Raw genomic sequence first — 55,278 nt, forward strand, 5'->3', positions numbered from 1 at the left:
GGCGGCGGCCCGCCATTCCCCCGCGATCAGCAGCTCATAAGGCGTGCCCTCCGCGTTTCGCGGATCGCCGCCGCAACGCCACAACCAGAACGCCAGCTCGCTGCGGAACCACCGGTGGCCGACCCGATCCGCGAGGGCCAGCCCGCGCCGGGCCTCCTCGGCCGCCAGCTCCACGTCGCCGTCCAGCCAGTGGATCTCGGCCAGGGCGATGGCTGCCGGGCCGGCGAACTGGATCTCGCCGATCCGGTAACCCAGGTCTGCCGCCAGGCGGGCGTCTGCGTACGCGTCCTCCTCGCCGAGGCGGGCGCGCAGCGTCGCGCGTACCGCCAAAGCCGGCACCTGGCCGGCGCCGGTCATCGGACCCGCCAGCGCCTGGCCCACGTCGGCGCGGGCCGCCGGCCAGTCGCCGCGGATCAGCTCGACCCGGGCCCGGTGGCCGAGCAGGTGCCGCAGATAGCCGTCCAGGTCTCGGCTCACCAGGAACGGCACGGTCCGCTCCATGACGCTCTCGGCGAGGTCGAAGTCGTACTGGTCGGCGGCCACCGTGGCGAGGTTGACCAGGGCGCGGGCGGCGTGGTCGTCGAGGCCCGCGGCGGCCGCCCGGTCGTGCAGCCGGCGCAGTTCCTCGGCGCCGGTCGGATCGCCCTGGTGCTGGCGGCTGGTGGCGATGTTGACCAGCGCGTGCAGCTCGGCGTTCAGGTCGCCGATCCGGCGGGCCAGCTCGACCGCGCGGGTGCCCCAGCCGATCGCCGCCGGGTAGTCGATGGCGAGCATGAAAAGCTGGGAGAGATTGCTGTACGCGGCGGCCAGCTCGGGGCCGGGCGGCGCGGTCTCCAGCACCTCGACGGCCCGGTGCCCGTGCCGCCACGCCTCGTCGGTGCGGCCGTGCCACCAGCTCAGCCGGGACGCCCAGCGCAGGTCCTCGCCGATCCGCACCGGGTCGCCCAGTTCGGTGCGGAGCGTCAGCGCGGCCTCCCGGGCGGCCAGCACTTCGGCGCTGTCCAGGCCGCCGTGATAACCGGCCAGCGAGTACGCCGCCAGCAGTTCGGCCCGCTCCCCCGCCGGGCGGTCGGCGGCCAGCGGGACGGCCACCGCGTAGTGCGCCGCGGCCTGACGGTAGGCGCCCAGCGCGGCCGCGCGTTCGGCGGCCACCGGCGCCCAGTGCAGCACGGCCGCGGCGTCGCCCGCGTGGTGGGCGTGGTGCACGAGCCGGGCCGGGTCGACCCCCTCGTGGCCGGCGAGCGCGGCCAGGACTTCGGCGTGCAGGGCCACCCGGCGTACCGGCGAAAGGGACTCCTCCACCGCCAGGCGCAGGAGTTCGTGCCGGAAGGCGACGCCGTCGCCGGCGGCGGCGAGCATGCCCGCCGCGAGACACTCGTCGACCGCGGCGAGGCGGTCGCCGAGCAGGTCGACCGGCGCCTGCGCGGGCACCACCGAGACCAGCCGGGCCAGCTCACGGGCCGGTTCGCTCAGCGTGGCCAGCCGGGACAGCACCAGATCCCGGACGGTCGGCGGCACCCCCTCGGCCGGCGCCGCCAGCACCTCACTGACCAGCAACGGGTTGCCGCCGGTCACCGCGTACACGTCCGGCGAGGACCGGCCCGCGCGCTGGGCCAGCTCGGCGACCGCCTGCCGGGACAGCGGTGGCAGGCTGACCCGGCGAGCCAGACCGCGCGGCAGCCCGGCCAGCACGGCGCGCAGCCGGTGATCGGGGCCGATCTCCTCGTCGCGGTAGGTGAGCAGCAGCAGGGCCCGGCACAGCGCGAGCCGGCGGCCGACGAAGGCGACCATGTCGAGCGTGGCCTCGTCGGCCCAGTGCAGATCCTCGAGGACGACCACCGGGCGGGCGGCCTGCGGCGGCCGGTCCAGCGCCTCGAGGAACAGGTCGAACACCTCACCGCGCGGGCCACCGGTCTGCCGGTCGCGCAGCACCTCGCGCAGCCGGCCGCCGAGACCGCGGGCGATGTCGTGCAGCGGGCCGAGCGCGCGGGGGGTGAGCAGCGGGTCGCAGGCACCCCACAGCACCTGGGCGCGGGGGCCGGCGGCGCGGGCGAACGCGGTGGCGAGGCTGGACTTGCCGGCGCCGGCCTCGCCGCTGACCAGCGCGACCCGGCCGCCGGCGGCGCACTCGGCGAGCAGGCGGTCCAGGGTGGCGAGCTCGTCCGAGCGTTCCAGCAGGTCCATCGCCCGTCAGGCTAGGCGGTGCGGCGCCGGTGGCCTAGCGGGATGTCGGCTGACCGTCGCCGTACTTGAAGAATCCCTCGACCGTGACCGGCAGCCGGCCCGGCGCGGTTGCCTCGCCGCGCAGCACCCGGGCCAGCGCGGTCACGGTGACCGGCTGATAGCCGTATGCCGCCAGGTAGGTGGTGGCTTGCGGGAAAGAGGCGATGTCGTACGGGGCGCCGACCGCCGCGACCACGATCGGCTTACCGGTGTCCAGCAGCGCCGCGACCAGGTTCTGCTGGGCGGTGTCGGACCAGGCGTTGAAGGTGGTGACGACGGTGACGTCGGCGGCGCGGGCGGCGGTGACGGCCTGGGCGATCAGCTCCGGGGTGGGTGAGCCGGTGTAGAGGCGGGTGGCGCCGAGGGCGGCGGCCAGGTTGGTGGTGGTGCTGACGCCCCAGCCGGTGACCAGGACGTGCTGGCCGGGAATCAAGGGCAGGTCCCGGTCGCGGAGCAGGGTGATCGAGCGGGCCGCGGCGTCGGCCATCACCTGCTGGTGTGCGGGCGTACCGACGGTGGGCTGCTCCGGCGCGTACCTCTCGATGTTGGTCTTGGCCTTGAGGATGCGGCGGACGGACTGGTCGAGGCGGCGCTCGCTGACGGTCCCGGCGGCGACGGCGTCGAGCAGGGTCTGGATGGCGTGCGGCACGTTGCGGGGCATCAGCAGTTGATCGACGCCGGCGTTGACCGCGTCCAGGACGACCTGGTCCTCGGGGTAATCGTCGAGGGCCGCGGCGTCGAGCGCGTCGGTGATCACCACGCCGTTGAAGCCGAGTTGTTCGCGGAGCAGGCCGGTGACGATCGGGCGGGACAGGCTGGCGGGCCTGTTCGACGGGTCGAGCGCGGGGGCGACGATGTGGGCGGCCATGATCGCTTCGGCGCCGGCCCGGATCGCCGTCTGGAACGGCGGAACGTGGGTCGCCAGGATCTGCTGCCGGGTCTCGTGGGTGATCGCCACGCCGTTGTCGGTGTTGACGGTCGTGTCGCCGAGGCCGGGGAAGTGTTTGGCTTGCGCCGCGATCCTCGCCGACTTGTACCCTTTTATAGCCTGACCGGCGAAATTGGAGACATGGCGGGTGCGGTCGCTGAAGGCTCGGACGCCGTCGGCCGCGTTCCTCGGGTTCGTGTTCACGTCGACGACCGGGGCGTGGACGGTGTTGATGCCCAGGGCCATCAGTTCGGTGCCGCTCACCCGTGCCGCGGCCTCGGCGGTCGCGGGGTCGAACGTCGCGCCGAGCGCCATGTTGCCCGGCGAGACGGCCAGCGGCGCGCCGATCCGGTTGACGACCCCGCCCTCCTGGTCGGTGCTGATCTGCAGCGGAATGCGGGATGCGGCCTGCAGACCGTTGGAGAGGGCGGCGATCTGGGCCGGGTTGGCGAGGTTGCGGCTCCAGGTGAAGTAGATGACGCCGCCGAGGTGGTATTTCGCGACGGCCTGCGCGCCGGTGCTCACGTCGGCGCCGTACATGGCCTGGTTGGCCGCGGCGTCCGCCGCGCCGGGCTGGATGGCGCTCTCGCCGTAGACGTACGAGACCACCATCTGCCCGACCTTCTCGGCCAGCGACATGGCCGCGACCTGGCGTCCGATCGGGTCCCCCGCTTCCGCCCGCGCACCCCAGCCGGTCATGGCCAATACGGTAACCGCGAAGAATCCCAGCGCCCGTCGCGTCATGACCTCATCGGAACGCGGGTGTCCACAGTTGTCAAACTTTCGGCGAGGTCCAGCGCCCGCCGCCACGGGAACCTGTTGGGGTCACCGTTCTGCCCCGGCGGCAGCGGTTCCCAGTTGTCCGAAGGACCAAAGAGCACGCGTACGCCCTCATCCCGGAGCGACGCGATCGCCCGCTGAAACGGATGCCGCGCAGCCAGCGCGGTGTTCACGGCCGGCACGATCACGGTCGGCACCCCACGCCCGATGGCCTCGGCCACCGAACTGAGCGGATAGGTGTCCGCAATCCCGAGCGCCAACTTGTTGATCGTGTTGTAGGTGGCCGGCGCCACGATGAGCGCATCCGCGGGCGGCGACACCCGGCTCCCGTCCGGCGCAAACTTGTACACGGTCCGCACGGGTTTCCCACTGGCCCGGGCAATCTCCGCCGAGTCGAGAAAATCCAGCGCACTCTGGGTAGCCGTAACATCCACCGACCACCCGCGCCCAACCGCTTCGTCAATGAGCCGCCCAACCCCCGCAGCGACCGCCCCGCCACAAACCACAATCCGCAAATCACCCATACTGCCGATTCTGGAGCACGATCCAATCCCGCACCCACCGACGCAACTTTTTCCCACGCCGAACCATCACCCGCAGCGCCAAGATCTCTTTCCCGGCCGCCCCGCCGCCCCCAGTGACCTTGACGCCATCACCGAGGGCAGCGGAGCCAGGAGGGGCGTCCCGTCGATCGTCGGCGCGTTCGCTCAGCAGGAACGGGGCGTCGAGGCGAGAGTTCGGGGGCGGGTCAGCCGCGTCGTTGGGACTTTCGGCCGAGGAGTAGCCGGCGGAGCCGCTGGGCGGGAGCGATCGACCTCGGGCGGGGCACCGGCGGAACAGCCGGAGCAGCGGCCTGCGAAGCGCCCGGCGCGGCAGCCGGCGGGCCAGCCGACGCAGCGCCCGGCGGGACGGCCGTCGTGGCGGTCGGTGATGGGACGGGCTGTGTGTGGTCTGGCTCGGGTGGCCCGGCGTCCGGTGGGGTGGGCGGTGCAAGGATGCGCTGGGCGGAGGGCGGCGGTGTGTCAGGGGACGCCGGGGCGGCCGTACCGCCAAGGTTTTTGTCTCTTGGGGAATGGTAAGAGCGATAGGTCAGCCACAGCGCCACCACCGCAGCGACGGCCGCGGCGACGCTGGAGAGTTCGTCGGCCAGGGACGGGCCCAGGGCTGTCACGAAGACGATCACGGTGAGGATCAGCAGGGCGGCCAGGGCGCCGGTTCGGAAGTGGCGGTGTACCGCGATGCTCAGGCGGCGGCGCAGCAGGGCGTTCACCGCTGTCTCCACCAGGATTATTGCGGCCGTCACCAGGATGGACAACTGCCAGGCCTCGATGTCCCAGCCCGTCATCGCAGCGCCTCCTGGATGTCCTGGATGAAGCGCTGGGTCAACTGCTCGTTGGCGTGCAGGTAGCGCCTCGTGTGGTCGGCGAAACGGCGGGAGAAATCGGCGTAGTCGGGGTGCATCGGGCGGGGGCGGGAGCCTTCCACGGCGTACCGGATCATGTTGAGGTGTGGCAGTGCGGCCTGGAGATCGGCGTCGATGTAGGCGTCGACGCCGGTGGGGGCGAAGCCGTAGGTGGCCAGCAGTTTTTGCGCGGGTGTGTCGGTGAGGAAGTGGATGACTCGTTCGGCCTCGGCCCGGTGTTCGCTGTCGGCGGCTATGGCCAGGCTCTGGCCGCCCAGGATGCCTACCGGCAGGCGGCCCAGGCGGATCTCGGCGGTGTGCGTCTCGGCGCGTTCGGCGCGGTCCACCGCGGGGAAGTCGACCGGCCAGTTGCGCATGTAGCGCAGGTTGTCGCGCTGGAACGCCCGGGTGGTGTCGTCCTCGCCGGCCGCGGTGACCAGCCGGCGGCGCTGCACCGCCTCGGCCAGCGGGGCCAGTGCGTTGCGCCACTGGCCCAGCCCGTACGAGAGCACCCCGTTCTCATCCAGGATCGCGTCGTCCTGGGCCAGCGCGTGTTCCAGCACGTTGCACACGAACGCCTCGTCGGTCTGGGTGCCGACCGTGTCGAGTTGCCCGGCCAGGCTGAGCGTGCCTGGACGCCGCAGTACCGACACCAGAGACGGCTCGGGTTCGGCCAGCCGCTTGTCGGTGACCCGGCGGTAGAGCATGCCGACGTCCGTGTTGAACGGGACCGCCCACAGCTTGTCGGTGCCCTCCTGCTGGCAGAGTCGCCGCACCGGGGCCAGCAGCGTGATGTCGTTGCCGGGGTCGAACGGCACGATCCGGCCGGCCGCCCGGAACTTCGGGATGTGGATGGCGTCCAGGTTGAAGATGTCCGCCCGGGTCTGGCTGAACAGCTGGAACTGGTCCTGGGTGGAGCTGTTGACCTCGCGCACCACGATCTGGGTGCGCGGGTTCAGCTTGTTCCACATGGTGATCAGCAGGTCCCGGCCGCCGGTGTCGTCGTCGCCGGTGGCCAGGGTGAGGGTGATCGACTCCTGCCGGGTGAACAAATATCCCGCGGAGGTCGACAGCATCCCCGCGGTGAGCACGCCGGCCAGGAACGACCGTCGAGAATAGAGCTCCGCCACGGTCACCTACAGTACTGTGACCGCCGCCCTTGAGTGACCCCCGAGGCCGTCGATCAGGGCGGTGAGCAGTCCCTCGAGCCGGGCCGTGTCGTCCTCGTCGACCGGCAGGCCGGCCAGGCTGTCCTGCACCTCGCGGCCGACCCGCTGATAGAGCCGCAGGCCGCGGGGCGTGAGGTAGGCCCGGATGCGGCGCCGGTCCACGTCGTCGACGCGGCGGTACAGCAAATTGTCCTCGACCAGGTGGTCGACCAGCCGGGTGAGGCTGGCCGGCGGCAGGAACGCCTGGTCGGCCAGCTCGGTCATGAAGTGCCCGCGGCCGTCGGCGAGCAGGGTCAGCACCCGCCAGGTGTCGAGGCTGTGGCCCTCGGTCTCGAGGATGGCTGCGAGCCTGCGGGCCAGGAGGCGCTCAGCTCGGGTCAGCAACTGCATCAGGTCCGCGGATCGACGCATAGCGCTCCCTAGATCCCCGTGGGTGCTGCCATGCTACCGGCCATGACCCGCCCGGAGTTGCTCGATCTGAGCGCGGACGCGGTCCGGGTGGCGCTGGTGGTGCCGTTGAGCGGGCCGGCCGGCATCTTCGGGCCGAGTGCCGAGCTGTGCGCGCAGCTTGCCGGCGAGGAGGTCAACGCGGCCGGCGGCGTTCTCGGCAAGGAGCTGGTGCTGCTGCCGGTGGACGGTGGCGCGGCGCCGCAGCGGGTGGCGTCCGAGGTGGCGGCGCTGGTCTCGCTGGGCGCGGTGCAGGGGGTGACCGGCTGGCACATCTCGTCGGTACGCCAAGCCATCGCGCCGCGGATCGCCGACCGGGTGCCGTACGTCTACACCGCGCTCTACGAGGGCGGCGAGCGCACCGAGGGCGTGTTCCTCACCAGCGAGACCCCGGACCGCCAGCTGTTCCCGGCGATGCGGCTGCTGGCCGCCGAGCGCGGGCTGCGCCGCTGGTTCGTGGTCGGCAACGACTACGTCTGGCCGCGGCGCACCGCGCGGGCGGTCCGGCGCTACGCGACCGCGAACAACGTGCGGATCGCCGGCGAGACGTTCCTGCCACTCGGCACCCACGACTTCGGCCCGGTGCTGCGCCGGATCGCCGAATCCGACGCGGACGCCGTCCTCATGCTGCTGGTCGGCAACGACGCGGTGCGGTTCAACCGGTCCTTCGCCCGGGCCGGCCTGGACGCCCGCTGCGTGCGGCTCAGCACCCTGATGGACGAGAACATGCTGCTGGCCGGCGGCGCCGCGGCCGCACGTGACCTGTACAGCACGGCCGGTTTCTTCGCCGCCATGGTCACCCCGGAGAATCTGGACTTCCACGGCCGCTACGCCGCCCGGTTCGGCCCCGAGGCACCGCCGCTGGGCAGCCTCGGCGAGTCCTGTTACGAGGGTGTGCTGCTGCTGGCCGCGCTGATCGAGCGGGCCCGGACCCTGGACGTACGGGAGATCGGGGCGAGCGCCGAGTCGGTGTCCTATGAGGGCCCGCGCGGCCTGCTCCGCCTGCACGAGCGCCACGTGCGCCAGCGGATCTACCTGGCGCAGGCCCGCGGGGTGGAGTTCGACGTCGTGGCCCAGCTGCCTTGACAGACCGGCTCTCCTCCATCGAGGATACTTCCACGAGGAAGTAATCGCCGCCTTCCCGCAATTCGTGCCGACCCCTTTGAGGTCGGCTTTTTCGTTTTCCCGGACGGTCCATCGATTGTCGACGGAAACGATTAATTAAGCCTTCCGAAACAGACCGGAAATCGGGTGCTCGGAGACTGTGCGTACCCCATCGACCGGCATTGTTGCCTGGTCGGCGGTGCGACCCGGGCGAGAACCGCCGAGGGGCGCCGTTTCGCTGCCATTTTCTATTCGTAGCGGTCAATACCGAATTCCCCCGAAGATGCTCCGGTAACGGAGCAAGGAGGTTTCATGTCCAAGATTCTCCGACGCCGGGTCGCGGCCGTCGTCGTGGCGGCGATCACCGCTGCCGCCCTGACCGCCTGCGGGGCCAAGACCGGCGAGACTGGAAGTGCCTCCGCTGCCGGCGCGGTGGTCGACACCGCCGGACCCACCGTCAAGGTCGGCCTGCTCAACTCGCTCTCCGGCACGATGGCGATCAGCGAGGTCACCGTCCGGGACGCCCTCAAGCTGGCGATCGACGAGATCAACGCGGCCGGTGGCGTACTCGGTAAGCAGATCACGCCGGTCAGCGAGGACGGCGCGTCGGACTGGCCCACCTTCGCCGAGAAATCGCAGAAGCTGATCAGCCAGGACAAGGTCGCCGCGATCTTCGGCTGCTGGACGTCGGCCAGCCGCAAGGCGGTCAAGCCGGTCTTCGAAAAGAACAAGGCGCTGCTGTTCTATCCGGTGCAGTACGAGGGACTCGAGCAGTCGCCGTACATCTACTACACCGGCGCGACCACCAACCAGCAGATCGTCCCCGGCCTCGACTACCTCAAGGCGCAGGGCAAGACGTCGGTCTACCTGGTCGGCAGCGACTACGTGTTCCCGCGCACCGCCAACAAGATCATTAAGGCGTACGCGGCGGCGAACGGCATGAAGGTGCTGGGCGAGGACTACGCGCCGCTCGGCTCGACGGAGTTCTCCACGATCGTCAACAAGGTGAAGGCGTCCGGCGCCAGCGCGGTCTTCAACACCCTGAACGGCGACAGCAACGTGGCCTTCTTCAAGGAGTACAAGTCGGCCGGCCTGACCGCGGACGGCATGCCGGTGGTCTCGGTGTCGATCGCCGAGGAAGAGGTCAAGAGCATCGGCACGCAGTACCTGGCCGGCCAGCTCACGGCCTGGAACTACTACCAGACCACGCCGGGCGCCGCGAACGAGAAGTTCGTCAAGGCGTACAAGGACAAGTACGGCGCCGACAAGCCGACCAGCGACCCGATGGAGGCCGCCTACACCTCGGTCTACCTGTGGAAGGCGATGGTCGAGAAGGCGCAGTCGTTCGAGGTCGAGAAGGTCAAGGCGGCCTCCGCGGCCGGCGGTATCACGTTCGACGCCCCCGAGGGTCTGGTCACCGTGGACGGCGCCACGCAGCACGTCTTCAAGACCGCCCGGATCGGCAAGATCGGTGACGACGGCCTGATCAAGGAGGTCTGGAACTCCGGCGAGCCGATCAAGCCGGACCCGTACCTGAAGAGCTACTCCTGGGCCACCGGACTGTCCTGATCAACACGGGTGGCGGGCCGGACAACGGGCCGCCACCCCGTATCGCCGGAAGGGCACGCTTGTGACGGTCCTCTTCAGTCAACTCTTCACCGGCGTGAGCATCGGCGCGGTGCTGCTGCTCATCGCCCTGGGGCTGTCGCTGACCTTCGGTCAGATGAACGTGATCAACATGGCGCACGGCGAGTTCATCATGGCCGGGGCCTACACCGTGTACGTGCTCCAGCAGGTGTTCACCAACGCCGGTGCGTCCCTGCTCATCGCCCTGCCGGTCGCCTTCGTGATCGCCGGGGCCATGGGTGTGCTGCTGGAGGTACTGCTGATCCGCCGGCTGTACGGGCGCCCGCTGGACACTCTGCTGGTCACCTGGGGTGTGGCCCTGCTCCTGCAGCAGGCCGCCCGGGACATCTTCGGCGCACCCAACGTGCAGACCAAGGCCCCCGACTTCCTGACCGGCAGCATCGAACTGCCCGGCGGCCTGGTGATCGCCAGCAGCCGGGTCTTCATCCTGGTGCTGGCGCTGGGCGCGGTCGCGGTGCTGACCGTCGTGCTGCGCACCACCCCGCTGGGCCGCCGGATCCGCGCCGTGGTGCAGAACCGCGACCTGGCCGCCGTCTCCGGCCTGGCCACCCCGAAGGTCGACCGGCTCACCTTCTTCATCGGTTCCGGCCTGGCCGGCATCGCCGGGGTGGCGCTCACCCTGATCGGCCCGATCGGACCCACGATGGGCACCAACATCATCGTGAACGCGTTCCTGGTCGTGGTCGTCGGCGGCATCGCCCAGCTCAAGGGCACCGTGATCGTGGCGTTCGCGCTGGGCATCCTGCAGTCCATGGTGGAGTACACCACCACGGTCAGCGTCGCGAGCGTCATCGTCTTCATCGCCATCGTCGTGTTCCTCCAGTGGCGGCCGCAGGGCCTGTTCACGCTGCGGACCAGGAGCCTCGCATGAGCAAACGTTTCGGGCCGGGGACCGGACTGCGGGCCCTGGCCGGCTTCGGGGCCACCGCGGTCGTCCTCTTCGCGATCGCGCCTCTCCTCCTCGGCGACTTCCGGCTCAACCTGCTCGCCAAATACCTCTGCATGGCCATCGTGGCGGTCGGCATCGGCCTGGCCTGGGGCCGCGGCGGCATGCTCGCCCTCGGCCAGGGCGTGTTCTTCGGTCTCGGCGGCTACGCGATGGCCATGCATCTCAAGCTGGCCGACGCGGGTCCCGGCAATCTGCCGGATTTCATGCAGCTGTACGGGCAACTCGACGCGCTCCCGTGGTGGTGGCGCCCGTTCGCCAACCCGGTCTTCGCGCTGGTCGCCACGGTCGTGTTGCCGATGCTCGTGGCACTGCTGCTGGGCCTGCTGATCTTCCGGCGCCGGGTGCGCGGCGCGTACTTCGCGATCCTGTCCCAGGCGCTCGCCGCGGCCATGGCCATCCTGCTGATCGGCCAGCAGGGCACCACCGGCGGCACCAACGGCCTCACCGACATCCAGGGCTTCTTCGGCTACGACCTGAACGACCCGGTGAACCGCAAGATGATCTACTTCATCGTGGCCGGCTCGCTGCTGGCCATGCTCGGCATCGCCTGGCAGCTGATGCGCAGCCGGTACGGCGAACTGCTGGTGGCGGTCCGCGACGGCGAGGAGCGGGTGCGGTTCCTCGGCTACGACCCGGCCAACGTCAAGCTATTCGCGTACGTGGTGGCGGCGGGCATGGCCGGTCTGGCCGGCGCCCTGTTCGTGCCGGCCGTCGGCATCATCTCGCCGGCGCTGGTCGGCATCGTGCCGTCGATCGAGTTCGTGGTCGGCGTGGCGGTCGGCGGCCGGGCGACCCTGGTCGGGCCGGCCCTCGGCGCGGTCTTCGTGGCCTGGGCGCGTACCGCCCTCTCCGAGCGGGCCCCCTCGGCCTGGATCTACTTCGAGGGCCTGCTGTTCATCCTCCCGATCGTGTTCCTGCCCGGCGGCATCGCCTCGCTGGTCCGGATGCGGCGGCGCCGCCGGATCCGGAACGCCGAGCTGCCGCCGCCGGCGCCGGTGGCCCGCGAACCCGAACCGGTACCCGCCGGACCCGCACCAGGAGGCTCCTCATGAGCGGTCTCACCATCAAGGACCTGCGGGTCGTCTTCGACGGCTTCGTGGCGGTCGGCGGGGTCGACCTGGCGGTGCCGGCCGGCGACGTGCGGTTCATCATCGGCCCGAACGGCGCCGGCAAGACCACCCTGGTCGACGCGGTCACCGGCCTGGTCAAGGCGACCGGCAGCGTCACCTTCGACGGTCACGAGCTGCTCGGCCGCAAGGTGCACCGGATCGCCCGGCTCGGCATCGGCCGGACGTTCCAGACCGCCGCGGTCTTCGAGGAGCTCACCGTCCTGCAGAACCTGGACATCGCGGCCGGCTGGAGCCGCAGTCCGCTGTCCCTGCTGCGCAAGCGGACGGCGGTGCCGCCCGAGGTGGCCGAGGCGCTCGAGACGGTCGGGCTGGCCGCGGTCAGCGACAAGCTGGCCGGCACCCTGGCGCACGGCCAGAAGCAGTGGCTGGAGATCGGCATGCTGCTGGTGCAGAACGCCCGGCTGCTGCTGCTCGACGAGCCGGTGGCCGGGATGAGCCAGTCCGAGCGGGACGCCACCGGCGAACTGCTCGGCCGGCTGGCCACCGACCGCACCGTGGTGGTGATCGAACACGACATGGACTTCCTGCGCCGATTCGCCCGCACGGTCACCGTCCTGCACGCCGGCCGGAAGCTGTCGGAGGGCACGGTCGCCGAGGTACAGGCGGACCCGCGGGTGCAGGAGGTCTATCTCGGACACGCGGCCAAGGAGGCCTGATGCTGCAGTTCGACGACGTGCACGTCGGTTACGGGCGGAGCATCGTCCTGCACGGCGCCACCCTGGAGGTGCCGACCGACGGGGTGGCCGCGGTGCTGGGCCACAACGGCGCCGGCAAGAGCACCCTGCTGCGCGCCGCGGCCGGCCTGCTCAAGCCGCGGCGCGGCATGATACGGATGGACGGCGAGGACATCACCCGGCTGGCGCCGCACCAGCGGGTCGCGCGCGGGATGGCGTACGTGCCTCAGGGTCAGCAGAGCTTCCCGCACCTGACCACCGCGGAAAATCTGCAGCTGGTGGCCGACGGCCGCCGGGACGGCAGGGCCGCGGTGGCCGAGGCGCTCGACCTGTTCCCGGCGCTGCGCGAGCTGATGGGCCGCCGGGCCGGCCTGCTCTCCGGCGGCCAGCGCCAGCAGCTGGCGATCGCCCGGGCGCTGATCACCCGGCCCCGGCTGCTGCTGCTCGACGAGCCCACCGAGGGCATCCAGCCCTCGGTGGTGGCCGAGATCGAGCAGACCATCATGGCGGTGGCGGCCCGCGGCGGCATGTCGGTGCTGCTGGTCGAGCAGCACGTCGGGTTCGCACTGACCGCCGCGGAACGCTATTACGTGCTGGAGGCCGGCCGGGTGACGTCCTCGGGTGCCGGCGGGCGCGAGGCCGAGGGCGCGGTCCGCGAGGCCCTGACCGTCTGAATCTGCCGGTCTGACTCAGCAGGCCGCCTGTGCGTATGCCGGGCGGCCTGCCGACCGGCAGCCGTACCAGTACTGCAACTGGCTGTCCACGTTGACCAGCATGACGTCGGTCGCGGACGCGTAGTTCACGGTGGTGACCCGGCCCAGGCTGCCGGAGACGGTCCAGCGCAGGGTGACCGTGGCGCCGTCGACCCGGTAGCTGAACGGGTACTGGCTCTGCACCGGCCAGGCGGTGAGGCTCGGGATGAAACCGCGCCGGAAGCCGGTGCCGGTGCGGCTGTCGAACGACCAGATGTTGGACGGCGTGTACCGGTCCGCGCCGGGCTGGAACCAGACCCGGACCGGGCCGGCCGCCTGTGCCGGGGCGGCACCGAACAGCGCACCGGCCAGAAGGATGAGAATCGCGGCCGTACGGGCAATTATCTTGGCTTTCAACGGAGCCCCTTTCTCGCGCTCCGACGATATTTGCGGCACGGCCGCCGGCGCCATTCATGCACCCCTTCGGATTACCCGCATTGCCCCGGCGCGGCCCGCGTGATGAAGTCTTGCCATGCACAGGTTCGGAGCGAGGTTGGGGGCGGCCGTACTGGCCGCCACCTTGGCTTTCGGCGGGGCCGCGGTCACCGCCACACCGGCCGCGGCGGCGTCCTGCCGGGAGTCCTCGTGGATTCCGCAGCAGTCTCATTTTGTGCTCCGCAGCACCGACGGCCGGCACACCATCCACCTCCAGAAAGGCATTCAGAACCGGCAGCAGTACATCAAAGTATGGCTGAATTCGCGCTATCTCGGCGCCGAGTACCTGCCGGCCACGCTATTGCCCGGCGGTCAACTCTCCGCCATCTTCCGCACCAGGACCGTCTACGAGACCTGGATGGGCTCGGTGCGCCTGGTCACCAAGACCGTCGCGGTGGTGCGGCTGTGCGGCTCGAACTGGGTTCCGGTGGTGTTCAACTAGAAGCACCGGCACCGGAGCCCGCCGCGGTGGCCGCGCCCGAGTCGGTGGGTCTCGGCGCGGCCACCGCCCGGTTCGGGCGTCCTGCAGCAGATAGCCGCGGACGTCGGTGCGGGCCTGGTGGATGCGCGACTTCGCGGTGCCCTCCGGGATGCCCAGGTGGGTGGCGATCTCGCGGTAGTCCAGCTGGCAGACGTCCCGCAGCACCAGCGGCGCCACCAGGTCGGGCCGGTGCGCCTCGAGCCGGTCGAGCGCGTCCAGGAAGTCCAGCCGGGAGCCGGCGATCACGCTGGTGGTGCGCGGGTCGGGCCGGTCGAGCGGCGGCACCCCGTGCGACTCCTCCCAGGCCCGCCGCTTCAGTGCCCGGTAGGTCTGCCGGCAGCCGTTCGCGATCACCACGTGCAGCCAGGTGGAGAACAGCGACCGCGCCTCGAACCGGCCGATGTGGCGGGCTCGGACTCGGGCGGCCGCCTCCCGGTAGCCCATGCCGAGCTTGAGCGCGCCGTAGCCGGCCGGCCCGAGCCGCGGCACCGCGACGGTCCGGCTGGTCGCCGGGGTCGGCTCGGTGCTGCGGGACGACGCGACCGACGGCGGCGGCGTCGACGGGGCGCTGCTGAGCACCGGGGCCACGACGGACGGGGACGCGGTGACCGGCGCGGCCGGCCCGCCGACGTGCCGGACGTCGTTGGCGGGAAGGAGAAGAACGGAACCGAGGAACAGACCGACGCGCATCGATGGTGCCTTTCGGGTTGCAGCATTTCGTTGTCCTCAAATGCGATGCAACCAGAGACGGTCCAGTTCGGAGCGTTCGGTACCGGCCCGGTAACGCTCAGCGGAGCGCCGCGATCGCCCCCAGTTCCTCGGCGCCGAGCGGCCCGCGCGCTTCGGCCGCCACGCACTCGGCCAGTTCGGTGCGGTTCTTGACGCCCAGCACCACCGTGGCCACACCGGGCACCGACAGCGCATAGCGGTGGGCCAGGGCCGCGGGGGTCTCGCCGAGTTCGGCCGCCAGTTTCCGGAACGGCTCGGCCCGGGCGAAGTCGACCGCCGCCGGGTGCGACGGTTCCACCGTACGGTCCAACGCATCGGTGAGTGACCCGGCAGCGACCGCGCGAATGCCGACCACCGCGACCCCGCGCTCGCCGGCGGTCCGGATGATCTCGTCGGTGGCCGGCCGCACCCGGTCGCCGAACATCCAGATGTCCCCGTTGAGGTCCAGCGCGTTGACCGTCACCTGCCCGGCGTCCGGCCGCGGTGCCTCCCGGAACGCATCCAGCACGCACTGCGGATGCCCCACCGAGGTCATCCCCCAGGCCCGGATGGTGCCGGCGTCGCGCAGCCGCTCGAACTCCGGCACGATCTCGTCCCGGTAGTCGCGCCAGCAGACGGTCCCCGGCACGCTCCCCGGCTCGCCGTCCGGCCGCATCTGGCTGTGCAGCAGGAACAGGTCGACGTGGTCCCGCCCGATCCGCTCGAGGCTGGCCCGCAAGCTCTCCCGGATCCGGCGGACGAAATCGCGCCCCTCGTCGTCGGGCAGCCCCACCTTGGTGGTCACCATGACGTCGGCCGGCGCGCGCCCGCGCAGCGCCTCACCCGCGGCCCGCTCCGACTCGGCGTCCACGCCGTAGCTCGGCGCCAGGTCCAGCATCGTGATGCCGGCGTCGAGGGCCGCGCGCACGGTGGCGACCGCCTCGGCCCGATCGGTGCGGCCCCAGACGCCGGCGATGCCGCCGCCGCCCAGCGTCAGCGCGCTGATCCGCCCGAGCCGGCCGAATTCCCTGCTCTCCATGGGTGTCCTCCTGTCGTCGCCATCGACGGTAGGACCTGGAGCGCGCTCCACCTCAAGCCCTTGATCCCGGAGTCACCAGTCCGCTCGCTGGAGGCGATGGCGTCCGGCCTGCCGGTGCTGGGCGCGGACGCGTCGGCGCTGCCGCACCTGGTGCGCGACGACCACAACGGCTACCTGTTCCCGCCCGGCGACCCGGCGGCGCTGGCCGACCGGCTGGTGGCGGTGCTGTCCGACCCCAGCCGGGCCGAGCTGATGGGCAAGCGCAGCCGGGTCCTCGCCGAGCAGCACGACATCGGGGCCACGGTCGCGGCGTTCGAGGCGGTGTACGGCGAGGTGGCAGTGCCGGCAGCGCGCCTGGTGCCGGCGTGAGCGGTGCCGCCGGCGCGGGCGTGACCGGCTCGGTCGCGGTGGCGATCGCGGCGGGCGCCGCCCTGCACACGTTCGGGTCGGTGGACGCCGTGCACCAGATGCTCAGCGACACCGTCTCGACGCCGGCCGGGGCGGCGCTGCTCGGCCTGGCGTGCGCGGCCCTGGTGGCGGCGGCCGGGTTCCTGACCGCCGCGGCCCGGCACGCGCCCCGGCCCGGACCGGTGCGGGTGCTGCTCGGGCTGTGGGCGGCCGGGCTGGTGGCGCTCGCCGTGTTCCCGACGAACCTGCCCGGCACCGAGGTCACCACCAGCACCGTGGTGCACCGCTGGGGTGCGCCGCTGGCGGTGGCCGTACCCCCGATCGTGGCTCTGCTGGTGGCACCGAGCCGGCGGCTGCGGACGGCCGCGCTGGTGGCCGGCGGTATGGCCGCGGTGTACGGGCTGGCGCACCTGCCCGCGCTGGTCACCGGCGCCGCGGTGCTCCCCTACGCGGGCCTGGGCGAGCGCCTGCTGCTGGCCGCCGACCTGCTCGTGGTGGTGCTGACCGGGGCCCACCTGGGGCCGCGGTCAGCCCGTGCCGAACCAGCGGGCCGCCAGCGAACGGAAGGTCGGCTCGGCCGGCGGCGGCAGGCGTTTCAGCCACGCCGGGATGTTGCTGTAGAGGTGGAGTAGCGACCACGCCATCATCCGGGCGCGGAACGCCTCGTCGAGGTCCTCGTCCCGATAGCCGTACGCCCGCAGCATCCGCCCCAGGAAACGGGCGTCCCCTTCGGACACGAACGCCGCGGCGCCGACGAACTCGTACTCGGCGGCGCCCGGCATGGCCGGCTCGAAGTCGATCAGGCCGGAGTAGCGCCAGCCGCCGGCCGGATCGGGTTCGACATACAGGTGGTCGCGCATCAACTCGGTGTGCAGCAGCACCGGCGGGCCGGCGCCGAGGTCGACGTCGAGCGCCGCGGGCAGGCCGGCCAGCCACTCCTCGGGCAGGCCGAGAGCCCGTTGCCGGCCGGCACACCCGGCGCGCTGGGCGGCCACGAACGCGTCCCAGCCGTCCGGCCACCAGTCGTCCAGGTCGGGCGGCGGCACCCGGTGCAGGGCGGCCACCGCACGGCCCAGGTCGTCGGCCAGCCGGTCCCGGGACAGCACGTTGATCCGGCGCCAGGCCACGGCCAGCGGCACCCCGGCGACCCGGTCCATCAGCACGTAGCCCCAGCCGTCCCGCTCCCCGGTGGCATGCACCCGCGGGGTGGGTATCGGCAGCCGGCCGGCAACGGCCTCCAGCACCCCGGCCTCGAACTGCCGCTCCTCCGCATACACCTGCGGAAACAGCTTGAGAACGCAGGTGCCCGCGGCGTACACGGGAAGCGAACCGGAAGCGAAACGCGCGGCACCAGCCGAATCCGCTCCCAGCTCGCGCAGCAGACGATCGACACCGGGCCGTAGCGCGCGCTCGTCCCGGGCGATCGCGTCATAGGCCTCTTCCGTCACGGCCGGCGGCAACCCTGTCATGGCCCCGGACTACCGGCCTTTGAAGAACGAAACAGCCTCGGCCAGCGCCAGGTCGGTCAGCTCCGGGTCGTGCCGGGGCCCGACGTCACGCATGAACGCGTGCTCGCCGCCGCGGTAGACGTGCAGCTCGAGATCGTCCTGCCCGGCCGCGTAGAGAGCACCCAGAATCTGCGCGCGGGCCTCGGCCGGCACATGCGGATCCTGCGACCCGAACACGATCATCAGCCGCCCGCCGATCTCGTCCGCCCGCGCCAGCGACCCCGCGTCGGCGTCCGCCCCCAGCGCCCCGTTGTGCAGTCCGGTCGGATAGAAGCAGACGGTGGCGGCGACCCGCCAGTCGAACGCGGCCCGGAAAGCCAGGTGCCCGCCGATGCAGAACCCGGTGGCGAACAGTGCGGTCACGTCGGCCCGGCCCGCGAGGTAGTCGAGAACGGCCACCCGGTCCGAGTCGAACTGCGCGGTGGTGGTGGACGTCGCGCCGCCGAGCCCCGCCGCCTTGCCGGCGTCGTCGAACTCCAGCGCCACCCCCGCAAGGTCGCCGCGCGGATAGATCTCCGGCACGGCCACCACGAATCCCGCTGCCGCCAGCCGGCGCGCGGTCCGCAGCGTCGACTCGGTGAGCTGGAAAATGTCGGTGTAGAGCAGCACCCCCGGCCACCGCTCGTCCCCCGCCGGCCGGATGACCACGGTCCGGATCTCGCAGTCGGGCGCCGGCACCCGAACCTCGTCCTCGCGCAATTTCATGCCGAGTGACACTACTGGCGCGGTTTGCCCTTTCTCCGTGGGCCACGCCGCCCGCCTATGCTGAGGAGTGCCCCCTTCACACCGCAAAATCTTCGAGAGTTACGTGTACGCGGGCGCCATCACCCGCAATCCCGACGCGTTCGCGGCGCTGTTCACCGAGGACGGCGTCTTCGAGGCGCCCCTGGTGCCCGGCGCCCGCCTGACCGGCCGCACCGAAATCCGGGACGGCATAGCCGCCTTCCAGTCCGGCATGCCCGGCGCGGTCAATGTCGCGGAGTCCGCCTACGTCCTGCACGAGACCCAGGACCCCGACGTCTTCATAGCCGAAATCGACACGGTCCTAGACGCCCCCGACGGCCGGCGCACCACGATGTCCTTGGTCCAGATCTTCCGCCTGCGCAACGGCCAGATCCGCCACCTACGCGACTACTTCCACGAGCCGATCCCCCCTGACCGCACTCCGTAGTCCCGGCTGCAGATCCCGTTCCTGCCCCTCCCGGCTCCCGCCCTTCCGGCTCCCGCCCTCCCCGGCGCCCGCCCATGCTTTTAGCCGCAAACGTCCCCCACTGGCGCTCGCCCGCACCGCAATGTTCCGGCCGAGAGCCGGCCCCGTCAGGCCGGCCCTGCGCCGGAAGACTCGCCCGACCAGGTCGAACCCACCGCCAGACGACCGCCCCGACCAGGTCAGGTCCTCGGCCGGGAAAGCGGCCCCCGCCCAGGCCGGCGCCAACCGGCCGAGCGTCGCGGGCCGCCTCGGTCCCGATGGGGAGCAGGGTGGCTATCGCTGTCGCCAGGAGCAGGCGGGCGTCGCTCCACAGCGGCGGCCCCAACGCGGTCACCGGCAGCAGCATCACGGCCAATACCGCCCAGCGGCAGGCTCGGTGGATCGGCAGGAACGCCGCCAGGACCAGCCAGACCTGGTGGTGGGTCCAGGACACCGGGGAGAAGACGACGCTGGCGGCGCCCACCACGACCGTGGCGGCCAACCAGTTGCCGGCCCGGGACAGTTTGGCGGCCCGGTGCAGGGACAGCAGCACTATCAGGCCGCCCAGCAGGAGGACCAGCGCGGAGCGGGTCGCGTCGTCGGCGCCCCAGCGGAGCAGCGCCGCGTTCAGGCTCTGGTTGCCCAGCGAGGTGATGTAGCCGAGGCGGTCCACGTTGCGCACCTCGGTGGTCCAGAAACGCCAGGATTCGGCCGGCAGCATCACCCACGCGGCGGCGGCGCAGGAGAGGAACGTCGCGATGGCGGTCACGGCGGCCCGGCGCCGGCCGCCGCACCAGAGCATCGGGATGAAGATGAGCGGCGTCAGCTTCACGGCCGCCGCCACGCCGATCAGGACGCCCTGCGTTGCACCCGGCCGGCGCATGACGTCCGCCAGCACCAGGACGGCCAGGAAGAGACTGACCTGTCCGTATCGCAGGTTCGACGCGACCGGCGCGGACAGCATGAGGGCCAACGCGACCAGCGCGGCGGGGTGAACGCCCGCGGCGATTCTGGCGATGAGGACCACGGCGACCACCGTGGCCAGCGTCCAGGCGGCCTGCACCGCGAGCACCGGCAAGGGGGTGAGCGGGACGAACAGCAGGCCCGCGAACGGCGGATACGTGAAGGGCGCGGCGCCGCGGATGAAGTCGTAGAGGCCCGTGCCGTCGGTGAGCGCGGTGACGGCGCCCAGATAGACAGACAGGTCGGTGAGCCGGGCCTCGGCGGGACGGGCCAGGGCCGCATAACCGGTGACCACGGCGACCAGGAGGGCCGGCAGCCAGGTGGGCTCCGAGCGTTCGCGCACCATGGTAGCTCCTCTACATAGGGGTCCATGAAAAGACCGCTAGGCCCGGCGCACAGCACCGGCCTGGGCGGCCAGCAGCCCGGCGACGAGGGCGAGCACGATGCGGCCGGGAGTGTGTTCGACGAAGCCGAACCCGAATACCGTCGAGTTGTCGATCAGCCGGTGCAACGTCACGCCGATGGCGCCGTCCGGCACCCGGCGAAACAGTTCGGCTGCCACGAGCGCGGCCACCGCGGCCACCACCCCGAACGGCACCCCCAGATCGGCCCGCCCGCGCCGGGGCGCGACGGAGCGCGGCCGGGCGGGCCGGCGGCGGAGGGCCAGCACCAGCACGAACACCGCGGCCAGCAGCATCGGGCCGGCCATCGCGGCGGCGTTGCCGAGCAGCAGTTCGGAAGCGTGTACGCCGCCGGGGAACGCCGGGCCGAACGTGACCGTGCCGCCGGGCAGCAGCGCCAGCGGGAACCAGGCCGCCGCCGTCGCCAGGCTCACGCCCAGCGTGCCGGCCGCGTGCAGTGCGCCGGCCACCGTGGCGACCTCCAGCGTCACCAGGCCGCCGGCCAGCGCCACCAGCGACGCGTGTTTCCGGCGGCCGACCAGATGTGCCGTCAGCGCCATGCCGGCCGTCCAGACGAGCACCGCCGGGAGGATGTCGGCCCAGCCCATGAACGGCATGATGGCGATCCGGTTGCCGGCCAGCAGGAACGCGAACAGCGCCGCGCCGACCGTGACCGTGCGCGGCAGCACCGGAGCCCGCGAGCGGCCCGCCACCGCCACCATGAAGAGGGCCGCACCCAACAGGGCCACCAGGCCCATACCCATGCCGGCCACGTGCTTGACCACATGCACGGCGTTGAACAGGCCGGCCGCCAACAGGGTCACCCCGACGGCCGCGGCCAGCGAGCGGGCCCACGCCTCGAGCCGGGGGACCGCGGCGGCCCCGTCCGGTTCGACCGCGGGCGAGACCGCGAGGCTGACGGCAAAGCGGAGCATCCGGAGCGGGTGGGCCGCCAGCGCCGCCAACTCGGCCTGCCACTCGGCCGCCATGTCGTCAGCCAGGTCGTCGGGCCAGCGCCGCGCCGCCCGCACCACCAGCCAGTGGGCCAGGCGAGCGACAACAGCCGCGGAACCGGGGCCCGTCACGCCGGCCTCGGCCGGATCGCGCGGGCCATCTGGTCGTGCATGCGGGCCACCTCGGCGCCCGCCTCGGCCGCACCCTCCGCGGTGAGACGGTAGTAGCGCCGGGTGGGCCGGCCCTCGGCCGCCGGATCGACCTGTTCCCAGCGGGACTGCACCCACCCGGCCCGCTCGAGGCGGACCAGGATCGGGTACAGCGTCCCGCTGGGCAGGCCGGTCTGCTGCATCAGCTGGAGTCCGTAATGCTCGGCGGCCGGGTCGGCGAGCAGCGCAGCGAGCACCTTGAGCACCGACGTCGTGAGGCGCGGGGAGGTGAGGCGCGGGCTGGGCATGTACGAACTCTACATAGGGTCAGGCCGGGCCGGCAACCTCGGCGGCTATCCGGACCAGTTCGAGCAGGCCGTCGGCGTACTCCTGCGATTCGGCGTGCGCCTCGTCGAACGGCGGCTGGAAGCCGACACCCTCCCAGCGTTGGGTGGCCTCGTTCCAGCGGTCGTTGCCCACCTCGAAGTTCCAGGCCGTGATGCCCAGTTCGTAGTAGAGGTGGTCGGCCGAGTTGCCGGCCGCCGAGTAGAGCACGTCGGCCACCGGGCCGGTGTAGGCCGGCCAGGTCACGGTCTCCCGCGACGTCGCGATGGCGCCGACGATGCGCCGGGCGCTGTCCAGGAAGTACTTCGACTCGTCGATCGACGGCCGGGGCAGGGTGACCCGGCCGGCCGCCTTGTAGGCACCCGGCGACCACATGAAGTAGCCGCCGTAGCTGTGCACGTTCATCGAGAACTTGATGTTCGGATGGGCCGCGGCCAGCGCGACCACGTTGCGGCTCTCCGCCTCGGACAGCTCGGCGGTGCCGGCGTGCGTACCGGAGAGGCAGTTGGTGCTCGCCCCCACGTAACCGTCGAACAGCGAGCCCACCGCGTAGTTGCGGTTGACGTCGACGCCCCACGAGTCCCGGTAGCGGGGGTCGCGGCTCGCCCCGGTGCAGTGGTTCACCAGGTTCTTGCGCTGGAGGGCGAAGTCGTTGAACGAGTAGTTCGCCCCGTCCGGGTTGACCATCGGGATGATGAAGATGTCGGTGGCGTCGACCAGCGCCCTGGTGGCCGGATCGGTCGCGTAGTTGGCCAGTAGCCGCTCCGCGAACTCCAGCGTGACCAGCGGCGTCGCCCACTCCCGCGCGTGCTCCTGGCTGTAGGCCAGCACGCCGGTCCGGGAACCGTCGCGCACCGAGCCGATCCGCAGTGCCTGCACGGTCCACGGCCGCTTCGAGACCTCGGTGCCCTTCAGCCCGTCGTCGAGCCGCACCGGTCCGGTCACCGGCATCGGCAGCCCGGTCGAGCCGTCCTCGACCACCGCCCGGAACCGCTGCGGATAGCGGGCCGAGATGAAGGCGGCCACGTCGTCGGTGGTGCTGATCACCTTGCCGCCGGCATCGGTGGCCAAACTCAAGGTCAAAACCCGGTCCCGGTACGCGGCGGACAGCGGCCGATTTGCTGCGGCCGGATCGACCGTGCGCACCTGGACACCGTTCATGCCCTGGTCACCGAAGGCCACCGACTCGACCACCACGGCGGCCGCGGCCGGGTCACCGAGGTAGGCCACCGCGGTCCGCCGGTAACCCTGGGTCTTGTTCGGCAGGTTGAGCACCTCGACCAGCTTCGGGTACTGCCGGGCGAGCCGGCGGATCCGGGCGGAGATGTCGGTCGGGGTGAGGTACGCGTCGATGAAGTCCTTCTGATATCCGCTCGGCGTGGCCGGCGGTGTCGCGCCCGGCCAGGCTCCCGGTGCGATGGCCCGGGACTGCCCGCCGAGGCTGGAGGTCGCGGTCACCTGCACCGGCCGCGCCGGCACCGGCTGCGGCAGCGCGTAGTGGTACTGGTACTCCCCCGAGTCGACGAACCGGATCAGCGGGTACGTCCCGGTCGCACCGTCCGCGGTCCGCCAGGTCACCGTGATCTCGACGTTCGGGTCGTCGGACGCCGTGGTGGCCACCTGCGTCTGCAGGAACGTCTTACCGGTGGAGGTCCACCAGTAGGCCTGCCGGAACAGGAGCGTGTCCGCGGCCAGCGCGGTGCGGCTGGAGCGGACGGCGGCGGCCCGCTGCGGACCGTCCGACTCGCGCTGGATGAGTTGGACCGCCTGGGCCCCGTCGCGGACCAGCGCGGCCAGCTGGCGGTCGTCGACCACCAGGTCGGCCAGCACGTTGCCATCGGCGAGGCGGGGCCGGGCGGCGAGGTCCGCGCCGGCCGCGACGAGGCGGTCCAACGTGGCCTCGTCCGGGAGTTGGAATCGGATGAGGGCGTGCTCGCCGGCGGCGAGCACGACTGCTGCGGGGGCGGCGGCCGCGGCCGCCGGCGGTGGGGCGAGCGTGGCTGCCAGCATGAACGCGGCGGTGGCCGCGATCCATCGGACCCGGGATGACATCAGGCCTCCTGCATCATCGAAGGATGTCGCTACCCACCCCATCGTGATGATCTAAGCCTGTCAACGTTCCACGGTGGACCACCGATACACGCGATGGTCGCGCTATGGCCTCGCGTGGCAGCGGGCCGCGCCGCGGTCCGGGTGCGGACGTCGCCGGGACGTGACGGCGGCCGCCCGTACCTCCAAAGAGATTTTCGGACGGCCGCCGGTCACGTGGTGCGTCAGATGGTGCTCGGCTTGCTGTTCGAGCTGTTCGCGCCGGTGAGCGAGTCGGTGGGCGCGGTGTCGGTGCGGTTCGCGGGGGTGGTGGTCGTGTGCAGCTTCTCGCCGAGCTTCGACGACTGCAGCTTGTCCTTGCCCTCGGTGTAGAGCTTGGTCGCCTGCGCCTGGGCAACCCCGGCGGCCTCCTGGACCGACGGGCTCTCCCACAACTTCTGGGCGCTGGACCGGATCTCCTCGTACTTCTCCCGGCCGGCACGGCTACCCAGGACGAAGCCCGCCGCAAGGCCGGTGAGGAACATCAGCTTTCCGCGCATGGTGGCGGCTCCTTCCGTTCGTGACGCGCGTGCGTCTCTGCGGCGTCATACCCATCCTGCCCGCCCGGTACTCCTGCCACGTACGTTTACCCCGGTGGTGGCGCGCCGGGTAGCCCCTTCGCGCAGCAGCCGGACGGTCATGTACTCTGTTCCCCGGCACCGAGGAAGGGTCGCGGCGCCGAGCAGTCCCCGATAGCTCAATTGGCAGAGCAGCCGGCTGTTAACCGGCAGGTTATAGGTTCGAGTCCTATTCGGGGAGCTTCTCCGAACCCCGGGTCCAAGACCCGGGGCATTTTCGTGTTTCCGAGCATCCTACGCCTCCTTTGTGGATCATCCCGGCGCCGGGCTGCTACCCCTCAACTGAATCGGTTCAGTACGCTGGGGCGAATGGCTGGCGGATCAGACGGCGACTTCGGCAGCTGGGTGCGGCAGCGCCGGCAGGCACTGCTACTCACCCAGGAGGACCTGGCCGAACGGGCCAAGGTCAGCGTTCGCACGGTGCAGATGATCGAGTCGGGCCGGGCCGCCACGATCCGGGCAGCCACCCGGCGGCAGCTGCTCGACGTGCTCGGCCCCTCGCTCGACCCGGCGGCCGGCCCAGCGGCCGGCCCAGCGGCCGGCCCAGCGGCCGGCCCAGCGGGCGGGGCTCTCCGGGTGGTGCCGGCCCAGCTTCCTGGTGACCTCGCCGCCTTCGCCGGTCGCGCCGGGCATCTCGCCACCCTGGACGGCCTGGTCACCGCAGCGCCGGCCGCGGTGATCATCTCGGCGGTCTCCGGCACCGCGGGCGTCGGCAAGACCACCCTGGCGGTGCACTGGGCACACCGGGCGGCCGGCGACTTCCCGGACGGGCAGCTGTACGTGAACCTGCGCGGCTTCGACCCGGCCGGCGCACCGGCGGAGCCGGCCGAGGTGGTCCGCGGGTTTCTGGACGCGCTCGGCGTACCGGCCGACCGGGTACCGGCCGACCCGGACGCGCAGGTGGCGCTGTACCGCAGCCTGATCGCCGGCCGCCGGATCCTGGTGATCCTGGACAACGCCCGGGACGCCGCCCAGGTCCGGCCGCTGCTACCCGGCTCGCGCGGAGCGTTCGCCCTGATCACCAGCCGCAACCAGCTCACCCCGCTGGTGGCCACCGACGGCGCGGCCGTGATGCGGCTCGAGCTGCTGTCCGCCCCGGAAGCCACCGAGCTGCTGGCGGCCCGGCTGGGTGCCGAGCGGCTGGCCTCCGAACCGGAGGCGACCCGGCAGATCCTGGACGCCTGCGCCGGGTTGCCGCTGGCGCTGGCCATCGCGGCGGCGCGGGCGTCGCAGACCGGGTTCCCGCTGGCCAGCCTGGCCGCCGAGCTGACCGACCGGCTGACCGCGCTGGACGCCGGCGACCCGGCCACCCAGGTGGCGACCGTCTTCTCCTGGTCGTACGCGACGCTCAGCCCGCCGGCCGCGGCGCTGTTCCGCCTGCTCGGCCGCGACCCGGCGCCGCAGACCGCCGCGGCGGCGGCCGCGCTCGCCGGGTTCGACGTTGCCGAGCCGCTGGCCGAGTTGGTCAAAGCCAACCTGCTCAGCTCCTCGGCCGGCGGGCGGTTCGCCATGCACGACCTGCTGCGCGCCTATGCGGCCGATCTCGCCTCCCGGCTGGATCCGCCGGAGGTCCTGCGGGCGGCGACGGTGCGGTTGCTCTCCTATTACACGCTCACGGCGCACGAGGCGAGCCGGCTGCTCTATCCGCATCGGGACCCGATTCCGCTGCCGGTCCCACCTTCGGATTTTGTGCCCTTTGCTGCCGCCTCATGGCTTGCCGATGAGCACCCTGTCCTCGTCTCCGCCGCGCGATATGCGGCGAATGCCGGCTTCGACGAACAGGCCTGGCAGCTGGCCTGGTGCCTGGACACCTTCCTCTACCGGCAGGGCCACTGGCACGAGTTGGCGGCGGCGTGGACGGCGGCCCTGCCCGCAGCCGCCCGCCTCGGCGGCCGGTGTGAGGCGTACGCCCATCAGCGCCTGGCCCGCCCGGCCACCCGGTTCGGCCGGTACGCCGAGGCCCGCGCACACATCCGCAAGGCCCTCGACCACTACACCGCGGCCGGCGACCTGATCGGCCAGGCCGACACGCACTGCAGCCTGGTGCCGATCTGGGACCTGGAGGGCGGCTACGCCGAGGCGCTGCACCACGTCGAGCGGGCGTCGGCGCTCTACCAGGCGGCCGGGCACCGCCGCGGGCACGCCGTCACCCTCTCCAACATGGGCTGGTTCCGCGCCCGGCTCGGCGACCTCCGGGCCGCGCAGGACTGCTGCGAACCCACCCTGGCGATGTTCCGCGAGCTCGGCGACCGCACCGGCGAGGCGGGCGCCTGGTCCACCCTCGGCTTCATCCGGCACCGGATGGAGCGGTACGCCGACGCGGCCGGCTCGTACCAGCGGGCGCTGGACCTGTACCGGGAGATCGGCGACCGCTACAACGAGGCGGGCACGCTGTCCCGGCTCGGCGACACCCACCTGGCCGCCGGTAAGGTGACGGCCGCGCGCGAGGTGCTGGAGCAGGCGCTGGCCATCTACGCCGACCTGGGCCACGACGAGGCCGCCACGATCCGGGCCACGCTGGAAAGCTGCGGGCAAACTGCGGGTCCGCTGCGGGGTGCCGGGGCCCGCCCGCCGATAGCGTCGACGAGGTAATTCGCCAACGGGGGGCCGAGCGCGCGCTCAGTGCGGGGCGTGCGCTCGGCGGTGTGCGGTTTCGCTGCCGTGCGGTGCGCTCGGCGTTAGGCTGGGGCTGCCTGGTTCGTCCCCTTGTGAGGTAGCCCGTGTCGCAGCCCGTTGAGGTGGACGTCGTCATTGTCGGCGGCGGACTCGCCGGACTCGCCGCTGCCCGCCGCCTGGACCGCGCCGGCGTGGAGTGGCTGCTGGTGGAGGCCTCCGACCGGATCGGCGGGCGGGTCGCCACCGACGTGATCGACGGCTGGCGGCTGGACCGGGGCTTCCAGGTGCTCAACACCGCGTACCCCCGGGTGCCCGCGTTGCTCGACATCGACTCGCTCGACCTGCGCTACTTCACGTCCGGTGTCCTGGTGCGCCGCGGCGGCGAGTTGCACCGCCTGGACAACCCGCTGCGTGAGCCGCTGAGCGTGGCACAAACCCTCAATTCCGGCATCGGTACGCTCAGCGACCGCCTGAAGTTCGCGGCGCTGGCGACCCGCTGCGCCACCCTGCCCGCGTCCCGCCTGCTCGATGCGCGCGAGACCACCACCCAGGAGATGCTGCGCAAGGCCGGCCTGTCGCACCGCATGATCGAGGAGGTGCTGCGACCGTTCCTGTCCGGCATCTTCGCGGACCGCTCGCTGGACACGTCGAGCCACGTCTTCGCGATGGTGCTCCGCTCGTTCGCGCGCGGCCGGATGGGCGTGCCGGCGGCCGGCATGGCGGCCCTGCCCGCGGCCGTGGCGGGCCCTCTCCCGTACCCCCAACTCTTGATCGGAGCCCGCACCCTCTCGCTGGGCCCCGGCATGGTGGTGACCGACGGCGGCGAAATCCGCTGCCGCGCCGTGATCGTCGCCACCGACCCGTCCAGCGCCGCCACCCTGCTCCCCCAGTTGCCCACCCCCGACATGCACGGCCTGACCACGTTCTACTTCGGCGCCGACCGCGCCCCCCTGGACGAGCCCACCCTGGTGCTCGACGGCGACCGCCGCGAGATCATCGCCAACACGGTGGTGGTCAGCAACGCGGCGCCCGAATACGCACCAGTCGGCCGCTCCCTGATAGCCGCGTCGGTGGTCGGCGTCTCGGCCCCGTCCGGCGCCTCGGAACAGGTAATCCGCGTCGAGTTGGCCCGCCTGTACGGCGTGGAGACCAGTTCGTGGGATCTGCTGGAAGTAATCAGCATCCCCGAGGCCCTACCGTCGGCCCGCGTCCCCCAGGCCAAACTCCGCAAGCCGGTAGACCTGGGAGATGGCCTGTTCGTGGCCGGTGATCACCGCGACAGCCCGTCCATCCAGGGCGCCCTGGCCGGCGGCTGGCGCACAGCGGGAGCGGTGCTGACATGGCTCGGAGCGCGCGTACCGGCGTAGATCGGTGGCTTGCGGTTGTTATGGCGGGTTAGGATCGCCGCCGGTACGGGGCGGTAGCTCAGTGGGTTAGAGCAGTCGACTCATAATCGATCGGTCACGGGTTCGAGTCCCGTCCGCCCCACTCCGCTTACCCGGGAGCGACCCCCGGACCCCACGGTGCGGTGGATGCGCTGATGGGGTCGGCGCCGCGCCGTATGGGTTGCGCCGCTTCGCATTCGTTTGGTTTTACTACGTCGGCGACCAGAGTGCGTCCAACGGAAGCACCAGCGTGCCGTCGTCGAATCGGAAAGCTGGTGTGCCTGTGTAGAGCACTACGGCCGTAGCGAGGCGCTCATCGAGGCGGGCGCGAAGCGCTCTGATTCCTGCGAGATCGGACTGGTCGACGCGGGTGCCGGCCTTGATCTCGAACGCAAAGACCATCCCGTCGTCGCGTTCCAGCACCAGATCGACCTCGTGGGCCTCGGACGTGCGAAAGTGACCGACCGTGACCGGTGCATCCGACCAGCTCACCTGCCGAAGGATCTCGCCGACCGCGAAGGTCTCCACCAGATGGCCGTACTCCGTCAAGGTGGCCGCATCGTTAGTGGCGATCTTTTCCGGCGTAAGGCTGAGAAGCCACGCCATGACGCCCGCATCAACCAGATGGACCTTCGGCTGACGGGCGACCCGAGAGCCCAGTGTCGTTCCCCAGGCCGGCACCCGCATGACCAGGAATACGGCCTCGAGGAGCTTGAGGTAGTTCTCGGCGCTGGATTTCTCCATCCCCACAGCCGAAGCCGCGCCGGCGATATTCAATACCTGACCGGACCGGGCAGCGAGAACATGGAGCAGCCGGGGGAGCATCTCCCGCTGACGTACCCGGCTCAGTTCCAGCACATCGCGCTCGATGACGAGATCGAGGTAATTCGCGAACCAGCGCGATCGAGACCGCCCCGGAGCCCGCCGCAACGCAACCGGCATCCCGCCGGAGGTGATCCGCCGGGCATATTCGGCCCGGGTCGTCGTGGACGGCGTGGCGCCGGGCGATACATCAGCGCCGTCGAGCAGCCTGTTGACCAGAAAGTCGCCGCCTCCCCCGTCGATCTCCGCCTGCGTCAGGGGCAGCACGTCCAGGATGTCGACACGACCGGTCAACGCCTGCCCTGCCTCAGGCAGCGTCGAATATCGCGTCGATCCGGCCAGGACGAATCGTCCCGGACTGAGATCCCGGTTCAACTCGGCTTTGATAGCGCTGAGCAGATCCGGAACATGCTGATACTCGTCGATCAGGATCGGGCCCGGACCACTGACGAACCGCCCGGGATCGGCGCGAACCGCAGCTCGGGTGGCGGGATCGTCGCAGTCGACCACGCGGCGTCCGAGACGGTCAGCGAGAGCATGGAGAAGGGTGCTCTTGCCGACCGTACGCGGACCTGCGAAAACGCGAATCTGTGTGGGCGGTACCCGAACCGCCTTCGCGATACATGCTTTGACCTGGTCGAACGTCGGATTCCGGCGGAACGAGCACTGCGGCTGGGCCGGATCGGATATCGCGGCAGGGGCCGGCCAGCGGGTACGGCTATGAGCGGATGCTCGCTCGCTTTGCTCCCCCGCGAGCACCACCTCATCGGTCCCCCATGCCGATCAAACGCCGGGCTGACGCTCCGGTGGTTGTTCCCCGGGCAATGACGCCCGGGGAACAACCACTGCGCGTGCGACAACGCTAGTTCCCTGTTCACGTGCTGACCCGTAGAGCGGCTATGAGCTGCCGCGCGGTTGCAGCCAGGGCGGGGCGCGCCTGACCGGCGGCGGTGTCAGCCGTCACGCCGTCGATCGCGGTGTGACGCCGGCCGAAATCGGGCTCGGCGACGGGACGGCCGAAGTAGTAACCCTGCAGCAATGTGCAGCCGAGCCGATGGAGCGCGTCGGCCTGTTCGGCGGTCTCGACGCCTTCGGCGACCGCGGTCATGCCGAGTTCGGTGCTGATCTGGATGAGCGCCCCCGCTATCACGCTGTGCCGGCCCTCGGCCAAGATTTCGGCGACGGTCGTGGCAAAAGCGGGGCCGGGCGAGTTGGCGGGAGGAGACGTTCACGCTGACTTTGTCGGGCGCGCTGCCGCCCAGTTCGGCCCGCCACCGTGCCATTTGACCTGGACCAACATGGTCCGCATGCTCGCCGCGGACGTTCTCGGCGAGAACCGCGGCCTGACGCAGAACCCGCTCCTCGCCGAACCCCTGCAGGAAATGCTCCTCCTCGGTCTGCTGCTCACCAGCGACCACCCGTACCGGGACCGGCTCGCCTCGCCTCGCCTCGCCTCGCCTCGGCGGCCCCGCGCGATACGTCAGGCGATCGACCTCCTGCACAGCCATCCCGAGCAGCCGATCACCATCGCCAAACTCGCCGACGTCACCGGCGTCAGTGAACGGGCGCTCCAGGCAGGCTTCCAGCGATACGCCGGCATCACGCCCATCACGTACCTGCGTCAAGTCCGCCTCGACCGCGTCCACGAAGAGCTACGGCAGGCGGACCCCGCCCAGACGACCGTGGCCGCCGTTGCACATCGCTGGGGATTCACACATCTGGGCCGCTTCGCGGGCTACTACCGCGCGCGGCACGGCGAGTCGCCGTCCGAACACTCAACGCCTCCGTGGGCCCACGAACGATACGCAACGCACCGCGACAACAGTCATGAGCGCGGTCGGTGCAGACCCGGCAGGCATATGGCGCCCGGATCCGGGTAAGCCGCCGAGGCTTTGCCCGGCGCCGGCGGGCATCGGCCGCGGCCCAGCGCGATCAGTCTGGCTGCGGACGTGCGCCGCCGATCTCCGGCTGCCGCCACACCTCCCACGCCACGAACGCGACGCTGACCGCGGTGACAGCGACCAGGATGGTCAGCGCAGGTACGACCGGCGCCATCGGGATGAGCGTGACCAGGACAATCGAGGTGACCAGACGGTCGGTGGCGATCTCGTGATGATCACGCCACCGGTACAGCACCTCGCCGGCGTAGAACAGCGCAGCGCCGCCGCAGAGGGCCAACCCGAATAGCGGTGGCAGCGGTTCCTCAGGATGGGCGATGGTCTCGCCCACGCCCAGGCTGTACCAGATGATGCCGGCGACCAGCGGCAGGTGCAGATAGCTGTACGCGTCCCGGGCGAGCCGGGCACGCTCGGGTGCCGGAGCCCGGCGCAGCCGTGCCGCCGCACCGTGTTTCAGTCCGAAATACGCCCACCACATCGCGGCCGAGACGAGAACACCGAGCACCACGGCGACCACGACGTCGGCCCTGCGCAGGTCGCCAGTGGCCGCCCGACCCATCTGGTAGATGGATTCACCGAGAGCGATGATGACCATCAAGCCGTGGCGTTCGACGAAGTGGCCGGGCCGCACGTTGAAGCCGCCCATGCCGAACAGGGCCGGGCCGCCGAAGTCCACGAGCATCGCACCGAGCCAGAGCGCCTCTCGCAGGGGCGAATCCTGGGTCGCGGCCAGCACGACGAGTCCCGGGCCGATGAGCAGGATCGACAGCAGTCGCAAGAAGGTGCGCCGCCGCCGCGTGTCCCTGCGCGCCGAGTAGATCAGCAACACGACGTGCAGCAAGCGCACCGTGAGGAGCGCCAGCGCGAAGATCATTGCGTCGTCGCCGAACGCCTCGACCAGGGAACTCGACGCGACCAGCATCGCCGACATGGCGAGAAAGATCAGCGTCCGTGCCAAGTCTCCCGACTCCGCCGAGGTGTTGGTCAGCCAGGTGTAGCAGACCCAGGCCCACCAGATCGCCAAGAGTGCCAGGACACCGTGACCGAATCCGCTCCACGAGGGGTGTTCCTCGATCAGGTGCGTCACCTGCGACATCGAATAGACGAAGACCAGGTCGAAGAACAGTTCCAGGGCACCGACCGCACGGTCGTCCGCAGGACGCTGCGGCGGCCCCATGGCGGGTTCAGCGGCTGATCGCAAGTCCGGGCCCGACCGTACGTAATCAGGTGGTGGCAGGCCGGTGGTGGTGGCCGGTTGCTGCCGGATCGTGGCGCCGCTCCCGGCGTAGGCGCAGGCCAAGCATCAGCAGCGTGATACCGAAGGCGATGGCAGCGACACCGATCAGCGCGATCAGTGCCAGGACTCCGGCGGCCGGCCAGACGACCAGCAGAACGCCGAACAGCACGGACAACGCGCCGCTCAGGGCAAGCAGCCACTCGCGGCGCATCTCCTTGCGGAGTTGGAATGCGGCGACGATGTCGAGCACCCCGGTCACCATGGCCCAGAGGGCGATCACCCAGAGCAGGGCGAGCGCGGTGATGCCGGGCCAGGCGAACGCGATGATGCCGGCCAGGATGCCGGCGATACCGCGGGCGAAGAGCCAGGCGCGGTTACCACGTCTGCGGTCACCGTCCCGGTTGCCGAACGCGGCGGCCAGCGTGAACACGCCGTCCGCCAGCGCGTAGGCGCCGAAGACGATGACCAGCGCGAAGACGGTGATCCCGGGCCAGACGAGAGCGAGCACGCCGAACAGGATCGCGGCGACGCCGCGGAGGGCCACCGCCCACCAGTGACGGCTGAGTGTCTCCAACATGATGGTTCCTTCCGAACGTCACGTGCGGGCAAGGTGGTCATGGATCAGGCGAACGGCCATGGAGCCCTCACCGACCGCGGACGCGACCCGTTTGATCGAGCCGCTGCGGACGTCACCCACTGCGAGGACGCCGGGGCGGCTGGTCTCGAGCATCAGCGGCGGCGGTCCGTCGGTGCGTATCTGCGCTCCGGTCAGGACGTAGCCGCGCTCGTCGAGGGCGACGCTGGACGAGAGCCAGCCGGTGCAGGGCTGCGCCCCGATGAAGGTGAACAGCACCGTCGTCGGGATCTGCTGCCGGTCGCCGGTCCGGGTGTCGCGCACGCCGAGCGCGCGCAGCCGGCCGTCGTCGCCGATCAGTTCGGTGATCTCCGTGTGGCGCAGCACTTCGACGTTGGGCAGTCGCTCGATCTGGTCGACCAGGTACCTGGACATGTCGCGGTTCAGATCGTCGTGCAGGATGATCAGCCGTACCTGCGCTGCGTGCCGGGCGAGGAAGACCGTGGCCTGGCCGGCCGAGTTGCCGCCGCCGACGACGGAGACCGGTTGCCGCTCGCAGAAGACCGCCTCCATGAAGGTGGCGGCGTAGTACACGCTGGTGCCCTCGAACTCCGCGAGGCGCGGCACGTCGAGTTTCCGGTACCGTGCGCCGGTGGCGATAACCACCGTCCTGGTTCGCAACTGTGTTCCGTCGTCGAGGTGCACGACCTGGTCGCGGTCGTGCCATTCGAGCCGTACCGCCTCGACCGGGACGTTGAGCTCGGCGCCGAACTTCTTGGCCTGCACCACGGCTCGGTCGGCCAGTTCGGCTCCCGAGATGCCGGCCGGGAAACCCAGGTAGTTCTCGATCCGGGACGATGTACCGGCCTGGCCGCCGGTGGCCACAGCGTCGAGGACGACCGTCGTGAGTCCTTCCGAGGCGCCGTACACGGCGGCAGCGAGGCCGGCAGGCCCCGCACCGACCACGACCACGTCGCACATGGCCTCGTCCTGGCCGGAGCGCCGCAGGCCGGCAAATTGGGCCAGTTCCGCGTTCGAGGGATTGCGCAGCACCTTGTCCCGCCAGATCACCACCGGCGTGTCCTTCGCACTGACGGACAGCCGACGCAACAGCTCCTCGGCGCCCGGGTCCTCCTCCAGGTCGATCCAGGTGTGCGGCACTCGGTTGCGGGCGGCGAGTTCGCGCAGGCGGCGGGTGTCCGGGCTGAACCGCGAACCGATGATCTTGATGCCGGTGATGTCGCCGACCAGCAGTTCCCGGCGCGCCAGGAAACTGCGCAGGATCAGGTCTCCGAGGTTGGACTCCTCGCGGACCAGTTCGTGCAGCGCGGGAAGGGGGACCGCGAGAACCTCGCCCGGCTCCTGCGCGACCATCGAGACGAAGGACGGCTGGCCGGTGAGCAGGCCGAGTTCGTCAAGAAATCGGCGTGCGCCGTGTACCCGGACCGTCCGGGCTTTCGGGGTGCCGTACGCCTCGATCACTGCGACCTTGCCGGACAACACGACCAGGAAGTCGCGGTCGCGCTGGCCCTCGGCGACAAGCACGTCATCCCGCTGGACCGGCCGCTTCTCGCCGCGCCGGCTCAGCAGTTCGATCTGCTCGTCGGACAGGCGGGGATAGGCGCCGGCGACATCCGGTGTCTCGGGAAGTTGCTCCTCGTTCAGGTTCACGCTGCACTCCGCAGAACCTCGTCCGTCCAGCTGCGCAGGGCCGAAGCGGGTGCAGCGCCGGCCCGGCGCGCCACCACCTTGCCGTCGCGCATCAGGATCAGCGTGGGTACGGCCTGGATCGAGAACCGCTCGGACAGCTTCGGCGCCCTGTCCACGTCGACCTTGACCAGCTTGACCTTGCCGGCCAGGTCGCGGGCCACCTGTTCCAGCGCGGGGCTGACCTGCCGGCACGGGCCGCACCAGGTCGCCCACATGTCCACCAGGACCAGGATGTCCGCCCGCTCCGCCACGTCGCCGAAGTCGTCGTCGCCGGCCTCGGCTATCCAGGGCATCGGCTGGTGGCAGTTGCCGCACTGCGGGATGCCCTCGGCGGCCGCGGGAATCCGGTTCTTGCGCCCGCAGTTGGGGCACTCGATCACCTTGCTTTCCACGTCACTCCTCCGGCGCGTTCTGGTAGGTGACGGTCAGCTCACCGTCGATCACGTCCACCCGGATCACCGCGCCGTCCCGGGCGTCCCCGGCGAGTAGCGCCCGGCCGATGCGGGTCTCCACCTCGCGGGCGATGAAGCGGCGCAGCGGCCGCGCCCCGTACACCGGATCGAAGCCCTGGCGGGCGATGAACCGCTGTGCCTCGTCGGTGACCTCCAGCGTCATCCGGCGCTCGGCAAGCCGCTCGCGCAGCTCGTTGAACATCAGGTCGACGATCCGTTCGATCTCCGGCTGGGTGAGCGGCTTGAACAGCACGATGTCGTCGATGCGGTTGAGGAACTCGGGCCGGAAGTGCCGGCGCAGCTCTCCCATGACCAGCTCGCGGCCCTCGGGCTTGATCTCACCGGCGTCGGAGATGCCCTCGAGCAGGTACTGGGAGCCGATGTTCGAGGTCATGATGATCACGGTGTTGCGGAAGTCGACGGTGCGGCCCTGCGCATCGGTAAGACGCCCGTCGTCGAGCACCTGCAGCAGCGTGTTGAACACGTCGGCGTGTGCCTTCTCGATTTCGTCGAAGAGCACCACGGAGTACGGCTTGCGCCGGACCGCCTCGGTGAGCTGCCCGCCCTCTTCGTAGCCGACGTATCCGGGTGGCGCCCCGACCAGCCGGCTCACGGTGTGCCGTTCCTGGTATTCGCTCATGTCGATCCGGACCATGTTGTCCTCGGTGTCGAACAACGCCGCGGCGAGCGTGCGCGCCAGCTCGGTCTTGCCGACTCCGGTGGGGCCGAGGAAGACGAACGACCCGATCGGCCGGCGCGGGTTCTTGATGCCGGACCGGGCGCGGATGATCGCGTCGGTGACCAGCTGCACGGCCTCGTCCTGGCCGATCACCCGCTCGTGCAGGATCTCGTCCAGGCGCAGCAGCTTCTGGCGTTCGCCCTCGGTCAGCCGGCTGACCGGGATGCCGGTCCACCGGGAGACGATGCTGGCGATCTCCGCCTCGGTGACGACCTCGCGCAGCAGCCGCTTGCCGCTCTGCTTCGTGGCCAGCCGCTGCTCCTCGGCCTGCAACCGGCGCTCCAGTTCCGGCAGCTTGCCGTGCCGCAACTCGGCGGCCAGGTTCAGGTCGTAGTTGCGTTCCGCCTGTTCCGCCTCGTGCCGGATCTGTTCGATCTCCCGGCGCAGCTCCTGAACCCGTCTCAAGGCCTGCCGTTCGGCATCCCACTGGGCGCGCAGCGCGTCCACTTCGGCGCGCAGGTCGGCGAGCTCCCTGCGGAGCTGGTCCAGCCGGGCCAGACTCGCGGAGTCCTCCTCCTTGGACAGTGCCGCTTCCTCGATCTCCAGGCGAGTCAGGCGCCGGGTGAGCTCGTCGAGTTCGGCCGGCATCGAGTCGATCTCGGTACGCAGCATCGCGCACGCTTCGTCGACCAGGTCGATGGCCTTGTCCGGAAGGAACCGGTCGGAGATGTACCGGCGGCTGAGAACCACCGCGGCGACCAGCGCCGCGTCCTGAATCTTCACGCCGTGGAAGACTTCCAGCCGTTCCCGCAGTCCGCGGAGGATCGAGATGGCGTCCTCCTCGGTCGGCTCCTCGACGAGCACCGGTTGGAATCGGCGCTCCAGCGCCGCGTCCTTCTCGATGTGCTTGCGGTACTCGTCCAACGTCGTCGCGCCGATCATGTGCAGTTCGCCGCGGGCGAGCATCGGCTTGAGCATGTTGCCGGCGTCCATCGCGCCCTCGGAGCCGCCCCCGGCACCGACGATGGTGTGCAGCTCGTCGATGAACAACAGGATCCGTCCCTCGGCGGCCTTCACCTCGGACAGCACCGCCTTGAGCCGTTCCTCGAACTCGCCGCGGTACTTCGCGCCGGCCACCAGGGAACTCATGTCCAGGGCGAACACCACCTTGTCCCGCAACCCCTCGGGCACGTCGCCGTTGGTGATCCGCTGCGCCAGCCCTTCCACGATCGCCGTCTTGCCGACTCCCGGCTCACCGATGAGTACCGGGTTGTTCTTCGACTTGCGGGACAGGATCTGGACGACGCGGCGGATCTCGCCGTCGCGTCCGATCACCGGGTCCAGGGTGCCCGCGGCGGCGTCGGCGACCAGGTCGCGGCCGTACTTGGTCAGCGCCTCGTAGGCGACCTCCGGCATCGCCGAGGTCACCCGCTGGTTGCCGCGGATGTTCGTCAGCTCCTGGAGGAAACGGTCACGGGTGAGCCCCGCGTCGCCGAGCAACCGGGCGGCGGTGGAGCCCCGTCCCTCCTGAAGCATGGCGATCACCAGGTGCTCCACGGAGACGTACTCGTCCTTGAGCCGTTTCGCCTCGCGCTCGGCGGAGTCCAACAGCCGGGACAGGCGCTGGGTGACGAAGATCTGGCCGGGTGCGGCGCCCGGTCCGCTGACCCGGGGACGCCGGTTCAGTTCCGCCTCCACCTGCTCCCGCAGTTTGTCCGGGTCGACGCCGGTCGCCGCGAGCAGCCTGGGCACCAGCCCCTCGGGCTGCTCGATCAGGGCGAGCAGCAGATGCTCGACGTCGATCTCGGTGTGGCCGAACCGCAGCGCCTTGGTCTGGGCGTCGTGCAAGGCCTCCTGCGACTTCTGGGTCAGGCGGTTCAGGTCCACGATCTGCCTCCGGTGCGTCGAGAGGTCGTGACACGAAGTTCACGCTCGAGGGCGGCCACGCGATCGAGGAGGTCGATCACGAGGCCGAGGGCGGCGTAGTTGATGCCCAGGCCGGCGCGCAGGCGCCGGACGCGGGCCAGAGCCGGCAGCTGGTCGCGCTCGAACCACAGGTCTCCGGCGGCGTCGCGTTCGGCGTCGAGGACGCCCAGCGCGACCAGCCGTTGGACCATCTCCGGGTGCACTCCGCCGGTATGACAGAACACGGTCAGGCTCAGTCGGCCGGGCGAGGCCCCCGGTGCGCGGGCGAGGGGGTAGGTCATGGCTGCCTCCGCGGGTCGAAGGTGGAGACCGCGGCGAGTTGCTCGAACAACCGCCGTTCCTCGTCGGACAGCCGGGGCGGGACCATGATCCGGGCCTCGGCGTACAGGTCACCGGGCCGGCCGCGGGGGTTGGGCAGTCCCCGTCCCTTGAGCCGCAGCCGCCGGCCGCTGGACGTACCCGGGGGAACCCGGACCTTCGCCTCGCCGCCAGGGGTGTCGACCGCGACGGACGCGCCGAGAGCGGCCTCCCACGGTGCCAGCGCCAGCGTGACGGTGATGTCCCGTCCGTTGACCCGGTACCGCGGGTGCGGTGCCAGCCGCACCACGAGATAGAGGTCGCCGTCCGCCGCGCCGTCGCCGCCGCGGCCGCCCTGGCCACTCAACCGGATCCGCTGGCCGTCGGTCACCCCGGGCGGAATCGTCACGTCCAGCGTGCGGCTCCCGTCCACGCCGGACAACGTGACGGTCCGACGCCCGCCGGTGTACGCCTCCTCGACCGTCAGTTCGATCTCGGCCTCTTGGTCCGCGCCCGGAATCGGGCCGAACCCACCGCCGCCCCGGCGGCCGAACATGCCGCCGAAGATGGACTCCAGGTCGATGTCCTGGAAGCCATCGGACCGGGTGTACATGTCCTCCGGCGGAGCGCCGCCGCGACGTGAGTGTCCACCGCCGCGTGCCCCCGCACCGGCCCGCGCGCGGGCCCAGGTCTGCGGATCCACATCCGGCGGGACCTGGCGGAAGTCCGGCCCGAAAGCGTCGTATCGGCGCCGCTGCTCCGGATCGGAGAGCACGTCGTACGCCTCGGAGATGTCCTTGAACCGCTCCTCCGCGCCCGGATCCTGATTGACGTCCGGGTGATAGGTCCGGGCCAGTTTGCGGTACGCCCGCTGCATATCGTCCGCGCTGACATCTCTGGAGACGCCTAACGTGTCGTAGAAGTCGCGGGACGGCGCCATCAGGCATCCTTCGCCACGACCACCGCGGCGGGACGCAGCGGGCGCTCGTCAGTGCCGTAGCCGGGCCGGACGATCTGCAGGATCGTTCCGGGCGCGGCGTCGGTGGACGGCAGGACGGCCACCGCCTCGTGCCGGCTCGGGTCGAACGCCTCGTTGAGGTCGGCGCGCAGCGGATAACCGAGATCGGCCAGGACGGCGAGCGCCTGTTGGCGGACGGCCTCCAACCCGGACACGATCGACGCCGGTTCGGCGGTGGCGTGCTTCAGGGCCAGCTCCAGATTATCGAGCACGGGCAGCCATCGCGCCGCCACCCGTGCCCGCTCGTCCTCGCGCTCCCGGTTAACGTCCCGCGCCATCCGCTTACGCAGGTTGTCGTAGTCGGCCACCGCCCGCCGGTAGCGTTCATCCGACTGGGCCAGCTGCGCACGCAGCTCGGCGGTCTCGTCGCGGACCTGCGAGGCCGCACCGCCGGCGGCGTGTTCCTGCGGGCCGGACGACATGGCCGCACCGGTCGCCGCCGGCTCGCGTTCCTGATCGGTCATCGCCGGTTATCCGGTCGTGAATTCGGCGTCGATCACGTCGTCGTCATCCTGGCTGCCCGACGAGTCGCCCCGCGCGGATGAGCCGTCGTTCGCGCCACCGGCCGCCGAGCCGCCGCCCGCACCAGCGCCGAGGCTCTGATAGACCTGCTGCAGTTCCGAGGTGAGTGAGCGGAGCCGGTCGAGCGGCGCGTCGTCCTTGATCGCTTGGCGCGCGTCGGTGACGAGCATCTCGGCGCGGCCCTTCTCGTGTACGGGGACCGCCTCGCCGAGTTCGTTCAGCCGACGTTCCACCTGGTACGCCGCCGAGTCGAGCTCGTTTCGGGCGTCGATCATCTCGCGCAGCCGGGCGTCCTCACCACGATGGCGTTCGGCGTCCTGGACCATCCGGTCGATCTCCCCCTTGTCCAGGTTGGAGCTCTCGCTGATGGTGATGCGCTGCTCGGCGCCGGTGTCCTTGTCCCGGGCCGACACGTTGAGGATGCCGTTGGCGTCGATGTCGTAGGTGACCTCGATCTGCGGCTCGCCGCGTGGCGCCGGCCGGATGTTCTCCAGCCGGAACCGGCCGAGCACCCGGTTGTCGTCCGCCTTCTCCCGCTCGCCCTGCAATACCACGACGTCCACGGCGGGCTGGTTGTCGGCTGCGGTGCTGAAGGTTTCGGTACGCCGGGCCGGAATGGTGGTGTTGCGGTCGATCACCTTCGTCATCACCCCGCCCTGGGTCTCGATGCCCAGTGACAGCGGGGTGACGTCAAGCAGCAGGACGTCCTTGACCTCACCCTTGATGATCGCGGCCTGCAACGCGGCGCCGAGCGCTACGACCTCGTCAGGGTTGACCGTCATGTTCGGGTCCTTGCCGCCGGTGAGCCGGCGGACCAGCTTCTGCACGGTCGGGATCCGGGTCGACCCGCCGACCAGGATGATCTCGTCGATGTCGTTCGCGGTCACCTTCGCATCCGACATGGCGCGCTCTACCGGACCCAGGCACCGCTCGACGAGATCGCTGGTGAGATCCTCGAACTTCGCACGCGTAATGGTCATGTTGAGGTGCTTGGGGCCGTTGGCGTCGGCCGTGATGAACGGCAGGTTGACCGTCGTCTGGGTGACCGACGACAGCTCGACCTTGGCGTGCTCGGCCGCCTCGAAGAGCCGCTGCAGGGCTTGCGGGTCGCGACGCAGATCGATGCCGTCGCTCTTCTGGAACTCGTCGCCCAGGTGGTCGACGAGCCGGCGGTCGAAGTCGTCGCCGCCCAGGTGGGTGTCGCCGGCGGTGGAGCGGACCTCCACCACGCCATCACCGACGTCCAAAATGCTGACGTCGAAGGTGCCGCCGCCGAGGTCGAAGACCAGGACGGTCTCGTGTTCCTTCTTGTCCAGGCCGTACGCCAGCGCCGCCGCCGTCGGCTCGTTGATGATCCGCAACACCTCGATCCCGGCGATACGGCCGGCGTCCTTCGTTGCCTGGCGTTGCGCGTCATTGAAGTAGGCCGGCACCGTAATGACGGCCTCGGTGACACGCTCACCCAGGAACTTCGACGCGTCCTCGACCAGCTTGCGTAGCACCAGAGCGGAGATTTCCTCGGGCGCGTACAGCTTGTCGCGGACCTTGAACCGCACCGCACCGTCGGGGCCGGAAACCACGTCGAAGGTCACGGTGTTGAGCTCGCTGGACACCTCGTCGAAGCGGCGCCCGATGAAACGCTTCGCCGAATAGATGGTGCCCTTGGGGTTGAGAATCGCCTGACGGCGGGCCAGCTGACCGACCAATCGCTCGCTCTGCTCGGTGAAGGCCACCACCGACGGGGTAGTCCTGGAACCCTCCGCATTGGGGATGACCGTCGGCTGCCCGCCTTCCACGGTCGCGATCACCGAGTTCGTGGTGCCGAGATCGATGCCGACTGCCTTAGGCATGACGTTTTCCTCCAACATTGCGGGCGGGGTTGAGATATCCGCGGGTTGCGCCGCCCGGGATACACGCGGGATCACGGGGCTCCGTTCTGCCAGCTCCAGCGCACCAGCAGCCGCCGCGGGTGTCGATTGGCAGATCTGCCAATCCCACCGCCCAGAGCCGCCGACCAACCCGACGGGGTGAGCCCGGCTCATCCGTCCGAGGGCGAACCTCAGGGCATCCCGTCGGCCTGGTTGGCCCCAGGCGTGACCGAGGTCGAGAACCGCAAACCTGCCAACATCAACGAGACCGGCGCGCCGCTGCGCCGCGCGCAGTCCACGCACCACGGATCGGTAGTCCTGCCAATCGACAATCCCCGGCCGCGTTGATGGGATCGAGACAGGACGTACCCCGCGACGTGGGTGAGGGCCGCTCGGATGACGACCATCGACGAAGCACCGACCGCCGAGTGGCGCTCAGGCCCGCTGCCGAATTCGCCGGCGGCCGACCCGAGCCCGGCCGGCGTGCCCGCACTCGGCCGCCAGCTGTTCCATGTCGCGCGGCCGCACCTGCTGGCCCGTCTCGACGCCCGGCACACCCGCCTCACCGTCGTATCCGCGCCGGCCGGCTGGGGAAAGACGACCCTGCTGGCGTCGTGGACACACCGCCAGCGGGGCCGTGCCGTCTGGGTGGACAGCGGCAGCAGAGCCGGATTTTGGTACCGGCTGACGACCGCGGTCGCCACCGGTACGCCGATCGTGTCCGGGGCGGCCGCCACCGCCGATCCGGCGGACGGACCGGCCCAACTCGCCGGAATGCTCCAGGACACGTCGTCGCCCCTAGCGATCGTGCTCGACGACTGCAACGACGTCGCCAGCCCGGACGCGCTGGCAGATCTGGCGCAAGTGGTGCGGACCAGCAGCGCACCGGTGCGGCTGGTGCTGGCCTGCCGCGGGACTCCGGCGCTCCCCCTGCACCGGTGGCGGATGGACCGGCAGCTCGTCACCCTCGGCGAGGACGAACTCGCCTTCTCCGTCGACGAAGCAGCCGGCCTGTTCGCGGGCCAGGAGGTGACGCTGCCCCGTCTGGCCGTCGCGGATCTGCGCGCCCAGATGGAGGGCTGGGCCACCGGTCTCCAGCTCGCCGCCACCGCCCTGGCGCACCGTGCCGAGCCGGCCCAGGCGCCGCTGGACGCCGAGGCTATCGACCTCATCGCCGACTATCTCGGCGCCGAGGTGCTGGCCCGGCTCGATCCCCAGGTGCACCGCATCCTGGTGGAGGCCTCGGTCGCCGAGCGCCTGACCGCCGGTCTGCTCAACACCCTGGCCGACCGTGTCGACGGCGCCGCCGTCCTGGCCGACCTGCAGCGGCAGGGCGCCTTCATCCGCCGGTGCCCCGCCCCCGGCGACTGGTACCGGCTGCATCCGATGCTCAGCCGGGTGTTGTACCGGGAACTCTCCCGGCACGACCGCGACCGGGTCGGCCGCGCCCATGGGCGGGCGGGCGACTGGCACCTCATTCAAGGACCACCGGTCGAGGCGCTGCGGCACCTACTCGCGGCCCGCGAATGGGAGCGGGCGGCCGACGTGCTGCATCGCCACTGGCCGGACATCACGATCGGCAGCCGTCGGCTCGACGTGGGGCCCATCGTCACCTCCCTGCCCGGGCCTGACGCGCCGCCACACGTGGTCCTGGCGATGGCGGCGGAACGGCTCGACGCCTGCGACACCGCCTCCGCCCGGCATCTGCTGCACCTGGCCGAGGCCGACCCGGACGCGGGCGAACCCGCGGCGTCCATCATGGCGGCCGTCCGACTGGCCACCGCGAGACTCGACGGTCAACTGCACCGCGTGTGCTGTGCGGCCGCCGAAATCCTGGCCGAACCGGCTCCGGAAAATTCCGCTGCGGGCAAGCTACGGCCGCTCGCCCTGTTGTCCCTGGGTGCGGCGAAGCTGCACCTCGGACAAACGACCGAGGCCGGCCAGTATCTCGGTGAGGCGCAGAACCTTGCCCGGCGGCGCGACCTCGATCACGTCGAGATCATTGCCACCAGTCATCTCGCGGCCTCGTACGCCGCACTCGGTCATCTACACGACGCGGTCCGCACCGCCCGCGAGGCGCTCGAGCTGGCCTCCCGGCTGGGCCTCGGGCAGCTGACCGACCTCAGCTGGAGCAGGTTGGCGCTGGCCGAGGCGTACTTCCAATGGGACCGGCTCGACGACGCCTGGTGCTGCACCGACGCAGCCCTGGACAACTCCTGCGGCGACCGGTTGATCCAGCTCAGCGGGACGATCCTGCAGACCCGTATCCGGGTGGCCACCGGTCGGCTGACCGAGGCGCACGAAGCGCTGCGGGCCGTTTACCACGAATCCGGCACTGCGGACCTACCGGCGCCCGCCCGGCGCGCCCTTGCCCTGGCGGAGGCCGAACTTCGACTCGCGTGCGGCGACCCCGCTGCCGCCCTCGAGCGCCTGTCGTCCTGGCCGGACGCGGAGCCCTTACCGGCCCAGGCCGCGGTCGTCGAGGGATCCGTCCTGCTCGCCGAGGGACGGCCGGCCGCGGCGAGTACCGTCGTCGCGCCGTACCTGACCCGCGCCGATCCCGGAACGTCACTGACGTGCCGGGCCTTCGCCGGTTTGGTCGCCGCGCTGGCCGGGAAGGCAACCGGACACCGGGATCAGGTCATGCACGGTCTCGGGGTCGCATTGAAGGTGGCCGACGAGGAAGGCCACCGGCGCTGCTTCACCGCCGGCGGGCACGCGGTACGGGCCCTGATCGAGTCGGTGGCGCCTGCTATGTCCGCGTACCCGCCGGTGGTCGCCGCGCTCACGGCTACGATCGACCCGCTGATCGCGGAGGCGTCCGGACCGCACCTGCCTTCGTACCAGGGCGCCGGGTTCGCCGTTTCCGGCACACTGGTGGAACCGTTGACCAGCCGGGAACGGACCATGTTGCGGTATCTGCAGGGCACGCTGTCGCATGTCGAGATCGCGGCGGTGCTGTGCATTTCGGTCAACACGGTTAAGACCCACGTGAAGAACATCTACCGCAAGCTCGGAGCTGGCCGGCGCAAGGAAGCGGTCCGGCTGGCGCGGGAGCTGCGACTGCTGTGAGGCGGTCGCGCCCGATGTCGGTCACGTCCCGAGGAGGACATCCGTGTCGGCCGATTCGAGCACGCGCTGCAGATGCAGGCCGTGCCGGGCACCGAGCGCCGGCGCGCCGCCACTTCGGACGGCGTCGGCGAACTCCCGGTACATCGTCCGGTACGCGTGCGGCCCCGACGCCCGTGTGCAATCCAGGGCGGCCTCTCCGCCGGGACCGAAGATCTCGATGTCCGCGCGGAAGATCTCGGGCGCCGCCGTCGCCGACATCGACGCCTCGCTGAACCGGCCCACCTGGTGGTCGAGCATGAGCCCCACCCATCCCCGGCGGTCGCCGTGCGCCTGCACCCCCACGATCGGGCCCAGTACGGCCTCGAGCAGGTCGAGCAGGTCGACGCCCTGATCGCGGAGAACGCCGCGCTCGATGCGCCACGCGTTGACGGATCCGCCGGGGCGATGGCTGCCGGAGACAAGTCGGCCCGCGCCGCCGTCCGGCTTGATCCGCCCAACCTCGGTGCTGAGGAAGCGGCGTACCTCCGTGGCGTATCGCCAGGCCAGTCCCATCTGCGAGACCACGTTGCTGCGCTGCACCGCCTCGGCCAGGTCCTCGGCACCGGCGATATCGCCGGCCATCGGTCGTTCCAGGAACACGGACTTGCCGCGCTGCGCGGCGGTGGTGGCCAGCTCGGCCTGGACCGGTGGCGGAACGGCGAAAGCCACCGCGTCGCACTGGTCGAGAAGGTCTGCGAAGCGATCGAACGGCTGGACGTGGTGCCGGCCGGCGAGTTCGTGTACGGGCCCGGGCGTCGGCGCCCAGACGCCGGTGAAGCGCAGGTCGGGCGAGCCGGCCAGCGTCGGCGCGTGCACCTGCGCCGCCCGCCGCCCGGCCCCGACCAGACCGATGGTGACAGTCACTGTTCCGCCCTCCGTCCGTTCGGGCACTCGATCACCTGTCCCTCCGCCCCAGCGCATCAGCATCCGCCCGGGGGTGTCGATTGGCACATCTGCCGATCCGGCGGCCGGGAGAAGGCAGAAGCCACCCCGGGCGGGTGACCTGCTTTCACCCTGGCGAGCCCGATGGTCAAGATGTGCGGTTCTCCTACCGTCACTTCCCGCTGATCAACGTTCACCCATACGCGGAACCGGCCGCCGAGGCAGCCGAGGCCGCCGGCGCGAGGGGTCGGTTCTGGCCGGTCCACGACTGTCACCGGACAACGACACCAAGGAGTGATCATGATGCAACCGCAGTACGACAAACGATCCGACGCCTCCTCACCGACGCCGGCGGGCCCGGCAGACGGGCAGGTCGTGGTCGCCTCCTACCCCACCTATGCCGAGGCGGAACGGGCCGTGGACTACCTGTCCGACCAGCGGTTTCCCGTGCAGCACACCGCCATCGTCGGCCGCGGACTGTCCAGCTTCGAGCGGGTCACCGGCCGGCTGACGATGTGGGGCGCCGCCGCTCAGTCGGCCGTCTACGGCGCCGTCCTGGGCGCGCTGTTCGGCTGGTTGTTCGGCCTGTTCGATTGGGTCAACCCGCTCATCTCCGGCCTGCTGCTCGCCCTGTACGGGGCTATCTTCGGCGCCGTCACAGGCGGCCTGCTCGGCCTGTTCGGCCACGCCCTCACCGGCGGCCGGCGTGACTTCAGCTCCGTTGCCGGCATGCGCGCCGAGAGCTATGACGTCCTCGTCGACGCTGAGGTCGCGCCGCAGGCCATCCAACTGCTCGACGCCCCCACCGCCCCGGGCCGTGGCGCCGCCGCAGGCCACCTTCGATAGAACACCTCATGCGCACCTGAGCCGCGGCCACTACGGCCTCGCTCCATACCTCGACGGCCACGAGACCCAGGCCACGGCTCCACCGAGCGCTACCTCACCGCACCGGAAGGCGGGCGGTGAGGTAGCGCACCTCACCGGCGGGTGAAGGTCCGATGGTTCCTGGCGGTCCTCAGAGAGTTTCGAGGGGGCGGGCCTTGATCGGCGGCGGGAATGCCAGGTCCAGTTCGGTCAGGTCCTGGGGACTGAGCCTGATCGCGGCGGCGGCGGCGTTCTGCTGTACCCGGGCGACCGATCCCGACTTGGGGATCGCGCAGACCAGCGGCTGCCGGAGCACCCAGGCCAGCGCGACCTGGGCCGGGGTGATGTCGTTGCGCTCCGCCACACCGCGCACCGCCGGATGCGACAGCAGATCACCCTGCTCGAACGGTGAGTACGACATCACCGGTAGATCCTGCTCACGACACCACGGCAGGAGGTTGTACTCGGGGCTGCGGCGCGCGAGGTTGTAGAGCACCTGGTCCGTTTGCACCTCGGTCCCGCTCGGGATCTGCCACAGGTCGATCAGATCCATCACGTCGAAATTGCTGACCCCCCAATGACGGATCCAGCCACGCTCCTTCAGCTCCACGAAGGCCTCGATCGTCTGCCAGAGCGGCACGGAACCCCGCCAATGCAGCAGGTACATGTCGAGACGATCGGTTTTGAGCCGGCGCAGGCTCGCCGCGCAGGCATCGAGGGTGCCCCGGCGAGTCGCATGCGACGGCAGTACCTTGCTGATCAGGAACACCTCGTCACGGCGTCCGCCGATCGCCTCACCGACAAGCCGCTCGGCCTCGCCCTCGGCGTACATCTCGGCGGTGTCGATCAGAGTCATGCCGAGCTCGAGACCCAGCCGGAGCGCGCCGATCTCGGCTTTCCGGTGCTCACCAACCTCCGCCATGTGCCAGGTGCCCTGCCCCAGCACGGGGATCTTCTCCCCGGCCGGCAGGGCGATGCGACGGATCACGGGTCCGTACATCCTGCCTCCTTCTTCGTTGGTCAGCGGTCTCGAGGGCGTGGCCGTGCGGTGGGATGATGTCTGTCAGCTCTCCCGGACCTCGATCTGTCGTGGTTGGCTGGTGGCTGCCTTGCCCAGGCGCACGGTCAGTACGCCGTCGTGCAGCGACGCTTCCACCTGCTCCGGGTCGATGTCCCCGGGAAGGGCCACCACGTACTGGAACTGCCCGACCCGCCGCATCTGACGGCGCAGTATCCCCGTGCGCTCCTTTTGCTTGATATCACCGGTGACGCGGAGCTCGTTGTCCCGCACCTCGATGTTGACGTCGTCTTTGCGGACTCCCGGCAGTTCGAGCTCCAGGACGTAGGCGTCGTCCGTTTCCTCGAGGTCGGCCGCGGGCACCCAGAACGGTGCTTGGGGGGCGCCACCGAGGTTCTGCTCTCCTTGGAAGAAGCTGCTGATGATCTGGCCCATCTGCTCTTGGAGCTGCTCGAACTCGGCGAGCGGGTCTCCGTGGCGGGCAGGCACGGTGGATGAGCGGCGGTAACGGCCGGGGACAATGATGGTCACGCTAACCAGGTCCTTTCCGGGGCGGCGACGGCTACGGATCGGGTCCGTACCGGACGAAGCGCGGTGTTGCGCTGCCGTCATCGTCATCGTCATCAGCACCGGGGTGAGCACAACTCACCCTCCGGCAGGTGAATTCGCGAGCGTGCCGTCGGGAATGGTGAAGCAATGAACCGGCGACCGCTCGACCACTGCACCGACGGCCTCCCCCTACCGCCGGGCGACGACCTGGACTCGGTGGGACCGTTTGTCATCCGGTGCGTCTACGCGCTGCCCCGCGACGGCACCGACCGCCGCCTCGGCGAGGACGGCGTGATCAGCCGCTCGCTGTCGGCGATGCAGGTGTGGTTCGCCGCGCAGACCGGTGCCCGGTTGCGCTTCGCCGACGAACCGGTGCGCACGGTCCGGCTGCCCGAGACCGCCGCCCGGATCGCCGACCGCGGTTCGTACGTCCGGGACCGGATCGAGCGCCTGTTGCGGCGGCAGGGCTTTCACGAGCCGCGCACGCTGTACGCGGTCTGGTACGACGGCAGCAGCACCATTTCGTGCGGCGGCGGCGCCTGGCCACCGGAACTTCGCGGCCGGGTGGCGGCACTGTACCTGCAGGGCGCGTACGACGAGGTGGTGTGCGCGGAGGACCGGTTCAGCCCGGACGGAGTGACACCGGAGATCAACGAGCTCAAGATGCTTCACGAGATCCTGCACACCATGGGCTTCGTCCCGCCGGGAGCACCCCATCACACCCACGCCGGGCACGTCGGCAACAACCACAACGACCTGATGTACTCCGGCGACCCGCCCTGGAACCCGTCGGTGATCGACCCGCACCACCAGGACTATTTCCGCACCGGCCGGACCGACATCCCGGACCTGGCCCGGAGCAGCTTCCTGGACCCGTTGCCGGCCGGCGCGGAGCCGCCGCCGGTCTGGTGATCTCAGCCGCGGCCCGCGCCGGCCGTATGTGCCGTTCGCGTCAGACCAACGTCTCGTCGATGTAGCACCAGCGCCAGTTTTCCCCGGGCTCGAACGACTGGACGATGGGATGACCCACGGTATGCGCGTGCGCCCGCGCGTGCCGCATCGGTGACGAGTCGCAGCAGCCGACATGCCCGCATGTCAGGCACAGCCGCAGGTGCACCCACGGACTGCCCAGACGCAGGCATTCGGCGCAGCCGTCCGGGCTCTGCGGAACGACCGGCCGGATCATGACGACGTGCGGGTCGGAGACGACGGTCATGGCTCAGCCGTCTGCCTTCAGCATTTCCTTGTCGGTGACCGTCAGGTGGACGGCACCGTCCTGCACACGGACACGGTCGATCTCGTCTGCGGCGACGTACGCGTCGGATTTGAGGAAACCCTTGCGGTCGACCTTGATGAAGCCGAGACGCAGAAGCCGCTCCCGCAGTTCGCCCGCTACCCGGGGTTCACCGCTGTCCGTCTCCTCGCCCAGCGTGGTGATCGCCTCCGGATCGCCTAGCTTGACGAACTCGACCTTGCCGACCTCCTTGCCGGCCGCGTCGAAAACCCGCATCCCCTCCACAACCTGGGAGATGGGCTCGATCACGCTGCCGCGGTAACTGTCGTGGCGCTGGACGTCGCTGCCGCTGCCGTCGGCGAGAACCTGCTCGGCCCGTGCCACGTCCTGCTCGGCGCCGTGCACGACCACCAGGTAGCTTCCGGCCTTGACGAGTTGCTCGTATTTGGGAATGTGCTGCTTCGCGACGAAGTGGCCGATGATCGCGCCGACGCCCCCGGCGACCAGCGCCCCTTGGACTGCGCCGCTCGCGGCGGCCGCCAGGGGACCGAGCACGATGAGCGGGCCCGCGCCCGGAACGAACAGCAGCGCGCTGCCCACCAGCAGGCCGAAGAGTCCACCCACCCAGGCGCCGGTCGCGGCACTCGGTCCGGCGATGTCCCCGGTGGTCACGTACCCGTTGAACCGGGTTTCGCTCTGCAGATCCTTGCCGAGCACCGAGATGCGGTCGATCGGGAAGCCGGCTGCGGCGAGCCGCTCCACGGCCGCCTGCGCCGAGTCGAGGTCCGCGAAGACGCCGATCACCGCGCGATCATCCGCGCCAACCGGCCGGCTGTCAGCCGCGGGTACATCCGTGCCGATGGTGCTGAACCGGTCGTCAGTGGTCGGCTGGTGAGGTGTGGGGTTCAACGTATCGGTCATGATCCGCCTCCGGGCTCTTGTCGATTTCTCTGCTGCGGTACCGGCCCTCAGCCGCCGCCCTGATCGTGATCCTTCGCGGACCGCCGGTTCATCTGAGCGAGCTCAGCAGGTGCCGGCCGGCCTGACCGCACTTGCGGCAGGCGTCGGCGCAAATTGCGCAGGCTTCGTTCTCGGCAGCATGCTTCCGGACTTCCTCGTAACCCACGCGGCAGGCCTCGATGAGCGACCGCAGCGCCGCCTCGCTCACCGCACGGTCGTAGGCGCTGGGCCGGGACAGCACCCGCACCACCGCCGTGGCGACATCGGCACAGTTGAGGGCCGCGCCGATGGACCTGCTCAAGTGCGCCGCGGACGGGTCCACGATGCACGCGTCCGCACAGGACGTGCAGCTCTGCGCACAGTTGAGGCACTCCTGTACGGCGATCACCAACGCGTCCTCGTCGATGCCGGGCATCGGGCGGTGATGGGCGTTCAAGATCGCCGCCACATCCGTCATTCCGCTGCGCTCCTCATCGTGTCCTCACATCAGCTCGTCGAAGATCCGCATGGCGTTCTGCCAGTGCTGGGTCTGTGGGTTCTTCACCTCGGGGTCGATAACCTTCATGATCTTGGCCAGCGCCAGGCCCAGTCCCCCGACGATCTCGGGCAACCACGTTTCGGTTTCGCCGCTGGGCTGGCGATCCAGCGGCGGATACGTCGCCAGCCGGTCCAAAATCGGCTTCAGCTCGACGGCGTCGTCCATCTTTCGGAACTGGTGGATGTTTTCCTGGAACCCTTTGGTGATGGGCAGGTCGTGCGGCTCGATCAGATCCCGGCGGTTGGCCGACGCCGTGGCCTGTCCCATCAGCAGCAGGTCGTAGACCTTGTTCTCCACGAAATCGGAGAAACGTTTGAGGTCGTCCTTGTCGACGTCCAGTTCGCCGGCGAGCCGGAAGAACCGTTCGAACCGGGCGACTCCGAAGACGGGCATGCGAGTTGTCCCTTCTCAAATTCCGGTGCCGACCCGGTCCAGCCGGGCCGACCGGCGCCACAGGATGACCAGCCAGGCGATCCCGATGATCGAAATGATCGCCAAGCCGACCCATTCCAGGAGAGAGAACACATTGACCTGCTCCGCGCTGGGCTCGACCAGCCAGCCTTGCGGCGACGGGCGCAGCTGCTCGCCCTCGGTCAGCAGCAAGGTCAGGTACAACGCGATGCCGTGCATCGAATTCCACAGACCATGCAGGATGGACACACCGAGATACGCCAGGATCAGCTTGCCGGTAAGGGCGAAACGGCCGTGCCGCGAAGTGGCGAACAGTATCCCGCCCAAGATGGCGGTCCAGAGGCCGTGTCCCACCGGCGCCAGCAGGCCCCGGATCAGCTCAGTCTGTACGAGCTGGATGATCGACAGGCCGTCGACGGTGAAGAGGGCGGTGAAGGCGTACCCGGCGGATTCGAAGGCGGCGAAGCCGAAACCGACGGCCGCGCCGAGAATCATTCCGTCACGCAGCGACCGGGTCTGCAGGTGACGGGTCAGGACCATCAGTGCGACGAGTTTCACCGCTTCCTCGATCAGCCCGACGCCGAAGAACAACCACGGTGACGGGTGCAGCAGGTACGCCTCGAGCACCGATGCGCCGAGCACACCCAGGACGCCGCCGGTCAGGAACGTCGAGAACACCAGACCCGCGGTCAGCTCGCCGGTCCCCCGGCGCTCGAACGCCCACGCGACGAACGTCACCGGCACGAGGAAACTGCCGAGCAGGACCAGGGTCGGGATCAGGTTGGGATTGCCGGTCAGAAAGACGACCACCACCGTGGCCACCCAGAGCGCGAGTCCAACGAGGAAGATACGCAGCCACATCCGGCGTGTCCGCCGCGGTACGCCCTCCCGGTCACGTACGACCTCGACCACCACGGACCTCCTGTCGGCTGCGAAATGTTCGTCGGACGACGCGCCACGCGGTCCCTCAGGGCCTGAGATCGCCTGGGACCCGCGCATCCGTTAGTTCAGCAATACCGTGTCCAGCTGACGGCGTCGATTGGCATCATTGCCAATCGACGCCACCCGCAACCGGTGCGCCGCGGTCACCACTCGTCGTCCTCGACCCCATCGATGAGCAGGGTGAGACCGATAGCGAGCATCCAGACGTCCTTGGCGATGCTCATGCCCTGCTGGGTTGGGCGCAGGCTGCCGGCCTCCCGCATTTCGGGGACGCGGAGGTACAGGCCGAGCAGACCAGCCGAGAAGGCCGTCAGCGCGGCGCCGGCCACTACGGCAGGTACGACGGGAAGAAGCAGCGCGGTCCCCAGCGCCAGTTCTCCGGCGCAGACCAGGCGGACGAATCGTTGCGGCGGTATTGAATGAAGGATCGGATAGGCCGTGGCCGCCATGCCGTGCAAAGCTGCCGCGGTCTCGTCGTCCGCCTGGCGCTTGGACAGGCCCGAGTTGACTATGAACACCCCGGTGGCAAAGCGCCCCGGGAGGTGCCGGAGCCGTACTCGTCGTGACATCTGCTCTCCTCGTCTCACCCTCTATCGCAGCAGCATCCCCACCCGGCGTCGATTGGCAGAACTGCCAGGTTGAAGCCGCTCCGCGAGGAACTGCAGATCCCCTTCGTCTGGTGAGGCGGGCTCACCCCGGCCGTGCCGATGATGGTGGAGATCCGGTAATCAGTGCGGCCTTACCACTCGGAAGGGCGCGCTCGGATAGAAGGGACCGACCGTGACCATCACGCATCCACGCCGATATCGGCAGTTCTCCACGCCCGCCCGCCGCGAGGACCCGGTAGCCGAGATCGAACAGCTTCAGGACCAGATGGGTCAGATCATCAGCAGCTTCTTCCGCGACCCGGTAGGCGTTCTCGGCTCTCAGCATCCGCCGGTGTGGATTCCACCGGCGGACATCGAAGAGACCGATGACTCGTATGTGCTCGAGCTTGACCTCCCCGGAGTCAACCGCGACGACGTCAACATCGAGCTGCGTGACAACGAGTTGCGGATCACCGGCGAGCTCAAGGAGAAGGACCGCACGGGAGTGCTGCGCCGTCAGACACGGCGGATCGGGCAGTTCGAATTCACGGCGACACTGCCCGGAGACATCGACCCGGACAAGGTCGAGGCGTCCCTGCACGACGGCGTCCTGACGGTACGGCTGGGCAAGGCCGCCGCGAGCCGGCCCCGGCAGATCGAGGTCAAGGAGACCTGAGTACGACCCGCCATCGGGCGGGCAGATCGCGGCGGACTTCGACACGCGCGGGAGGCCGTGGGCGCAGGTCGGGCGAGCCGGCGGGCGTCGGCGCGTGCACCTGCGCCGCCCGTCGGCGAAACCGCCCATTTCAGGTGACCCGTTCTCGCCCGCCCCGAGACGACGATGTCGATTGCGGGTCCGTCCGAAGAGGCTCGGTTCCGCCCCACCCGCGACGCGGAGGAGATCTAGTGTTCGATCCGCTGGACCACTCTGGGATCCCGGTCGACCACCATGGCCGGCACTGGCATGAGCTCGACGTCGAACCGATCGACACCCGCGCGACCGACCCGTCCACTCTCCGCCGGATCAGCATGGTGGCGGCCGTCGAGGCGAATGCCGAGCACTTCGACCGGCAGTTCGCCAACCGCGTCCAGGACGTCGACGCACGCCGGTCGCTGGGCAGTCTGGGCGCCGCGACCGCCCAGCGGCGGCAGCACATAGCCGGGGTACGGCCATCGACGCACAGCGCAGCGGAGGACGCGATCGATCGTGAACAGGCGGCGTTCGAGATGGCCGGCTGGGCGGCCCGCAACGAGCCCGAGCCGGACCGGTCGTCCGCCTACCGGCAGCAGGCGTGGCAGCACCTGGAACGCCTGCGCCGCTACGCCGAGTTCGGCGGCCGCGCACGTCTCCCGTGGGCCAGTCAAATCGCCGACGAGGTGGACAGACTGTGGCCCCCGCAGCTCACCACGCCTGATCGCGGCCGGACACCCTCTGCGCCGGCGGCGCAACCGTTGTCCCTGCTGCACGACTGGATGGTGCAGGGGGCCAACCGGTGGGCAGCCAGGCATCGGCCTCGACCCTGGCAGGGAGGCTGGGAAGCACTGGTCGTCCAGGAGTCGGCGGGTTGTTACCTTTACTACGCGTTCATGGTCGAGGAGGACGACCGGCGGTTCAGGCCGATGTGGGAACTCCATCTACACATGCAGCTGGCATATTTGCAGACGGCTTCGAACATGCTACGGCGCTATTCCGCCCGTGACGCACACGAGGTGATAGGCGAAGGCCTGCCCGAGCCGGTGACCCTGCGAACCGACCGGACGTCAGCCTGGATTCACAACCCGGACCGGCAGGAACGCGCCCGCTCTGCCCGCCGGTCCCGTGGACGGACGCGGCCGGACCGTGGGCAGGACGTGCTGGAGCTGCTAACCGCGCACCACGCTCGGACGAACCGGATGTTCGACAGTGCCGCCAGGTCAACCGGAGACGACGCGCGCATGGCGTTCGGCGAGTTGGCGCAGCTGATCGCAGTGCACGAGATCGCCGAGGAGCGGATAATCCACCCGCTGATCCGGCGATTGCGCCCGGACGACCACCTGGCCGACCGTCTCGTCGACGAGGAGAGCCGGATCAGCGACGCACTGTCCGACGCCGTACGCGCCGCCGCCCACGGCCATCTCGACGACACGCTCGGCGGGCTGCGCGACATGGTGACCACCCACTCCCGCGGTGAGGAACACGACGAGTTTCCGCAGCTTCGCAGAACCGTGCCGCTCCACGAGCGCAGGGAGATGGGCCGGGCGGTCCGCGCGGCCGAGGCGGCGGCCGCCGAGGCAGGTCCCCGGGATCCGGCGTGGGCCGAGCCGCGGGCCTTGGCACAAACGGCGGACCGCGTCCGTGACGCGCTCGCCGGCTTCTCCTGACAAGCTGGCGCGCTTCTACCCCTGCGGCGGGTGAGCCGCATTCATCAGATCCGGGCCAAGGGTCGAAACGGGCCGTCGCCTGACCGCGGCACGAGCAGGCCCGCACAGTTAACGATCGAGAAGTCCTGGAGGACCGCGTGGCCAGCACAGCAACTACCCAGACCGATGAGGACATCCAGCGTGCCGTACTTCGCGAGCTGCAATGGGACGCCGAGGTCGCGCCGAACGAGATCGGCGTAGCCGTGCGGAGAGGGGTGACGACGCTGACCGGCCGGGTGGACACGTTCAGCAAGAAGTGGGCCGCCGAACGCGCGGCGCTTCGTATTCGCGGGGTCAAGGCCGTCGTCAACAACATCGAGGTACGCC

Annotated in this window: 53 protein-coding genes, 2 tRNA genes and 3 pseudogenes (1 of these 58 only partly in view); 22 read left to right on the top strand and 36 right to left on the bottom strand. The window is 70.4% G+C overall.

Annotated elements, in window-relative coordinates:
• The 6 genes from Ari01nite_RS41155 to Ari01nite_RS41180 all read right to left on the bottom strand — a co-directional run.
• The coding region (locus Ari01nite_RS41155; RefSeq protein ID WP_203788969.1) for an ATP-binding protein at window positions 1-2,184 on the bottom strand (2,184 nt) is incomplete at its 3' end.
• A 34-nt stretch (window positions 2,185-2,218) separates the two neighbouring features.
• A complete protein-coding gene (locus Ari01nite_RS41160; RefSeq protein ID WP_203788970.1) occupies window positions 2,219-3,895 on the bottom strand; it encodes a glycoside hydrolase family 3 protein in 1,677 nt (558 codons plus the stop codon).
• The gene (locus Ari01nite_RS41165) at window positions 3,892-4,455 is read right to left on the bottom strand and encodes a flavoprotein (protein ID WP_203788972.1); all 564 of its coding nucleotides are present in this window, start codon (window positions 4,453-4,455) and stop codon (window positions 3,892-3,894) included. The genes Ari01nite_RS41160 and Ari01nite_RS41165 overlap by 4 nt, the downstream gene beginning before the upstream one ends.
• A 224-nt stretch (window positions 4,456-4,679) precedes the next feature.
• Window positions 4,680-5,276, bottom strand: a complete 597-nt coding sequence (locus Ari01nite_RS41170; protein ID WP_203788974.1) for a hypothetical protein — start codon at window positions 5,274-5,276, stop codon at window positions 4,680-4,682.
• Window positions 5,273-6,469 carry an extracellular solute-binding protein gene (locus Ari01nite_RS41175; RefSeq protein ID WP_239163457.1) on the bottom strand — a complete coding sequence of 399 codons (1,197 nt, stop codon included), beginning with the start codon at window positions 6,467-6,469 and terminating at the stop codon, window positions 5,273-5,275. The genes Ari01nite_RS41170 and Ari01nite_RS41175 overlap by 4 nt, the downstream gene beginning before the upstream one ends.
• Entirely contained in the window at window positions 6,470-6,913 is a 444-nt protein-coding gene (locus Ari01nite_RS41180; protein ID WP_203788976.1) for a MarR family winged helix-turn-helix transcriptional regulator, read from the bottom strand. It abuts the gene before it with no gap.
• 42 nt (window positions 6,914-6,955) lie between these two features.
• Here Ari01nite_RS41180 and Ari01nite_RS41185 point away from each other — a divergent pair, with 42 nt between their 5' ends.
• The 6 genes from Ari01nite_RS41185 to urtE all read left to right on the top strand — a co-directional run bounded on the left by Ari01nite_RS41185 (window position 6,956) and on the right by urtE (window position 13,127).
• Window positions 6,956-8,035 (top strand): substrate-binding domain-containing protein, encoded by a 1,080-nt coding sequence (locus Ari01nite_RS41185; protein ID WP_203788978.1) that lies wholly within the window; start codon window positions 6,956-6,958, stop codon window positions 8,033-8,035.
• Window positions 8,036-8,365: 330 nt separating this feature from the next.
• Complete coding sequence (urtA, locus tag Ari01nite_RS41190; RefSeq protein ID WP_203788980.1) at window positions 8,366-9,622, top strand: urea ABC transporter substrate-binding protein; 1,257 nt, start codon at window positions 8,366-8,368, stop codon at window positions 9,620-9,622.
• 61 nt (window positions 9,623-9,683) lie between these two features.
• Window positions 9,684-10,571, top strand: coding sequence for an urea ABC transporter permease subunit UrtB (gene urtB, locus Ari01nite_RS41195; RefSeq protein ID WP_203788982.1), 888 nt, complete (start codon window positions 9,684-9,686; stop codon window positions 10,569-10,571).
• Complete coding sequence (urtC, locus tag Ari01nite_RS41200) at window positions 10,568-11,701, top strand: urea ABC transporter permease subunit UrtC (protein WP_203788984.1); 1,134 nt, start codon at window positions 10,568-10,570, stop codon at window positions 11,699-11,701. The genes urtB and urtC overlap by 4 nt, the downstream gene beginning before the upstream one ends.
• Complete coding sequence (gene urtD, locus Ari01nite_RS41205; RefSeq protein ID WP_203788986.1) at window positions 11,698-12,435, top strand: urea ABC transporter ATP-binding protein UrtD; 738 nt, start codon at window positions 11,698-11,700, stop codon at window positions 12,433-12,435. Before urtC ends, urtD begins: the two co-directional genes overlap by 4 nt.
• Entirely contained in the window at window positions 12,435-13,127 is a 693-nt protein-coding gene (urtE, locus tag Ari01nite_RS41210; RefSeq protein WP_203788988.1) for an urea ABC transporter ATP-binding subunit UrtE, read from the top strand. The genes urtD and urtE overlap by 1 nt, the downstream gene beginning before the upstream one ends.
• A gap of 15 nt (window positions 13,128-13,142) precedes the next feature.
• Here urtE and Ari01nite_RS41215 read toward each other — a convergent pair whose 3' ends face one another.
• The 3 genes from Ari01nite_RS41215 to Ari01nite_RS41225 form a co-directional block, all read right to left on the bottom strand.
• Window positions 13,143-13,562, bottom strand: coding sequence for a hypothetical protein (locus Ari01nite_RS41215; RefSeq protein ID WP_203788990.1), 420 nt, complete (start codon window positions 13,560-13,562; stop codon window positions 13,143-13,145).
• Window positions 13,563-13,938: 376 nt separating this feature from the next.
• On the bottom strand, window positions 13,939-14,811 hold the full coding sequence (locus tag Ari01nite_RS41220; protein ID WP_239163458.1) for an RNA polymerase sigma factor: 873 nt from the start codon (window positions 14,809-14,811) through the stop codon (window positions 13,939-13,941).
• Between the two features lie 97 nt (window positions 14,812-14,908).
• Complete coding sequence (locus Ari01nite_RS41225; protein ID WP_203788992.1) at window positions 14,909-15,868, bottom strand: aldo/keto reductase; 960 nt, start codon at window positions 15,866-15,868, stop codon at window positions 14,909-14,911.
• A 60-nt stretch (window positions 15,869-15,928) separates the two neighbouring features.
• Here Ari01nite_RS41225 and Ari01nite_RS41230 point away from each other — a divergent pair, with 60 nt between their 5' ends.
• A complete protein-coding gene (locus tag Ari01nite_RS41230; RefSeq protein WP_275410925.1) occupies window positions 15,929-16,237 on the top strand; it encodes a glycosyltransferase in 309 nt (102 codons plus the stop codon).
• Complete coding sequence (locus tag Ari01nite_RS41235; protein WP_203788996.1) at window positions 16,234-16,908, top strand: DUF998 domain-containing protein; 675 nt, start codon at window positions 16,234-16,236, stop codon at window positions 16,906-16,908. Before Ari01nite_RS41230 ends, Ari01nite_RS41235 begins: the two co-directional genes overlap by 4 nt.
• Here the strand turns inward: Ari01nite_RS41235 and Ari01nite_RS41240 are convergent.
• The gene (locus tag Ari01nite_RS41240) at window positions 16,804-17,724 is read right to left on the bottom strand and encodes an aminoglycoside phosphotransferase family protein (protein ID WP_203788998.1); all 921 of its coding nucleotides are present in this window, start codon (window positions 17,722-17,724) and stop codon (window positions 16,804-16,806) included. The two genes, Ari01nite_RS41235 and Ari01nite_RS41240, sit on opposite strands and share 105 nt — an antisense overlap.
• Window positions 17,725-17,754: 30 nt before the next feature.
• The gene (locus Ari01nite_RS41245) at window positions 17,755-18,489 is read right to left on the bottom strand and encodes a dienelactone hydrolase family protein (protein WP_203789000.1); all 735 of its coding nucleotides are present in this window, start codon (window positions 18,487-18,489) and stop codon (window positions 17,755-17,757) included.
• A 67-nt stretch (window positions 18,490-18,556) separates the two neighbouring features.
• On the opposite strand from Ari01nite_RS41245, the gene Ari01nite_RS50440 reads away from it, so the two are divergent.
• The gene (locus tag Ari01nite_RS50440) at window positions 18,557-18,955 is read left to right on the top strand and encodes a nuclear transport factor 2 family protein (RefSeq protein ID WP_239163459.1); all 399 of its coding nucleotides are present in this window, start codon (window positions 18,557-18,559) and stop codon (window positions 18,953-18,955) included.
• A gap of 484 nt (window positions 18,956-19,439) precedes the next feature.
• Here Ari01nite_RS50440 and Ari01nite_RS50445 read toward each other — a convergent pair.
• The 5 genes and pseudogenes from Ari01nite_RS50445 to Ari01nite_RS41270 form a co-directional block, all read right to left on the bottom strand.
• Window positions 19,440-20,282, bottom strand: a pseudogene (locus Ari01nite_RS50445) (glycosyltransferase 87 family protein); the annotation flags it as partial.
• A gap of 36 nt (window positions 20,283-20,318) precedes the next feature.
• A complete protein-coding gene (locus tag Ari01nite_RS41255) occupies window positions 20,319-21,422 on the bottom strand; it encodes a hypothetical protein (protein ID WP_203789004.1) in 1,104 nt (367 codons plus the stop codon).
• Window positions 21,419-21,748 carry a PadR family transcriptional regulator gene (locus Ari01nite_RS41260; protein WP_203789006.1) on the bottom strand — a complete coding sequence of 110 codons (330 nt, stop codon included), beginning with the start codon at window positions 21,746-21,748 and terminating at the stop codon, window positions 21,419-21,421. Before Ari01nite_RS41260 ends, Ari01nite_RS41255 begins: the two co-directional genes overlap by 4 nt.
• A gap of 19 nt (window positions 21,749-21,767) precedes the next feature.
• Window positions 21,768-23,837: a M14 family zinc carboxypeptidase gene (locus Ari01nite_RS41265; protein ID WP_203789008.1), complete on the bottom strand. Its 2,070-nt coding sequence runs from the start codon at window positions 23,835-23,837 to the stop codon at window positions 21,768-21,770.
• A 221-nt stretch (window positions 23,838-24,058) separates the two neighbouring features.
• Window positions 24,059-24,373 (bottom strand): hypothetical protein, encoded by a 315-nt coding sequence (locus Ari01nite_RS41270; RefSeq protein ID WP_203789010.1) that lies wholly within the window; start codon window positions 24,371-24,373, stop codon window positions 24,059-24,061.
• 186 nt (window positions 24,374-24,559) lie between these two features.
• On the opposite strand from Ari01nite_RS41270, the gene Ari01nite_RS41275 reads away from it, so the two are divergent.
• From Ari01nite_RS41275 to Ari01nite_RS41290, 4 genes are all read left to right on the top strand, one after another.
• Window positions 24,560-24,632: transfer RNA gene (locus Ari01nite_RS41275), tRNA-Asn, on the top strand.
• A gap of 128 nt (window positions 24,633-24,760) precedes the next feature.
• A complete protein-coding gene (locus Ari01nite_RS41280) occupies window positions 24,761-27,043 on the top strand; it encodes an ATP-binding protein (protein ID WP_203789012.1) in 2,283 nt (760 codons plus the stop codon).
• A 128-nt stretch (window positions 27,044-27,171) separates the two neighbouring features.
• Window positions 27,172-28,434: an NAD(P)/FAD-dependent oxidoreductase gene (locus tag Ari01nite_RS41285; RefSeq protein WP_203789014.1), complete on the top strand. Its 1,263-nt coding sequence runs from the start codon at window positions 27,172-27,174 to the stop codon at window positions 28,432-28,434.
• A gap of 47 nt (window positions 28,435-28,481) precedes the next feature.
• A tRNA-Ile gene (locus Ari01nite_RS41290) sits at window positions 28,482-28,555 on the top strand.
• 107 nt (window positions 28,556-28,662) lie between these two features.
• On the opposite strand, the gene Ari01nite_RS41295 is transcribed toward Ari01nite_RS41290, so the two are convergent.
• On the bottom strand, window positions 28,663-30,036 hold the full coding sequence (locus Ari01nite_RS41295) for an ATP-binding protein (RefSeq protein ID WP_203789016.1): 1,374 nt from the start codon (window positions 30,034-30,036) through the stop codon (window positions 28,663-28,665).
• 112 nt (window positions 30,037-30,148) lie between these two features.
• Window positions 30,149-30,394 (bottom strand): annotated as a pseudogene (locus tag Ari01nite_RS41300) (EAL domain-containing protein); the annotation flags it as partial.
• 1 nt (window position 30,395) lies between these two features.
• On the opposite strand from Ari01nite_RS41300, the gene Ari01nite_RS41305 reads away from it, so the two are divergent.
• A complete protein-coding gene (locus tag Ari01nite_RS41305; RefSeq protein WP_438872282.1) occupies window positions 30,396-31,154 on the top strand; it encodes a helix-turn-helix transcriptional regulator in 759 nt (252 codons plus the stop codon).
• Between the two features lie 52 nt (window positions 31,155-31,206).
• On the opposite strand, the gene Ari01nite_RS41310 is transcribed toward Ari01nite_RS41305, so the two are convergent.
• Genes Ari01nite_RS41310 through dnaK form a run of 9 tightly spaced genes read right to left on the bottom strand, consistent with a single transcriptional unit; the run spans window position 31,207 to window position 41,437 of the window.
• Window positions 31,207-32,349 carry a low temperature requirement protein A gene (locus tag Ari01nite_RS41310; RefSeq protein ID WP_203789018.1) on the bottom strand — a complete coding sequence of 381 codons (1,143 nt, stop codon included), beginning with the start codon at window positions 32,347-32,349 and terminating at the stop codon, window positions 31,207-31,209.
• Window positions 32,350-32,395: 46 nt separating this feature from the next.
• Window positions 32,396-32,986, bottom strand: a complete 591-nt coding sequence (locus Ari01nite_RS41315; RefSeq protein ID WP_203789019.1) for an HdeD family acid-resistance protein — start codon at window positions 32,984-32,986, stop codon at window positions 32,396-32,398.
• 18 nt (window positions 32,987-33,004) lie between these two features.
• Window positions 33,005-34,654, bottom strand: coding sequence for an FAD-dependent oxidoreductase (locus Ari01nite_RS41320; protein ID WP_203789020.1), 1,650 nt, complete (start codon window positions 34,652-34,654; stop codon window positions 33,005-33,007).
• On the bottom strand, window positions 34,651-35,085 hold the full coding sequence (gene trxA / locus Ari01nite_RS41325) for a thioredoxin (RefSeq protein ID WP_203789021.1): 435 nt from the start codon (window positions 35,083-35,085) through the stop codon (window positions 34,651-34,653). Before trxA ends, Ari01nite_RS41320 begins: the two co-directional genes overlap by 4 nt.
• 1 nt (window position 35,086) lies before the next feature.
• Entirely contained in the window at window positions 35,087-37,711 is a 2,625-nt protein-coding gene (gene clpB, locus Ari01nite_RS41330) for an ATP-dependent chaperone ClpB (RefSeq protein ID WP_203789022.1), read from the bottom strand.
• Complete coding sequence (locus Ari01nite_RS41335; protein ID WP_203789024.1) at window positions 37,702-38,031, bottom strand: chaperone modulator CbpM; 330 nt, start codon at window positions 38,029-38,031, stop codon at window positions 37,702-37,704. The genes clpB and Ari01nite_RS41335 overlap by 10 nt, the downstream gene beginning before the upstream one ends.
• Entirely contained in the window at window positions 38,028-38,987 is a 960-nt protein-coding gene (locus Ari01nite_RS41340; RefSeq protein ID WP_203789027.1) for a DnaJ C-terminal domain-containing protein, read from the bottom strand. Before Ari01nite_RS41340 ends, Ari01nite_RS41335 begins: the two co-directional genes overlap by 4 nt.
• On the bottom strand, window positions 38,987-39,529 hold the full coding sequence (locus tag Ari01nite_RS41345) for a nucleotide exchange factor GrpE (protein ID WP_203789029.1): 543 nt from the start codon (window positions 39,527-39,529) through the stop codon (window positions 38,987-38,989). The genes Ari01nite_RS41340 and Ari01nite_RS41345 overlap by 1 nt, the downstream gene beginning before the upstream one ends.
• A gap of 6 nt (window positions 39,530-39,535) precedes the next feature.
• Entirely contained in the window at window positions 39,536-41,437 is a 1,902-nt protein-coding gene (gene dnaK / locus Ari01nite_RS41350; protein WP_203789031.1) for a molecular chaperone DnaK, read from the bottom strand.
• 243 nt (window positions 41,438-41,680) lie between these two features.
• Here dnaK and Ari01nite_RS51130 point away from each other — a divergent pair, with 243 nt between their 5' ends.
• Together Ari01nite_RS51130 and Ari01nite_RS41355 are read left to right on the top strand one after the other, a co-directional pair.
• On the top strand, window positions 41,681-41,803 hold the full coding sequence (locus Ari01nite_RS51130) for a hypothetical protein (protein ID WP_275410926.1): 123 nt from the start codon (window positions 41,681-41,683) through the stop codon (window positions 41,801-41,803).
• Between the two features lie 48 nt (window positions 41,804-41,851).
• Window positions 41,852-44,527, top strand: coding sequence for a winged helix-turn-helix domain-containing protein (locus Ari01nite_RS41355; RefSeq protein WP_203789033.1), 2,676 nt, complete (start codon window positions 41,852-41,854; stop codon window positions 44,525-44,527).
• Window positions 44,528-44,548: 21 nt separating this feature from the next.
• On the opposite strand, the gene Ari01nite_RS41360 is transcribed toward Ari01nite_RS41355, so the two are convergent.
• Entirely contained in the window at window positions 44,549-45,430 is an 882-nt protein-coding gene (locus Ari01nite_RS41360) for a Gfo/Idh/MocA family protein (protein WP_203789035.1), read from the bottom strand.
• Window positions 45,431-45,603: 173 nt separating this feature from the next.
• On the opposite strand from Ari01nite_RS41360, the pseudogene Ari01nite_RS41365 reads away from it, so the two are divergent.
• Window positions 45,604-45,717 (top strand): annotated as a pseudogene (locus Ari01nite_RS41365) (disulfide bond formation protein DsbA); the annotation flags it as partial.
• Window positions 45,718-45,748: 31 nt separating this feature from the next.
• Window positions 45,749-46,294, top strand: coding sequence for a YflT domain-containing protein (locus Ari01nite_RS41370; protein ID WP_203789037.1), 546 nt, complete (start codon window positions 45,749-45,751; stop codon window positions 46,292-46,294).
• A 169-nt stretch (window positions 46,295-46,463) separates the two neighbouring features.
• On the opposite strand, the gene Ari01nite_RS41375 is transcribed toward Ari01nite_RS41370, so the two are convergent.
• Complete coding sequence (locus tag Ari01nite_RS41375; RefSeq protein WP_203789039.1) at window positions 46,464-47,312, bottom strand: aldo/keto reductase; 849 nt, start codon at window positions 47,310-47,312, stop codon at window positions 46,464-46,466.
• Between the two features lie 63 nt (window positions 47,313-47,375).
• Window positions 47,376-47,972: an Hsp20/alpha crystallin family protein gene (locus Ari01nite_RS41380; RefSeq protein WP_203789041.1), complete on the bottom strand. Its 597-nt coding sequence runs from the start codon at window positions 47,970-47,972 to the stop codon at window positions 47,376-47,378.
• A 54-nt stretch (window positions 47,973-48,026) separates the two neighbouring features.
• Here Ari01nite_RS41380 and Ari01nite_RS41385 point away from each other — a divergent pair, with 54 nt between their 5' ends.
• Window positions 48,027-48,791, top strand: a complete 765-nt coding sequence (locus Ari01nite_RS41385; RefSeq protein WP_203789043.1) for a hypothetical protein — start codon at window positions 48,027-48,029, stop codon at window positions 48,789-48,791.
• Between the two features lie 40 nt (window positions 48,792-48,831).
• On the opposite strand, the gene Ari01nite_RS41390 is transcribed toward Ari01nite_RS41385, so the two are convergent.
• From Ari01nite_RS41390 to Ari01nite_RS41415, 6 genes are all read right to left on the bottom strand, one after another.
• Window positions 48,832-49,095 (bottom strand): UBP-type zinc finger domain-containing protein, encoded by a 264-nt coding sequence (locus Ari01nite_RS41390; RefSeq protein WP_239163460.1) that lies wholly within the window; start codon window positions 49,093-49,095, stop codon window positions 48,832-48,834.
• A gap of 3 nt (window positions 49,096-49,098) precedes the next feature.
• The gene (locus tag Ari01nite_RS41395) at window positions 49,099-50,034 is read right to left on the bottom strand and encodes a YflT domain-containing protein (RefSeq protein ID WP_307837819.1); all 936 of its coding nucleotides are present in this window, start codon (window positions 50,032-50,034) and stop codon (window positions 49,099-49,101) included.
• 88 nt (window positions 50,035-50,122) lie between these two features.
• Entirely contained in the window at window positions 50,123-50,530 is a 408-nt protein-coding gene (locus Ari01nite_RS41400) for a four-helix bundle copper-binding protein (RefSeq protein ID WP_203789047.1), read from the bottom strand.
• A gap of 24 nt (window positions 50,531-50,554) precedes the next feature.
• A complete protein-coding gene (locus tag Ari01nite_RS41405; protein ID WP_203789049.1) occupies window positions 50,555-51,004 on the bottom strand; it encodes a DUF1931 family protein in 450 nt (149 codons plus the stop codon).
• 15 nt (window positions 51,005-51,019) lie between these two features.
• Window positions 51,020-51,934, bottom strand: coding sequence for a PrsW family intramembrane metalloprotease (locus tag Ari01nite_RS41410; protein ID WP_239163461.1), 915 nt, complete (start codon window positions 51,932-51,934; stop codon window positions 51,020-51,022).
• 173 nt (window positions 51,935-52,107) lie between these two features.
• On the bottom strand, window positions 52,108-52,533 hold the full coding sequence (locus Ari01nite_RS41415) for a DoxX family membrane protein (RefSeq protein WP_203789053.1): 426 nt from the start codon (window positions 52,531-52,533) through the stop codon (window positions 52,108-52,110).
• A 211-nt stretch (window positions 52,534-52,744) separates the two neighbouring features.
• Here Ari01nite_RS41415 and Ari01nite_RS41420 point away from each other — a divergent pair, with 211 nt between their 5' ends.
• The 3 genes from Ari01nite_RS41420 to Ari01nite_RS41430 all read left to right on the top strand — a co-directional run.
• Window positions 52,745-53,227 (top strand): Hsp20/alpha crystallin family protein, encoded by a 483-nt coding sequence (locus Ari01nite_RS41420; RefSeq protein WP_203789056.1) that lies wholly within the window; start codon window positions 52,745-52,747, stop codon window positions 53,225-53,227.
• A 230-nt stretch (window positions 53,228-53,457) separates the two neighbouring features.
• Window positions 53,458-54,912 (top strand): hemerythrin domain-containing protein, encoded by a 1,455-nt coding sequence (locus Ari01nite_RS41425; protein ID WP_203789058.1) that lies wholly within the window; start codon window positions 53,458-53,460, stop codon window positions 54,910-54,912.
• Window positions 54,913-55,049: 137 nt separating this feature from the next.
• A protein-coding gene (locus Ari01nite_RS41430) for a BON domain-containing protein (protein WP_203789060.1) crosses the window boundary here: on the top strand, window positions 55,050-55,278 show its beginning. It continues 449 nt past the right edge of the window; 229 of the gene's 678 nt are visible here — the first part of the coding sequence; its start codon is at window positions 55,050-55,052; its stop codon lies off the right edge, out of view.

Source organism: Paractinoplanes rishiriensis (genome assembly GCF_016862375.1).
Classification (GTDB): Bacteria; Actinomycetota; Actinomycetes; order Mycobacteriales; family Micromonosporaceae; genus Actinoplanes; species Actinoplanes rishiriensis.

What these genes read in the sequence shown, in the direction of transcription:
- Ari01nite_RS41160 (WP_203788970.1), bottom strand. Translation starts at nt 3,895, where the DNA reads ATGACGCGACGGGCGCTGGGATTCTTCGCGGTTACCGTATTGGCCATG.
- Ari01nite_RS41165 (WP_203788972.1), bottom strand. Translation starts at nt 4,455, where the DNA reads ATGGGTGATTTGCGGATTGTGGTTTGTGGCGGGGCGGTCGCTGCGGGG.
- Ari01nite_RS41170 (WP_203788974.1), bottom strand. Translation starts at nt 5,276, where the DNA reads ATGACGGGCTGGGACATCGAGGCCTGGCAGTTGTCCATCCTGGTGACG.
- Ari01nite_RS41180 (WP_203788976.1), bottom strand. Translation starts at nt 6,913, where the DNA reads ATGCGTCGATCCGCGGACCTGATGCAGTTGCTGACCCGAGCTGAGCGC.
- Ari01nite_RS41185 (WP_203788978.1), top strand. Translation starts at nt 6,956, where the DNA reads ATGACCCGCCCGGAGTTGCTCGATCTGAGCGCGGACGCGGTCCGGGTG.
- urtA (WP_203788980.1), top strand. Translation starts at nt 8,366, where the DNA reads ATGTCCAAGATTCTCCGACGCCGGGTCGCGGCCGTCGTCGTGGCGGCG.
- urtC (WP_203788984.1), top strand. Translation starts at nt 10,568, where the DNA reads ATGAGCAAACGTTTCGGGCCGGGGACCGGACTGCGGGCCCTGGCCGGC.
- urtD (WP_203788986.1), top strand. Translation starts at nt 11,698, where the DNA reads ATGAGCGGTCTCACCATCAAGGACCTGCGGGTCGTCTTCGACGGCTTC.
- urtE (WP_203788988.1), top strand. Translation starts at nt 12,435, where the DNA reads ATGCTGCAGTTCGACGACGTGCACGTCGGTTACGGGCGGAGCATCGTC.
- Ari01nite_RS41220 (WP_239163458.1), bottom strand. Translation starts at nt 14,811, where the DNA reads ATGCGCGTCGGTCTGTTCCTCGGTTCCGTTCTTCTCCTTCCCGCCAAC.
- Ari01nite_RS41225 (WP_203788992.1), bottom strand. Translation starts at nt 15,868, where the DNA reads ATGGAGAGCAGGGAATTCGGCCGGCTCGGGCGGATCAGCGCGCTGACG.
- Ari01nite_RS41245 (WP_203789000.1), bottom strand. Translation starts at nt 18,489, where the DNA reads ATGAAATTGCGCGAGGACGAGGTTCGGGTGCCGGCGCCCGACTGCGAG.
- Ari01nite_RS41260 (WP_203789006.1), bottom strand. Translation starts at nt 21,748, where the DNA reads ATGCCCAGCCCGCGCCTCACCTCCCCGCGCCTCACGACGTCGGTGCTC.
- Ari01nite_RS41265 (WP_203789008.1), bottom strand. Translation starts at nt 23,837, where the DNA reads ATGTCATCCCGGGTCCGATGGATCGCGGCCACCGCCGCGTTCATGCTG.
- Ari01nite_RS41270 (WP_203789010.1), bottom strand. Translation starts at nt 24,373, where the DNA reads ATGCGCGGAAAGCTGATGTTCCTCACCGGCCTTGCGGCGGGCTTCGTC.
- Ari01nite_RS41280 (WP_203789012.1), top strand. Translation starts at nt 24,761, where the DNA reads ATGGCTGGCGGATCAGACGGCGACTTCGGCAGCTGGGTGCGGCAGCGC.
- Ari01nite_RS41310 (WP_203789018.1), bottom strand. Translation starts at nt 32,349, where the DNA reads ATGGGGCCGCCGCAGCGTCCTGCGGACGACCGTGCGGTCGGTGCCCTG.
- Ari01nite_RS41315 (WP_203789019.1), bottom strand. Translation starts at nt 32,986, where the DNA reads ATGTTGGAGACACTCAGCCGTCACTGGTGGGCGGTGGCCCTCCGCGGC.
- Ari01nite_RS41335 (WP_203789024.1), bottom strand. Translation starts at nt 38,031, where the DNA reads ATGACCTACCCCCTCGCCCGCGCACCGGGGGCCTCGCCCGGCCGACTG.
- Ari01nite_RS41340 (WP_203789027.1), bottom strand. Translation starts at nt 38,987, where the DNA reads ATGGCGCCGTCCCGCGACTTCTACGACACGTTAGGCGTCTCCAGAGAT.
- Ari01nite_RS41345 (WP_203789029.1), bottom strand. Translation starts at nt 39,529, where the DNA reads ATGACCGATCAGGAACGCGAGCCGGCGGCGACCGGTGCGGCCATGTCG.
- dnaK (WP_203789031.1), bottom strand. Translation starts at nt 41,437, where the DNA reads ATGCCTAAGGCAGTCGGCATCGATCTCGGCACCACGAACTCGGTGATC.
- Ari01nite_RS41355 (WP_203789033.1), top strand. Translation starts at nt 41,852, where the DNA reads ATGACGACCATCGACGAAGCACCGACCGCCGAGTGGCGCTCAGGCCCG.
- Ari01nite_RS41370 (WP_203789037.1), top strand. Translation starts at nt 45,749, where the DNA reads ATGATGCAACCGCAGTACGACAAACGATCCGACGCCTCCTCACCGACG.
- Ari01nite_RS41375 (WP_203789039.1), bottom strand. Translation starts at nt 47,312, where the DNA reads ATGTACGGACCCGTGATCCGTCGCATCGCCCTGCCGGCCGGGGAGAAG.
- Ari01nite_RS41385 (WP_203789043.1), top strand. Translation starts at nt 48,027, where the DNA reads ATGAACCGGCGACCGCTCGACCACTGCACCGACGGCCTCCCCCTACCG.
- Ari01nite_RS41390 (WP_239163460.1), bottom strand. Translation starts at nt 49,095, where the DNA reads ATGACCGTCGTCTCCGACCCGCACGTCGTCATGATCCGGCCGGTCGTT.
- Ari01nite_RS41395 (WP_307837819.1), bottom strand. Translation starts at nt 50,034, where the DNA reads ATGACCGATACGTTGAACCCCACACCTCACCAGCCGACCACTGACGAC.
- Ari01nite_RS41400 (WP_203789047.1), bottom strand. Translation starts at nt 50,530, where the DNA reads ATGACGGATGTGGCGGCGATCTTGAACGCCCATCACCGCCCGATGCCC.
- Ari01nite_RS41405 (WP_203789049.1), bottom strand. Translation starts at nt 51,004, where the DNA reads ATGCCCGTCTTCGGAGTCGCCCGGTTCGAACGGTTCTTCCGGCTCGCC.
- Ari01nite_RS41415 (WP_203789053.1), bottom strand. Translation starts at nt 52,533, where the DNA reads ATGTCACGACGAGTACGGCTCCGGCACCTCCCGGGGCGCTTTGCCACC.